Raw genomic sequence first — 50,146 nt, 5'->3', positions numbered from 1 at the left:
GCTTAAACCCTTGCGTAGCAAGGGTTTTTTACTTTGCTTATTTATTGATTTTGTCATCATTAATCGAGTTGGGGACGAATTGGGGACGAAATTATTTTTTTGAGTTGATTTTGAAGGGGAATTCAAAATCAACTCTGTCTTTGTGCTAGGTTTCTAGGATCGAACTGGTTAAAGTGTTTTACTGTGCTATTTTCGAGTTTCTCGGTAACATGACCATAAATATCACTAGTTGTTCGAGCACTGGCATGTCCAGCTCTTCTTTGAATAGCACTGAGACTTTCGCCAGCTTCCATAAGGAGAGCCACCATAGTATGCCGCAAGTCATGAAGACGAACATCTTTTAGGCCGTACTTCTTTTTTATTTTAGTCCATTTTGCGGTAGGGGTTGTATAGTAGTAAGGTTTTCCTTTCCCACTGTGAAATACATATTGATGTTCTCCGCCTTCCCAGGCATCGCCAAGTAACAATTTTTCCTTTTTCCATATGCGATAATATTTTGCCAACTCTTCCATATAAAAATCAGGCATTTTAACGAATCGTTGAGAACTTTTTGACTTTGGGCTTTTGACGTGAGGCTCTCCGTTAATTGTTTTAGAAATTGATCTATTTACGTATATTCCACCTTTGTCCCAATCTACATCCAAGTGCCACTCACAAGCAAGAGCTTCTCCTCTACGAAGCCCCCCGATCAAGGCTGCAAGATAATATAAGCGCCATTTAATATCTATTTCATACAACACTTTAATACATTCAGCTGCTTCTTCCGATTCAAGAAAGTTCATTTCCTTATTCTCAGCTTCAGGTGAACTCAATCCTTCCATAGGATCATCTTTTATCAATTTCCATTCCTCTGTTGCGGTTTTAAACAATGCTTGCAGAATTTTAAATATATCTTTGATTGTTTGATCTCCTAATCCGCCAGGCTTCCCATCTTTTCTAGCTCCATCTTTAGATAAATCATCAATAAAATCAACAATATGAAGACTTTTTATTTTGTCTATTTTTTTATGACCTAATGCTGGGAGGATGTGATTGTTTAAGTGATTTGAATACTTAACAGATGTTGTATAAGAGTAAGGTTTTCCATTTTTATTAAAGAGTTTCTTTTCAACCCATTTCTCCGCAAATGATTCAAAGGTAGCTTTTTCAGGAGCAATATACTCGCCGGCCTCTACTTCAATTCTGAAACGGTGCAGCTGATCTTCGAGATAATCCTGTAATTTCCGTTTAGACTTTAATATTTTTGGATCTTCGATACGGATCGATTTCTTTTTTCTATCTCTTTTACCGTTTGCGTCATAACCATTTTCGACTATTAATCTAAAAGATTTTTCACTGCGTCTTTCAATACTAGCCATGTGGCTACCTCCTTGTCTAAATTAATTTGCTTGATAGAGCTTTTGATGCCAGAGAATAGAAAACTGTTTTCTTTTGTACATTTCAAGCCGTTTAGCTGCGAAAGGGTATGTGACGTTAAAGGTATCCCCAATTAACTTTATAGCCTCCGATTGCATGCACGGCAACGAAATCTTTTCGAGCATGAATGTCGGTACACAAAAGTGATACATGAAACTATTGGCTTGATATTCTTGAAGCTCTCTAAACATTCTGTTCATATTAAATTGGTTTCCGGCATGCTTCAGCACGTGGGCGAGTTCGTGAACGAAGTCTTGCCATTGCTCTTGTGGTGAAGCACTAATATCCAAAACCATGCTATAAAGCCCATTGATACAAAACATGCTGCTATTAGCTTTCTCATAATGAATCCATATCTTAAAAGCAGCGGCAATGCGTTCAAGATCTATATCCTCGGGAGTAAGCATATTTAATTTTGTATAAATCTTTTTTACTTCTTCTTCTAGATGTGATAACTGGATTGCCATAATAAACACCGCCATATGGGAATATATGTTCTGTTTTTGGTGTGAAAGAAAAGCCCAAACCGGGCTTATTTTATTTGGTCTCTTAGAATAGATACTATTCTATCAAGAGAATGTTCATCAATATTTCTAATGGTGCGCTTGCTACTCATTCCAAGCTTACCTTTGATTTTCAAATGGAGAATTCCCAATTGCATTGTAGCCATTCCCAATGGATTTGGGGCAATGTCAAAGTCAACTTCTTTGATACTTTTAAATTCAACAACTTCAGTATCGGCACCACCGAAAATACCGCCTTTCATAATGACAAATAAAAGTTTCTTTTCAGTGATAACCATAAAACCAAATTTAGTCAACTTCGGATCGGCAGAAGTTATATGTAGAATCTTTTCCTTTTTACCAACTTCTTTTTTTAAAGCTTTAATTGCATATTCGTAAAACTTTCTTTCTGATTTAGGGAATTCTTGAATGATAGATTCAAGCTCTTTAAGAAATATTGGATAGTCTATGATTCCATACTTATAGTTTAGTTTTTGAAATTTTTGTGCCATCACTAATCTCCTCTATTCATCGCTCACAAGCATAGTTATCATGATCACGATCCATTTTCGATTGGTATGCTGGATGTGAACTCGGAACACCATTAGGATATTTTTTTCTTAGTTCAGTGCAGTTCGCAAAGCTCTCTGATCCACCTGACGAAGTAGCAGAAGAAGCTGGAACATCAGCTGTATCGTTAACAGTTTCTGCCGAACTAGCAGTTGAATCTTTTGAAGTTGATGGCTGTGATGTAGATTGTTTAGAAGTAGTATCTTTTTTTACAGCGGTTGTTTTTTGTTTAACACATCCATTAAATCCTTTATCAGTCACGTATCCATTTTTACTCCAAATGGATAATTTCTCTGTTTTTGCTTGCTGTTCGTCTTTTTCAAATTGATCTATGTATTTTGTGTTTGGTTCGTACACATAGGCTACTCTTGCTAGACCTTCTTTTAATAATGTTTCTTGTACTGATTTACCGTCTACATAAACGTAAGCAAGCATTCTTCCATATTTGTCTCTTTGGTCACCTTTATCAAACTCTAATTGTAGTTTGCCATTGCTAACTAACTCTTTGTTCCTCTTAGAGGCATCCTCTCCATAAGGCTGAACACATGAATTAGGTTTTTTTGTTTCTGGCGTATCAACCAACAGGTAACGAACTGTTTCAGATTTCCCTTTAAATTTAACCTTAATTGTGTCTCCATCGATTGACTTTTCTAGAGTAGCGTCAACTAAATTCTTTTTATTTTCTGTGCTTTTGGCTGAATTCGAATTAGATTTGCTCGTCTCATTTGATTGTTTTTCAACTGTCTGTTGTGATGACTCTGTGTTTTTTTCAGAAGTTGTTGTGGAGCCGCAAGCAGTCAGTGAAAGGCTTAATGTTAAAACTCCTACACCTAGCAACCATTTTTTCAATTGTAATTTCCCCTTTTATAATGAAGTGCATTCTCTTTCTCTGTATCGACCAAATTAAGGGTCATTTTACTTTTTTTATCTGTTTTTTGGATATCAAACCCTTAATAGTTAACCTCAAAAATTGCGGTTGAAAGTAAAAATAACCTCAAAGAATACCTCAAAATTTGAGGTTGAAATGGTTTCAACTGAATAGTTCACCTCAAATTTTGAGGCGAAATGTTCAGCATTAATTAAACTAAACAAAACAATAATAATAAATAAAGATAAAGCATTTGTTATGTAATTACTTTTTGCTTCTGTTTACTCATCAGACGAATTTTGAGTTTTACGTCCTTTTGCTTTTTCCTTCTCTTTTAGGTACTTGATAAAATCAATAGCTTGTCTACGTGCTTCTTCTGAAAAGTCAGATGCATCTTTAAAGGCTATTTGTAAGTCTGGATCGCTGATATTGTAAGGGGCTCCTGTTTCTTTGACGATTGATTCACCTGTAGGGTTGCCCAAAAGGAAATCCACAGTTACCTCAAAAAAATTAGCAATTTTTAGAAGGGTTTCGTAGTCAGGTTGTCTTTTTCCTTGTTCATACATCCCGATAGTACTCTCGGCTAAACCTAATTTATTACCTAATTCTTTTTGAGAGAGGTTTTTTTCTCGCCTCAATTTTTTAAGAGTCTCATTAAATTTCACAGTCATCACCTGGTTTGATAATACCACACGAAACGTGTTTTTTAAAAAAACACCACGAAAAGTGTTGACGCCACGAAACGCGTGGTTTAATATAATAACCAATAACACCACGTATTGTGTAGGAGGTGACTTGATTGGACAAAAAGCTTATCGGCAAAAGGCTTCTTAGTTTAAGAGCAGAAAAGTCCCGTAGTGAGGTAGCTAAAGCAGTTGAAATAAGTGTAAGTGCTTTACAAATGTATGAAACTGGGCAGCGTATTCCGCGGGATGAAATAAAAATAAAATTGGCTGATTATTATCAAAAAACTGTTCAGCAAATTTTTTTTGAAAATCAACACCACGAATTGCAGGGTAAAAAGATTACAGCATAGGAGGTTCCGAAATGACTCGCAACACAATGACAGTCCAAGAAGCAGCTGAATACCTTGGTGTTCACCACGACACGGTTTACGCAATGGTTCGCGAAAAGCAAATTCCTCACTTTAGAGTGCGCACACGTATTTTCTTCACCAAACACAATATAGATGCGTGGATTGAAGCTCAGGAACAAGCAAATATGAAGGAGGCACTATAGAGTGAATCAACTCGTTTTTATTGAAGGCAACCAAGCCGTAACAGACAGCCTGACAGTGGCTAAGGTATTCGGAAAACGACACGCCGATGTAATAAAAAGTATTGAAATACTCAATTGCTCCAAGGAATTTACTGAACGAAATTTTTCGTTGAGTGATTATCAAGATGCAACTGGTCGAACGTTAAAAAAATATCTAATCAAACGTGATGGACTCACATTTTTAGTTTTCGGTTACTCGGGCGCAAAAGCAGCGCTATTCAAAGAAAAATACATTGCGGAGTTTAACCGCATGGAAGCCGAGTTGCAAAAAATGACTCAGCCGTCCTACATGATCGAAGATCCAGTCAGCCGGGCAAAGCGATGGATCAGCGAACAGGAAGAACGGCAGCAGCTTGAACAAACAGTGAAGATTCAGGAACCACTTGTCAACTTTGCACAGAGTTGGATGGCGGCTGAAAAATCATTGCTTGTGAGAGAACTGGCGAAGCTTGCTTCGAAAAACGGCATCATGATTGGTGAAAAGCGTTTGTTCCAGAAGCTGCGCGAATGGAAGATGATCATGGCCAACAAGAATGAGCCATACCAGGAATACATCGAGCGAGGTTTCTTTGAGATCGCACAGGGGGTGCGCCAAGTAAACGGGACGCCGAAGTCCTGGCTGACAATGCGCATCACTCCGAAGGGACAAGCCTTCATCATCAATAAGCTGAAAAAACAGCAAGCCAGTTAGTTCCTTCATTACTTAAATTTTACCAATTAAAACTAAATATATCAGGGGGCGAACATATGTCGAACAATCCATACAATATGGACAATTTACCAAGTATTCTCAGACGGGAACGCAAAAGGGCAGGATTGTCGCAGTATCAAATTGGCAAGGTGATTGGGAATAGAGATCAATCATATGTCTCCAATGTCGAAAACGGTATTTTTCCTCTTACGCCTGATCTGTGTATCAAGTGGTTTGAAGCTTGCGAAGCCTATGAACATATTGATCTCGTACATTTCTTGTTTAAGCTTCATCCAACAGCAGCGGCGCCTATTGACCCAGCGTTAAATGAGAGCGCAAGTAGCGCAGTTATCAATATGATTCATCAGCTCGAAGAGGCATTACAAGCTACAAAGCATTTGGCGCGCTGGCTGGCAAATGATCGGCCCGGAAGGTCAGATGATTTACCGATGGGAGATATTAAACAGATATTCGATCTGATCCCAGCAAATAAAACACTGATTTATTCGTTAGTGCGGAGTCATGGACTGAATATGCAAGAACTGGCTGACAGGTGGACACGTAAGGCATTAATGGATCGAGTTGCAATGGCAAAACAAGAAGAAAGAAAGGCGGTATTAGTATGAAAACCAATCAATTTTTAAAGGCAGATGTAGAGTCAGCTGCAAGAAAAATCGAATCAGCCGAAGAGCTTTCAATCATGTTGTTAGAGGCTTTACGTGATGGTGATTATGAAGAGGCAATCAGTCTCGCCGGGAGTATCAAAGTTCTTACTGAGGATATCAGCCGACTGGCTAATAAAGGTCGATTGTATGAAACAGCTATGAAAATGCAACAGCGGGGCATCAATTTGGCAGTGATAAGTAGGTGTTTTGGATGAATCTCAGAAAATTTGAGCTCGCGGCAAGCTTCTTGCGACATGCCCAAAACGCGAAATATTCAGAGGAAGAGATCAAAGGTGCCGTGAGTATTCTTCATAAGGAATTTTACTCTTTAGAGAATGCAATCGACAGTCTTGCAAAACTTGCTAAAGCAAACGAAGGAGCTGAGGAAAATGGAAGTCGAGAACCCAATGATCCTAAACAATTGGCACGACAGACTGACTGAGCCAGAAACACAAAAGGATTTTTTCGGGGATGAAGTAACACCAGTTGATGATTATGTAATCGATTGCGGCGCGGTGATCTTGAGAGAGAACCTCGATCGTTATCTGAGGGAACAGCTTGGTTTCAAATTTAAAAATGAGCAATAAAAAAGCCCACTCTGGCAAGTGGACTCGGTAAGGCGTTTTGAAATTGATTGATTACTTAATTATACCAAAACGCCTCATAAAAATCAATGGAGGTTTTATACATGGCTAAAGCAGTTAAAGTGGCATTCAGCGAGCGTGCAGAGGATCAGCAACGTTTAAGACAGGTCGGTGGTTCGATTGTGTTCAGTAAGGGCAAACCACAATTCCAATTCCCTTCAATGGACCATTACCGGGAATGGCAGCGGCTTGACGCGGAAGAGTACAAGAGAAAGGTGGGGCTGGTCTGATGCAAGCAGAGGTTTTCGCTTCGACAGCGGACATGAGTCGGGACGAATGGCTTCTTGAGCGACGGAAGGGCATAGGCGGTTCTGATGCTTCCGTTATTTTAGGCATAAACAAATGGCAAACACCGTTTGAATTGTGGCTAGACAAAACAGGTCAGGTACCTGTAAGCGAATCAGGCAGTGAAGCAGCATACTTTGGCTCGCTTCTTGAAGACGTTGTTGCAAAAGAGTTTGAGATTCGTAGCGGCAAAAAAGTTAGACGGAGAAAAGCGATGCTCAGGCATCCCAAGCACGATTTTATACTGGCGAATGTTGACCGAATGATTGTTGGTGAAAAAGCCATTTTGGAGTGCAAAACCACGTCGGCATACAACTTGAAAGAGTGGGAAGATGACGAGATTCCCGACAGCTATATTGTTCAGGTCCAGCATTATCTAGGAGTGCTGGGGCCTGAATATAAAAAAGCGTACTTCGCCGTCCTAATCGGCGGCAACAAATTCATTTGGAAAGAGATTGAGCGTGATGACGAGCTCATTGCGATGATCTTTCAAGCTGAGATTGAATTTTGGAATGAAAATGTATTGAGCGGACAGGCCCCTGTGCTTGATGGTTCGAGTGCAGCAGAAGAATATCTCAAGCAACGTTATGCCGAGGCAGAGGGCGGTAAAGTCGTTGATCTCACTTCAGCTAATAAAACACGCATTCAGCAATATTTGCAGCTCAAAGATCAGATCAATGAACTTCAATTGCAGGCTAAGGAATTAGAAAACCAGATCAAACACGAAATGAAGGAAGCAGAATACGGCTTCATCGGAAACTATCAAACTAGCTGGAAGTCAGTTTCAACTAATCGGATTGACTCAAAGAAACTCAAAGAGCAGTTTCCTGATGTATACGAGAAAGTCACTAAAGAAGTTCAATTTAGACGCTTTGGAATCAAGGAGGTTAGCTAAATATGGCTACAAATCAATCGCTGAAAAGCAATATCCAGAAGAAACAAAACAGTGCTCCAGCACAACAGCAAGGAACAACGATGAAAGGTCTGCTTTCTTCTCCGGCAGTCATGAATCGTTTCGAAGAAGTTCTAGGGAAAAGGGCTTCCCAATTCACAGCGTCAATTCTGAGCCTTTACAACGGTGAAAAGATGCTCCAGAAGGCAGAGCCTATGAGCGTGATTTCATCGGCTATGGTAGCTGCTACGCTTGATCTGCCAGTTGATAAGAACTTAGGATATGCCTGGATTGTTCCGTATGGCGGCCGTGCCCAATTCCAGCTTGGATACAAGGGGTACATTCAGCTGGCTTTGCGTACAGGCCAGTATAAATTCATCAATTGCATACCGGTCCATGAAGGAGAATTGCAAAAGTGGAACCCATTAACCGAGGAAATAGAAATTGATTTTGAAAAACGGGAATCAGATGCGGTTATTGGTTACGCTGCTTACTTCGAACTTTTAAACGGTTTCCGGAAAACAGTGTATTGGACAAAGGCGCAAGTTGAAAAGCATAAAAAGAAATTTAGTAAGTCGGACTTCGGCTGGAAAAACGATTGGGATGCAATGGCATTAAAAACTGTTTTGAAAGCGATTCTGAGTAAATGGGGCATCTTGTCAGTGGAAATGCAGAAGGCTGTCATTGAGGACGATGAGGCACGAGAGCGCATTGACATCACTGACGAAATGTCTGAGCCAGAAATCATTGACGCAGAAGTATCAGAGGAAAAACCAAGCGCGCAGGATGCCGATCCTTTTGATGGCAAGCCTGTAGACATCAGTGACGATGACCTCCCATTTGATTAAGGTTAGCATCCCCTTCTGTTACAAGTGGCTAGCGGAAGGGGCGCCGAATCGTGCGCAGCTGTTTCGTGCTTACGTCGAAGGCTATCTCAGAACAAATGAACCTGGCTTACGTTTAGTCCGCATCAGCGGAATGACAGCATTGTGTGAAAGGAAGTAGGTGAGCCATGAACTACCTGAAAGAAATGAACGGCTTCATGAATTGGCTAGAAACGAATCCGTTGTCTGCTACAACTCAAGCATTATGGTTTCATCTTTTGCACATCAACAACAAGGCAGGGTGGCGGGAGTGGTTCACCACTTCAAATACCACTTTGCAAGCAAAGATCGAGATTTCCGAAAATACGTTGATCAAACACAGAAAGATGCTGATTGATCTAAAAAGAATTGAATATAAGCCGCAGGGGAGAAAGGCAGGGCAATACAGGCTAATTTCATTTGAAACGCCTGTAACGGAGCAGGAACCATCTGAAAAGTCTGTTCCTGAACCGGCACAAGCACCAAAAGAAACGCAGGGAGTTGATCCAAAAATGAAAAACGCTTTTGAGCTATTTGAAAATAAGGTTGCTCGTTCAATCGGTACCATCGAAGCGCAAAGAATCGGCTACATGGTGGATGATTACGGCGAAGAAAAGGTCATGGAAGCAATGAAACTGGCTTTCAGAAGTAAAGGCAGCAACGTTGGTCTGAATTACATTGAGGCGATCCTGTCCAACCCGTTCAGCCAAAAGAGAAAGGAGAAACAACAGAATGGCTATAAACAAAGCAGTCAGCATAGACACAGCGTTCCAAGCAATGATGAAGGGTCTTCAAGCAAAATCGCGTTCCTGGGAAACAGAACAGGCCGAATCAGAAGAAAAGGTTGAATATGAATGCTCCGAGTGTAAGGATCGCGGCGTTGTGATTTACCGGGTTCACAAGGATACAAAATGGAATTTAGACAAACAGCTTGATCTATTAGTGCCTGAGAGCATGGTACCGGAAGATGACTTTCTTTCTGGCAAAGTTTGCACGCCGGATAAGGCCAGGGAATGGAAAACAACGTATTCCAAGCAATGTGAGTGTGTGAAACGAAAGAAAATAGCGCGGCTCATGGCAGCCAGCGGCATTACTGAGGAATTTGAAAAGCTGCTATTCGGCAACTTCAAATTAGACGGCAAGCCTCAAATGATCAAAGATGCCTATGAATGCGCGATCGAATACTTCAAAGACTTTGAAAAGATCAAGGGAGAGCGTGCCAACAGCATTGCTCTGCTGGGACAACCGGGCAGCGGCAAAACGCATCTGTTAACGGCCATCATGAACAACCTCATTAACAAGAGATCCACTCACTGCCTGTACTTCCCTTACGTTGAGGGCATGAGTGATCTGAAAAATGACTTTGACCAGCTGGAAACAAAGCTGAACGCCATGAGAAAAGCAGATGTGCTGTTCATTGATGACTTATTCAAGCCAGTTGACGGAAAGCCAAGGGCAACCGAATGGCAAGTCGAACAGATCCAGTCAGTTGTGAATTATCGCTACCTGAACCATAAGCCTCTGCTGATCTCTTCTGAGCTCACAACGGACGATCTGCTGGACGTTGACGAGGCACTGGGGTCACGGATTTACCAGATGTGTAAGTATTACACAGTGATTATTCAGGGAAACCGGATGGAATTAAACCATAGATTGGGTGATTGGGATTGAGTGAGAAAACGAATGTTATAGGATCCAAAGGAATGTATTTGTTCGGGCCTGCTGAACAAAAGGGCGGCAAGGACCTCACACCGGCTATCAGGGTGCTTGAGGACAAAATCAGACAAATGGAGCTGATGCGCAGTGCTTAAAGCGGTGATCCTGCTGCCGGCCATTATACTTACGGCGCCGTACAAGGAAAGGCAGATCCAGCAATGGGAACAGATTGACGGGAGGTAAGGAGAATGAGGGAAATTAAGTTCAGAGGAATGGGTATTAACGGTGAATGGTATTACGGCAATTTATCAATCATCAAACAAAGAATCAAGAGCATGGGCATTGATCCTGGTTTTTATATCTCTAATAAAGCTGGTATTCCATTTGCTTACAGAGTGAGACCGGAAACAGTTGGGCAATACACGGGAGCAAAGAAATTCTTTGAGGGCGATGTAATAGATTGTAATGGATTAGCTGGATTGATTGTTTGGAATAAAAAAACACATACATGGGGAGTTCGTTTGAAAATTGGTGATCATATTCGAACTGATCGGTTATGCGACTGGGACGAAGAAGCAACCGTAATTGGAACAAAATATGAAAATCCTAAGCTTTTGGAGGCTTCACATGCAATCGAATAAGTACGGCGCAAGAAAAACACAGGTGGACGGCATCACTTTCGACAGCCGGGCCGAAGCCAAATACTATGAGCAACTGAAATGGCTCAAGGTGAGCAAGCAGATCAAAGATTTTAAGCTGCAACCACGGTTCCTGCTGCAAGAGGCATTCAAAAAGAACGGCAAAACATTTCGGAAGATTGAATATATTGCAGATTTTGAGGTTCATAACTTGGACGGCAGCATCGAGATCATTGACATCAAGGGCGTGGAAACAAAGGAATTTGCCATCAAACGTAAGTTGTATGAGCGGCTTTACGATACGCCACTCAAGGTGCTGGCTCTGGATAAGTCACTCGGCTTCATCGAGCTGGACGAGTTGAAAAAACTCGAAAGAAAGGCGGGAAAGTCCACTGTTAAACGTGGTAATCGCAGACGATCGGCCGTTGTGGGTGCAGGAAGAAGATAGGCTCATGGCCTGTATGACACGTTGCTCTCAGTTTAAGGCATGCGCCAGCCGAATGGGTTCTGATTGCAAGAAGCTCGGCGGCACGGAAATACCCAAAATCAATGGAGGAGGCAGATACCATGGAACAGCAAAATATCAATCCTTACAAGCCAGGACCGGTTGAAGAATGGAAGATGACACCGGAACAGCTTGCCGAATACGTGAAAAAGCATCCGATCGTTTACCGGGAGGAATTGAAACCATCGCCAGCATTCACGATGGCCGGATGGAAACCGGATCACTATTAAACACAAAAAAAGCACCGAAGCGTATGCCCCGGAGCTTTGATATGAACTGGTACTTCTATCATAGCACAGGGGGCGCTAAGAATGTACAACCCAAGAGAAATTAATTTAAGCAAAGATACAACAATCGAACAGGCAATGGAGCCAGACAAAATACAGATTATCGTTTTAGACGGGAGCCAGGGCACCGCACATGTCTTGGAAGCCCCGGAGCATGGCAAAACAATTATTCAAACGGCAAAGGGAAGCTTTGCTCGAGTTGATCATGAAATAGGTTTCAAAATCAAATAGCAGGGGCTTTCCCCTGCGGGGGAGGAACGGCATGGATAAATTACAGGAGATTAAAGCGCGTATTTCAAAACTGAAAGGCTATGAAAATGCTAAGCCAACTGATCAATACTGGATGGCTAAAGAGCATATTGATTTTCTGATTGATCGGACTGAACTGGCTGTTAAGCAGCGGGAAATCATCGAGGAAAACAAACGCCAGCAGGAAGTAACGGTTCATCAGTTCCGGCAGGCTCAGGAAGAGCTTCAGCGGCTTAATAAAGAGAACGACAGGTTTAGAAAAGCCTTGCATCAATTCGCAGATATGAAAAATATAGCGTTATCTGCTGAGTATGTGATCCAGCGATATTCGGAATATGCATTGCAGTTGTTAAACGGTGGCGAATTGGAAGGTGATGCGAAATGATCCCTTTACAAGTGGAGCTTCAGCGGGCAGTCAAAGCCACGAAAGACGAAGCGATGACAGTTGAGCAGGCGGCTGAACACTTAAAGGTTAATGTCGAGGAAGTGCCTATGATCGTTGCTCAGGCAGATGATCTGAAAATGATAGGCAATGACGCAATTATTGCAAAAAGAGACAAGACAAACGGTTGGCTCATTGGGGCAATGGTTTTGGTTTTATTCTTTGCAATTGCAGTCGGTTGGGAATAGGGGGATGGCAGCGTGATTAAGCAGCATTATGACGATGGCAAAAAGCATATACACGTTCTTTCATACGGAGGGGGGACACAATCAACAGCCCTTCTCCTCATGGCTTTGAAAGGCGAAATAAATGGTGTTATTCCTGACTATATCATCTTCTCTGATACTGGCTGGGAGCCTCAACACGTTTATAACTGGGTCAATAAAGTAAACAAGCACATCAAAGCAACATACGGACGAGAAATCATCTTCACAGATAACGGCAGTATTAGAGATGACATTGTGAAAGGCGCTAAGACAGGAGAACGATTCGCGAGCATGCCCTTATACACGCGGGGTTCAAAGGGTGAAATTGGCATGGTAATGCGCCAGTGTACAAACGAATACAAAATATTGCCGGTTAACCGGAAAATCCGTTCATTGCTCGGGTACAAGCCGAGGCAGCGCATTAAAGAAGTTGTTCACCTATGGAAAGGCATCAGTACCGATGAAATACAAAGGGTTAAGCCAAGCCGGGAAAGTTGGCAAGTAGCCGAACATCCTTTGGTTGATGTGGCTTTCATAGATCGGTCACGCTGCATTACTTATGTTGAACGTGAAGGGCTTGGGACCCCGGCAAAATCCAGCTGTATTGGCTGCCCCTTTCATGATTTTAATGCTTGGCGTGATATGAAAATGAAGGACCCGGAGTCATGGAAAGACGCGGTGGAAATAGATCGGCTTATCCGGAAGCTGCCACGATTCAAAAATAACGCCTTCCTGCATAAGTCTGGAAAGCCTTTGGAGGAAGTTAATTTCAATGAGGATCAGCTCGACATTGATCACTTTTTGAATGAGTGTGAAGGGATGTGTGGTGTGTGATCGAATACAGCTGCCCTGAATGCGGTCACAACGAATTAGATATAAAAATCCGCCCAGATGCACGCTGCCCGAAATGCGGCTGCAGTATGGGCGTTGAGGAGGAAATCTGTGAAGTGTAAGGCATTCCGAATAGGGCTAGTAGGCTGTGGCTCCAAAGGAAGGGATAAAAGGGAATTCATGTATAATTAAATTATAAGAGTAGAAAGGAGGTGTCAGAATTGAGAAAACTCAAATTTAGAGTATGGGATTATGAAAATAACCGGATGCTCGATTGGGAAAGTATAAAACATCAATTCAATGAGTACTTAGAAAATGATTTATTTGCTGTCTGTCAATACATAGAATTGAAGGATAAAAACGGTAATGATATTTATGAAGGTGACATTTTGATATTTGATGGGAATCGAACAGAATATGCATTGGTTGATTATCTGGAAGGTCGACCTGTCCTTTATTATTACTGTTCCGGTTACTGTTCCAGTAAAGGCTATATAGACATAACACCAAAAACCCTGTACAAAAGTGAAATTGTGGGGAATTGGAGAGAGGACCGTAACCTTTTGGTTAAAGAAGAGAACGATCATCCAACTTATTTAAGAACATGAATAAAATATCTGTCCAAGATGGAAAGCCTGCGGACACTGAACTTACAGCATTAGCGCTGTTTGTTTGGTGTCCGTTTTTTATTTCGCAACTATCTGGATGTCTATCGCGATTACTAACGGTGAAAGGAGTGATGAGACATGAAACAGTCCAAAAAGAAGCCATCACAGAAGCAACAGGATCGCTCAGATCGTTTCTGGCAATCAATGATGAACACAAACATGCAAACACTCAGACGCGGCAAAGGCGGCGCTTATAAGCGTAAATAAGAGGAGGATAAACATGCAGGATTTAATCATTGAATACAAAAGAGCGTTAAAAGAAGCGAGAAAGATGTATCGGGCATTCTCGGAAACACCGGAAGTTGAAATGACAGCAGAACAAAAGAATGATAAGAAAATCATTAGCGGTATGATCAGCGATATTGAATTCACTCTCGAATGGCTGCAGAACGGGAGACAACCAGGAGCACGCCGGGGAGCTGACAGAAGGGACGTTTATCAAAGAACGATTCTTGCTGATCCTCGTATCATTGATGCGATGCCAGAAGAATATGCGATCAATCAGGAGCCAGAAGGTGAGGTAAGCGATTGGGACAAAGAAAGAATTGCTGATGCCCTTTCTGTCCTCACTGAAAGAGAGAAGGACATTTTCATCATGCATACTGTACAAAACATGTCTTTCGAAGAGATCGCCCAGCTGCTGAACATTAAAAAAGGAACAGTGCAGAAAAACATTGAGCGTTCCCGTTTGAAAATGAAAAATAGAGCAGAACACAGCCTATTCTGTTTAGCATGAATAGGTTGTTTTTTTGTGAGAATAAAGGGAAAAAATTCTCCAATTGACTTGACGTGAGTAAAGCAATCGTATATAATTAAAGTATAGAAAGGGGGAACGAAAGTGGCTAAAATTGCAGTGATACTGGGCATCATACTTACAGCACTCACAATCTTTGAAAAAATTCTCATCATCAGAGAAAAGCTTAAAACAAAAAAGCCCAAAATCAAAAGACGCAGACCTCGCAGAAAGCGTACATGATTTTGAGCCGAGGGAGAAGCTCCACCTTCTCCCTTGCTCCAAGTATAACATAAGTAAAAAATTATTATATAACGATGAAAGCAGCCACTTTCAAACAATGGAAAAACTCAGAATGTCCACTGATATTTTTGTCCTTCTTGCTTTGGGATACATGTTATTTGTTCGGCAGCATGTCGCAGCCAGTCCGTTAAAGACGACTTTGGATATATGCATAATTGTTTTGTTTGCTGTTTCAATTGTGGAAAAGTCGATTTCCCTTTATCAAAAATATCGAGAAAAAAGAGGGTGATGCTTGGTGTACAGCCTTAAAGAGCGTGATGCAATTAAAAAGTTTCTGAATGAGGAGATCGTTAACACAAGTGAAGCGATTGAAATATTGGGATTTACTCGTCAATATCTCAATCAGCTAATTAAAACCGGTCAACTTGAACCGGTCAAAGAAATGCCAAGGGACAGGTTATTTATAAAAGAGGATATATTGGAATTCCAAAAGCATAGGAAGAAATGAGCACCCGCAGATAAAGGGGTGCTTTTTTGTCTTACGATTGCCACCTATTTATGAATAGTGCTTTCGTTCGACAAATTTTGCAAAGTATTTTTTTCTCCCATTAATTGACCGATAATGATCTTGGGGGGGAATTATATGAATTTGAATGATAATGACAATATTATTAATATTCTTTCGGGGCTGGATGAAACTGAAGAATCAGATTTAGTGAAGTTTGATTATTCTTTGTATATGTTGAAAAAACAAAAGAAAGCTGATGTTTATTACCAAGCTTCACAGGTTTCTTTAGCTCCAGAAGTTCTTGTTTGGGCAAAAAAACAATTGGTAAACCAGTTAAGAGTTTTGAAAAAAAATGATGAAGATGATACTAACCAATTTTATGTTGGGGATTACAATGATGAGATACAAAGAAAAGAACAACTTGCAAAGTTAGATATGAGTAATTCTCAAACTTTAAAAAAAAGGAAAGATGATTTAATTTCAGCTTTAAGAACTAATAGTGATATGTACGATGAGAAAACAACAAATTTCATAGTGGCTCGTGTAATGTTGGATGGGCAAGAAGCTTTATTTAGTTACTATAGGGGGGATAAAGGAGCTAAAAAAAATGCAGGAAGAAAGAAGACGAAAAGGATTATATATAAAAATACAAACCAATTTGAATTTGTTGAACACACTGTAATCGATTTAGGTGGGAATTTTGATTTTGTATTAATTGATAACTTCATTTTCATTAATCACGATACTAACTTTCAATACACATTTGATTATAGGGATGAGATTAATGAAAAAACAGAAGCTAATCTGGCATTGATTACATCCATGCCATTTTTTGAAGGAGAGGAAGCTGATAAAGAAGAATTTCAAGTGATATGCAAAAGATTTGTATATTCTAGAAGTTTAGCTCAAATTAAACCAGACACTCTGGGAGCTTTACAAGAAAAATTTGAAGAAAGATGTAATGAATTATCTCTACTTAGACAGAATATCCCGCAAAGTCCTGAAGAACAAGAGAAGTATAAAAATGAGTTAGGGACTATATGGGATCTATTTGAATTTATTGATTTTGATAATAAGAAAATAAAGTTTAAAAAAGGTGAAAGTCCAAAACCACTAATTCATTTCTTTGCTGATAAGATCGCTCGTTCGTTTCTAACCGAGGAATATAAAGTGGTAGCAGCTTATGAATGATCGTTAGTTTGAATTCCCTTTTTTAGAGAGGAGAATTTAATGCTCTGGGGGAAAAAAGAACAATATTATCTCTGGTATACTGCATATCTCCCACTTTTTTTAATTATGGCTTACCGATTTATTGATAGCCTTAATTTATTTGGAGGAATAAAACTAGTAAGGAACATAGTTACTATTTTAAATAAAGTTGGGCTTGAATTTATAGTTGTTGTTTGTATAATTATTTTCTCATATGTCATGTATAAGGTTGTAATTAGATGGTTGATTAATGAAGAGGTTAGCAATTTAAACAGTGGTGCTTCGGGATCTGTTTTTGCAATTAGAAGTATAAAGAAATTAAATGTTAACGATTATACTTTTTTTCTTATGTCATTGCTTTTACCTCTGTTTTCATTAGACTATGAATCATTTATAAATTTAGCAGTTTCATTTTTAATTATTGTAGTAATTATAATGATATACGTGAAAACTGACTTTATAAGTGTATGTCCTCTCTTTTTTACAACAGGTTATCAGGTGTATGAAGCCATACTTTCAGAGTTCTCTAAAGAAGTAGAGAAAGAAAATCCTTCGGTGAGAGTAAATGCAATTATAATCATTAAAAATAAAAACCCAGACTTGAACGACAGTTATAGGGCAATAAGATTAATAAGCAATATATATCTTGTGGTAAAAGTATGAAAGCATCCTTCGGGGTGCTTTTTTATATTCTCTGTAAACTGCTTCCGGTAAGTCTCAGGATAGATAATTGGTGGTTAACGGCTTGAGCGCGGTGGTGGTTTAGAGGGAATATGAAGGAGGAACAGCATGGAGACAATTTATGCACACCCGTTTATGACGATGGGATTTATTTTTTGGATTGCAGTCTGTATTCACGGGATAACCTTCAATATCAAAAAGGATTGATGAAGGCGGGAGCTATATGAGTAATGTGAAGAGAGTCTTTCCTGGTCCTACTAACGGACTGATTAATTGGATGGAGCAGAACTTTCATGAGATAGATGGCTATGTCGCTACCTTCAACATGAAGGATGGCACTACAATGACAATACATGACACGGAAACGTATGTGCAGGCTGTTGGTCTTGCGGAAATAGGGAAAGACACTATACATCAGCTTGCACACGATGACGAGTTCATCCCGAGAAAATAATCTCCAAAACAACTCAATTAAAAAGGGGGCGGCGGTGAATGTAGATGGCTGAGAAGCACATTCAGGCGCAGAAAGATTACGTCAAAGGTATGAAATACAAGGACCTTGCCGAGAAATACGGGGTGTCAGTGAACACCATAAAATCGTGGAAACAGCGGCATGGTTGGGAAAGAAAAAAGGGTGCACCCACTGAAAAAAGTGTGCACACAAAAAAGGCAGGCGCACCACCCGGCAACAAAAATGCAGTCGGGAACAACGGCGGCGCCCCACAGAGGAATCAAAATGCTGTGACTCACGGCTTTTTCTCTAAATTCCTGCCAGAAGAAACTCTTGAAATCATGGAAGAGATTCAGGAGCGGTCGCCTGCTGATATGATATGGGATCAGATACAGATTCAATATGCAGCTATTATCCGGGCGCAGCGCATTATGTTTGTACAGAATAAAGACGACCTTGCAAAAGAGCTGAAAAAAGCGAAATACGTTTATCAACCTCAAGAGGACGAAGATGGCAACGAGTATTTTGAAAAGTCCATTGCTGAAGAAGAACTTGAAATACAATTTGCTTGGGATCGTCATGCTACATTCTTGAATGCCCAATCTCGGGCAATGGGAGAGCTAAGGGGTTTGATCAAACAGTTTGACCAGCTGGCTCACGAAGCAGACGAGCGGCGCCTTAAATTGGAGCAAATGCGCTTGAATATCGAGAAAACAAGAGCAGTTGTTAAAAATGGTGGCGCTGATATAAAAGTTGAGATAGTGAATGATTTAGATGATTAATACTGTACGCGTCAGTTTAAAAGAGATTGTTGGCGGCGGTTATAAAACCTTCTGGAATTATGAAGGTCGTTATCGTGTGGTAAAGGGCGGCCGTGGTTCTAAAAAATCCACCACAACTGCACTGAACATTATTTACCGCATGATGCAATTCCCTCAAGCAAATACGCTTGTTGTGAGGAAGGTTTTCAAAGATCATAAAGATTCAACATATGCTCAGCTTAAATGGGCTATTAGACGCCTTAAAGTTGAACACCTATGGGAATGGACTAAAAGCCCATTGGAGATCAGATACAAGCCGACAGGACAGAAGATTTTGTTTCGTGGTTTAGACGATCCAATGAGTGTAACTTCAATCACAGTTGATGTAGGGTACCTCTGCTGGGCTTGGTTTGAGGAAGCATATCAGATATTAAACGAAGACGATTTTAACAAAGTTGATATGAGTATTCGGGGTGAATTGCCACCCGGATATTTTAAGCAAATAACGCTGTCATTTAACCCGTGGAATGAAAAACACTGGTTGAAGCGGCGTTTTTTTGATGTTCAAGACAACAATATTTTGGCTCTCACTACGAATTACAAATGCAATGAATTTCTAGGTGATGATGACAGGCAGCTATTTGACTGGATGAAAAAGAACAATCTCCGGCGTTACAAAATTGAAGGTTTGGGCGAATGGGGGATTGCAGAAGGTGCAATCTTTACGAACTGGCGTGAATTTGCCTTTGATCGTTTTGAGATAGCGAAGCGTGAAGGTATCAAATCGGCTTTCGGTTTGGACTTTGGGTTTACAACTGATCCATCTGCTCTGGCGTGTTCATTAGTGGATATTAAAAACCGAGAGCTTTATATATTTGATGAAATGTATAAGCCGGGGCTCTTAAATAACGAGATAGCAGAAACTATCACTGATATGGGTTACAGAAAAGAACTGATTATCGCTGATTCAGCTGAGCAAAAAAGTATTGCAGAGCTCCGTAAATACGGCTTAAAGAAGATCAAGCCGGCTGAGAAGGGGCCTGACAGCATTAAAGCAGGCATCCAGTTCCTGCAGCAGTTCACCATCTTTATTCATCCGAAATGTTCGAATGCTGCAATGGAATTTAGTAACTATGTGTGGGACAAAAACAAAGACGGCAAGCTTATCAATAAGCCTATAGATGAGTATAACCATTTCATTGATGCGCTTCGGTATAGCATGGAGCCAATCAAAAAGCGCGTGCGATTGTAGGAGATGAAACCATGAAAGAATTCATAAATCTTATTCAGCAGAATGGTATCAATGGAAATATCATTAAGCTGATGATTGAGGAGCATCGACCCATTAGGGACAAAATGATCAAGCTATATGCACGATACAAGGCTGATCCCTCTGGTGTTCCTATTCTTACAAGAAAATTAATTGACTATGATGGTATTGGTAATGAAGCAGTAAAGCGGATCGATGACAAGGTCAATAATAAATTGAACAACTCTTTTGATTCCGAAATCATAGATACAAAAACAGGGTATATGTTTGGTCACCCAATCACCTATGAAACCGAAGATGTAGCTCTCAAGGAATTGGTCAGTACATTCAATACTAGAAATAACATTGAGGACTCTGATTCTGAACTAGGGAAAACAGCTTCTATATGTGGATACGGTGCCCGGTTACTTTATGTTGATGAGGAAGGTAATGAGCGGCTACGCAATGTTGATCCTTGGGAAGCTATTATTCTTGCTTCTGACGACATTACAGAGCCGACATTTGGGTTGCGTTATTATCAAGTGTTTGAGTGGTCCGGTGAAACGAAAGTAACATCATATCGGGCCGATTTCTATGATGCTACGTACATTTATTCTTTCAAGTCGTCAGATAAAGAGCTTTATCAATTGATCGAACGAAAACCGCACATGTTTGACGGCTGCCCTTTGTTTGGTGTGCCTAATAACAAAGAACTGAAAGGCGACACAGAAAAGGTTATTTCTCTAATTGATGCATATGATCGAACTCTTTCTGATGCTTCTAATGAGATTGAGCAGTTTCGTCTTGCTTATCTGATTGTAAAAGGGGCTTCACTGGATGAGGAAGATATGGAGAATCTGAAAAAAAGCGGTGTTTTTGAAGTATTTGACGAAAATGGCGATGTGAAATTTCTAACCAAGGAAATCAACGATACTATGATTGAAAATCATTTGAACCGGTTGGAAGAAAACATTCTTCGTTTCGCAAAGACGGTCAATTTCTCAGATGGCTCATTTGGTGGAACTATAACGGGTGTTGCTATGCGTTACAAACTTATGGCCTTAGAGCATAAAGCAATTACAATGGAACGCAAAATGACAGCAGCATTCCGGTATCAGTATAAAATTCTTTGCTCAGCATGGGACAAGAAGATCCTTGCAGACAAAAATGGGTATTTGAAACTTTGGTTTCAATTCAAAAGGAATTTACCTGTAAATATTCTTGAAGAGGCTCAAGCGTCTGCGCAACTCAAAGGGCAAGTTAGTGAAGAAACACGACTGGCTCTATTATCCTTCGTTGATGATGTGCGTTTTGAGCTTGAAAGAATGGCAGCGGAACGAGATGCCTATGATCTTGAGGGAAACTACATTGAAGAACAGGAACAACACGAAGATTACGGATTACAAAAATAAAATATATAAAGTACAGCAACTCACTTCTTGAGGGGCTTTTTTCATGCCTTTTTTTCGCGTTGTAGGCGTTAAAGAGCAACCGAAATACTTTTGTACTTATTAGGGGCTAGGGCAACTGATAAGGGCAAGGAGGCTATACAGAATGAAACAATTAAATGCACAGTCATTGAAGTTTTTTAGTAATGAAAGATTACCACTTCACTTAAAAAATATGCAGTTTTTCGCTGAAGGCGAAGAAGGTGGTTCTACTGCTGATCCAGCAGGTAATCAGGATTCCGGTAATGCAGGAAACAATCCGTCACCGACACCTCAGCTGGGCGGCAGTGAAATAACATTAGATGCTGTACGTAATTTTGTTGAGAACAACGAACAGGGGAAAAAATGGCTGCAATCATTTTCAGACAGCAGGGTTACAGATGCTATTAAGACTTATGAATCAAAAACCTTGCCGAAGAAACTTGAAGAAGAGATCTCAAAAAGGTTTCCGCCTGAAACGGAAGAACAAAAACAATTACGTGAGCTGCAAGATAAATTTCAAAGCTTAGAGCAGGAGAAAGTGCGCGAAACTTTGAGGAATAAAGCTTTGTCAATTGCTACTGAAAAAGGATTGCCAACCAACTTGGTGGACTTTTTTATCGGACAAGATGAAGCGGCAACTGAACAAAATCTTGGCGTGCTTTCAGAAGCATTCAAAACATTTCAGCAAAACATTGTAAATGAACAGTTCAAGCAAGGTGGTTCAACACCACCACCATCAGGTGGCTCCCCAACACCATTAACGCATGAGGCAATTGAAAAGATGACACCTGATGAAATCAATAAAAACTGGGATCGAATTCAAGAGTTTTACAAAGGAAAATAGGAGGATGAAAAAACATGGCATTAAACAATTTTATTCCTACACTCTGGAGCGCAAGGCTACTTTATAACCTACAAAAGAACCTTGTTTATGGACAACCGGGCGTAATCAATAGAGATTATGAAGGTGAAATCAAGAACCTTGGTGATTCAGTAACAATTAACAACATCGGTCGAGTAAGTGTAGGAGATTACACAAAAAATGCTGATATGGATAGTCCACAAACACTGGATGATCAATCACGCAAACTTGTCATTACCGAAATGAAATATTTCAACTTCCAGATTGATGATGTGGACAAGATCCAGCAAAACCCTAAATTAATGGATGAAGCTATGAAAGAGGCGGCATACGCGCTTAAAAATAAAGCAGATTCGTTTATTGCTTCTCAATACGTAAACGCAGCTCATATGATCGGTAGTGATACAAATGTTGTTACACCAACAAAGAATGATGCTTATGAGTATCTTGTTGATTTGTCAGTAAAACTGGATGAAGCGGATGTCCCGGAACAAGGGCGATGGGCGGTTGTTCCACCATGGTATGAAGGTTTAATGCTGAAAGATGATCGTTTTGTTAAAGCTGGCAACATGTCTTCCGAAGATCGTTTGATGAACGGCGTAGTAGGACAAGCTGCAGGATTCTTGATTCTAAAGTCAAATAACGCGCCAGTATCCACTCCGGAAGGTGGAACAGAAAATCATAAGATTATCGCCGGTCATAATATTGCATGGTCATATGCGGATCAAGCGGCTCAAGTTGAGGCTTACCGTCCTGAAAAACGTTTTGCTGATGCAGTTAAAGGACTTCATCTGTATGGTGCAAAGGTAACTAGACCGGAAGCGCTGGCCGTTCTGAGTGCAGCCCGTCCGAAATAAGGAGGGATTTTTTTATGTGGATTCAAAATACTGAAACTGATTCTACTTGGTTTGTGGGTGAAGAGCATGGCAATAAGCTTTTGAAGGAAGATAAATTTAAAAAAGTGCAGTCTCCCATTAAAAAAGCCGAAAAGAACAGTAAAAAAACTGTAGGTAAAGAAGCAGAAGCTGACGAGTAGGAGGGTAAGCGGTGGATAAAGAAAAAACTGAAAAAGAGCTTTTGAAGCCGTTGAACCGTAAAACCAAGGAATTCTTACGGAAACTCAAACGGCTTTTTCAGCGTGCTTCAAAAGATGTGCTGTCAAAGCTGACTGCGTTATTCGTCAAGCTTGATCAAATCGAAGAACCGACACTTGCTGACGCTAATCGGCACGGTGATCTAAACCGTATAAAGCGGGAACTCACCTCGTTAATTAGTGATCTTTCAGCAAAGGTCAAGGCTATGATTATAGAATTTCTCGAAGAAACCTACGAATCATCTTACAGCTGGCTGATCCTTGGCGTTCTGGCTACGTTAGGGATCAAACTTGCGCGGCCAAAGGCAACACTGAAACAGCTGAATTTGCCTGCTGAATGGGCTCCCGGAGACGTTCAGCGGGCTATTAAAAGTAAACAAATGGACAAAGCCATTGAAACTGATCGCAAAAAGACAATACAGCAGATTAACAAGACAATCGAACGCGGTTTTATTGAGCGGAAACGCTTTGCTCAGATAGCGAAGGAGCTGCAGACTGATGTCGGCCTGAGTTACAACCGATCAAAGCGCATTGCAAATACTGAAATGCATCGCACAAGGGAAAAGGCAATGCTCGACGCTGCTAAAAAAGCTCAGTCGCGGGGCATCAACATGAAAAAAATCTGGCACAACGTTGGTGATGAAAGAGTTCGTGAGACAAAACATGCGGATCATGTCCATTTAGAAGGGCAGGAACGCATGGTCAATCAGTTGTTTGATCTTGGCATCAATAAAAATGGTGTACATGTAACAGCAGAAGCGCCGGGGCAAAGCGGTGATCCACCAAATGATATTAATTGCCGATGCTTTGCGACATATGAACCGGTTCTTTGAAAGGAATGAGAGAAATGGACTTGGCAGAATTAAAAGTCAGGTTAGGGATTCCAGCTGATGACACATCCCAGGATGCAAAGCTACAAATAGACCTTGCAGACGCGATTTCTTTCGTTAAGGAGGAGTGCAATAACTCTTTTATCGGGCCAGATGGGGTTGAATCACTACCAGGCCCAGTGAAGAAAGGAATTGCTCTCATGATTGAAATTGATCGGGACAGCCCGAAAGGTGTTCAGTCTGAATCAATTGGCGGAATGAGCAAGACATACACGGCGGATGACGTAAGGTATAAACCAGCGCTTGATTTTTTTCGGCCATACAAAAAAATTCGTTTTAAACCACTGAGGTGATCAAATGGCACATAGAAACATTCGGGTACGAGATAGAAACCGTATTCCAGAAGTCATAAGAAACCTCGGTTCTGTCGGTAAGGTGAAAGTTGGAATCCTGGACAGTGAGCGGCAAATGATCGCGGCTGTTCATGAATTCGGCTGCCGTATTGCTGTAACTGATCGCATGCGGAACTATCTTGCTACAAAAGGGCTGTACCTCAAGAAAGAAACTCAATATATCAACATTCCAGAGCGTTCATTTATCCGTGCTGGATGGGACGAGAACGAGGAAGAGATCGTTCAAAAGGTAGAAGATCTGGTCAATAGAGCGTTAGAGAATGGCGATTCGATGAATGACATCATGGAAACAGTCGGCCTGCTTGCGAAAGGGCGGCTTCAAGTGTATGCCCGAGACTTGCGGGACCCGGCAAACCATCCATTTACAACCGAAGAGAAAGGCTCTTCAAATCCATTGGTCGATACCGGGGAAATGATTGGCTCTATGGATTATGAGGTTGAAAGCTGATGGATAATCATTTCATTTTTTCTGATCTGATTAAGCGGTACAGCGTTGATTTTACATTGCTTATTCCATCTGAAGAGGGTTCATACGATGATCTTGGCGAATGGGTGCCACCGAAGCCGACAAAATCAGACGAAAGAGGGGCAATAGTTCCTTTACAGTCTCAATTGATCTATCAATCTGGCGGCCGGCTTACATCTATGGACAGGCAGCTATTTATCAAGAAGGAGATTCCCCTGAAAGCTCAGGTGCTTTTTGATGGTGCCACCTTTGATATTGAAGCAATGACGCCTTATGGGACGTATGCCGATTTCAACAGCTATATCTTAAAGGCGGTGATCAATTCAGATGGACTACAACAGCATAATACAAACAGTCTTGGGACTGATTAGAGAGAAAACAGGCCATGTCGTTATCGTTGCAAATGGTACAGGGAAACAACCTGTCTATCCTTTTTGTACGTATACCGTGACATCCCCGTATTTGCCCCAACATAGAGGCATTGAAGAACAGGGAGTGTTAACGGAAGACATCGAGCTTGTTTTCTCTTTTACATGGGTTTCAAACAGCCATATTGAGGCCATTTCTCTTGCTCAACAAACAGCGGCGTACTTCAAAACAGCTGAAGCACGTCAAAAGCTTCATGATAATGGGCTGGCGTGGGTCAGGAACGACGGTTTCGGTAATCGAGATACATTTATCACGATTGACACAGAACGCCGTCACGGCTTCGATACGCGCTTTAGAACGCGTGTGTCTCATGGTGAAGCGAATGCAGAGGTTTTCGACTCTGTGCGAATTGAAAATACAGGAGGGTAAATCATATGCCACTTAGTGACGTTACAGTCAAAATTGACTTAGTGAAACCGTCCAGCCTTAAAGGATTGGGAACACCTCTGATTCTTGCGAAGGTAGACGGACACAACACATATAAAGAATATGGCTCATTAGAAGCCATTAAGGCAGACTATGCGGAAACCACAGCAGCATATAAAAAGGCTGCGGCTATTTTTGCGCAGGGTGACAATGCACCTTCAAAGGTTGCCATCGGTACTTATGGAGGCAGCACAGAAACACCAGAAGAAGGAGCTACTACACAAGCAACATTCTCCATTCGGAATGCGTTTGACGAGTATTTCGATAATGACTGGCACTTCCTGATCCTTGCTGATGCTACAGCGGATGAAAGACTGGAGGCTGCAAAAGCCATGGAAGAGAAGTCATATAAATTTGTAGTCTTACAGGTAACTGACCGTGAAGAAGTTGCTTCTTACAAAGGTAAGGACCGCACAATCGTTTTCTATCACCCGTTAAATGACGAGCATCCAGACGCTGGCCTTGTTGGTTCGGTTGCTTCTCATACAGTGGGTTCAGTAACTTGGAAGTTTAAAAATATCGTAGGTATCACGCCTCAAGATATTAAGGCAGACGAGTTGAAAAAGCTGCATACAGAAGGGGCTATTGCTTATGTAACCAAAGCGGGCCACAACGAGACATCCGAGGGCATTACTGCATCTGGGGAATATATCGACGTGCTGCACGGCAAAGACTGGGTGAAATTGAATATTGAAACCTCTATTCAATCAGCATTCTCAAACAACGGCAAAATCCCGTTCTCGAATGCTGGTTTTTCATTGCTGAGTGTACAGGTCACAAACGTTCTGCAAACAGCCTTTGCAAATGGCATCGTTGCTGAAGATGCAGACGGGCAGCCAGTGTATTCAATCAGCACTAAAACCCGTGATCAAATCACAGATGAAAACAGAAAAAATCGTGTATACGACGGCCTGTCATTTACTTTTGAGCTGGCTGGCGCAGTTCATTCTGCTGAAATCACTGGTGAAATCTCAATTTAAGGAGGATCTAAATAATGGCAGCATATGTTTATGATGCAAATGAAGTCAACACGAACATTGACGGGAAGGTCGTAACTGGTTATTCCGAGGGCACAATGGTTTCGTGTTCCAAAGACGAAGAAAAATTCTCAACGAAAGTCAGCGCCAAGGGTGATGTCAGCGTCGCGACGAAAAACAACCCCCTCGGAACCATCACACTGACTCTTTCCATGGGATCGCCATTTGTGCCATACCTGAACAAACTGGCTAATACAGCCCAAACATTCCCTATCTGGGTTACGGGCGGACAGGAAAAAATCGGCGGCACAGAAGCGATGGTCAAAAAACCTGCTGACGCTGAATTCAGTGACGAGATTGGAGATCGTGAGTTCGAGATTCAAGTCTTTGACTATACAGTATTGGAACAGTAATTAAGCTATGGCAAAAAAGAAGAAATCAAACGCAAAGAAGCAGAAATCAAACGCAAAGAAGCAGTCCAATAGGGCTGCTTTTCAATATATGCAAACTAAACAAGCGGAGGGAAAACCTATGTCAAAATTCGGTAAACAAAAGAAAGTAACTATCCACGAAACTGAGTACACTCTTCAACACCCGGGAACACGTCGTTCAATTGAATTTAACGATGAGGCTATCAATATCAATACAGGGATGTTTTCGTCTGCGAAACTGTATGAACTGTACATGAAAGAAGTAGTTGTTGAACCGAAAGTAAGCTATGACTATTTTGATAAGAAACCTGGTTTCCTTGAGCTGATGAAAGAGGTTCAAACCTTTCTTAGCGCCGAAACCGAAGCCGAAACAGTTCTACAAAAAGAAGGCGCGTGATAACTGGCCTATGTATCGGCTCGTGATGTCTGAGAAGTTTTCCTTCTCGGAGGTCGCGGCGATGGATCTCGACACGCTGCTGGAAGCAAACGCAGCCCTCGACATCCATATTGAGCAAGAAAACAAGAGGAACAAGAAGAAATGAGGGGGTATGAACGTTGTCAGACGCATTGAGAAGTACGCATATTGACGTTGAATTGAACGTTGATACCTCCCCTCTAGAAAGAGCAAATCAGCAAATAGATAGACTCGTTGATCATGTCGGCGATGCTGGCGGCAGTTTTTCACAGATGCGTACACGGATGGCTCAGGTTCAAAGGCAACAGCGGAATTTTAGAGACATCCATATGAGTATGATTTTGGACAACTCATCGTTGCAAACTGCCAGCCAAACAATTGAACGGCTAGGGCCTCAAATCGACTTAGTTACATCCCGTTTGAGCCAGCTGAATACTCAGGTACAAGAGACAAGCCGACTTATTCAAAGCCTTCCGTCTGAGGTCAATATCAATGTTGATCAGACGTCGATAACAAACGCCAATGAATCAATTGATCAACTCAGGCAGAATTTGAATAACGTCGATATGAGCCGTATCGGTACGCCCGCAGCAAACCTTACGCAGCAGAACACGCAAAGTGTTCAGAATAACGTGGCGGCGGTAGCTGTCCCTGCCCCGGACTACCGGGGAATCCGGCAGTATAGTCGGGAAATGGACTTTTTGCGCGGCTCCACCCGTGGACTAGAAGCCGATACAATACAAATGCTCAATGAAATGCGTCGAGCTTGGTATGAAGAACGATACGGCATGAACGGTTTCCGGAATGAATTGATCCGAGCCCAGTATGGTTTCTTTCAGCTAGGGAACCAGATGGACAGCTGGTCCGGTACCAATCAGCAGTTTATGGATGAAGTATACAGGCTAGGACGTGCTCACAAGCAAGTAACAGACAACATGATGAAAAACAACAAAATGATGCGCATGAGCATGCTGCAGACTGTAGGGACATTGATGGCCCGGTCCACTCAATCCGAGAAGATCGCGGCGAACTATGACCGAATGGGAAACCCGTTATATCAAGTCAATAAAGCGGGGCTTGCCGTATCGAATACGCTTGAGAACATGGCAAAGCAGGGTACTGCTGCGCATTTGGCTCTGAAAAGGCTCGGACCTACTGCCAACATGAAAGAGCTTAACGATATGACAATGATGATTACTCAGGGTTATATGCGTTTTCAAATGGTGGCACTGGGCGCGGCTTTTACAAACTTTTTCATGTTCCAAGGGCTTCATAAAGCGGCAACACAAACAGTTCCCGGCTATTCAAAAGCATGGGAAGAGATGTGCAGTACACTACTGAAAGCCATTCAGCCAGCAATCGAAGTGTTTGCGGCGTTTGCGATGGCGATATACAAGGGCATTACGGCCGTTGCGAAGCTGATCATTCAGTTTAATGAGGCGCACCCTGTACTCTCGAAAATGATCCAAGGGTTTATGCTTCTCATCCCTGTTTTAACCCTACTTTTATCGCCACTAGCGATAGGGGTAGGGTTAGTTAATGGGTTCCTTGGAGCTCTCAGCAGTTTGTGGATGTTCATTGGTCCAGTTGTAACCGGTTTGGCAGCAATGTCGGGCACGGTGTATGTCGTAGCTGGGGCAATCGTTCTCCTTGTAACCGGCATTTATTTGCTGTACAAGAATTTCGATAAGCTGCAGGAGAGGTTCAAGCCAGCAACAGACGCGATGAAACGCTTTGCTGACATGGGGAAATCGGCGGTTGTCGGTGCATTCCATACCATGATCAAAGAAGCTGAGGGTCTGAAGCCTGCATTCATGAAAGGATTCAAGGATGCTCAAAGCGTGGCCGTGGCAGCCATTCATAAAATGCAGTCTGAATCCTTGAAATTATGGGATCGTCTCGGTGAATCGCATCCACAGTTGGTGGCTGGAATTGAGTCGGCCTATAAAACGGCTGTGAAAACCGTGTCAGGCTTCATTCATAATGCCGGAAAGACAGTCTCGGACTTCTTCGGTAAAGGACTCTCAGACGGTCTAAACGGCATCGTAAAAGGATTCATGGAGCAGTTGAAAGTCGGTCTATCCAGCTTTAAAGGAATGGTTTCTCTTGTTGCTCCGTTTGTCGCGGCGATCGGACTTGCATTCCTCGGAGTGTCAGGGCCAATCGGTGTGGCTGTCGGTGCTATTTTGAGTGTTGCCGGCGCCTTGTATCGCATGCAACAAACAAACCAAAATGTAAGCCAGGCCTTAAAGACGGCATGGACATCGGTACAATCTGTTCTAACGACTGTTTTTCAGGCATTGCAGCCAATCATCAACACGCTTCAACAGTCTTTCGGGCAATTGGTTACGCAATTGACGCCACAGTTTCAGCAGCTGGCCGGACAACTTCAGCAGGCTTTCGTTCAAATAGGCGGCACGCTTGTTTTGTTTGCTGCAGCTATCTCGCAAACGTTCCAGACAATCGGTCCGCAAATCATGCCACTGATTCAGCAATTGCTTTCAGCTTGGATGCAGTTGTCGGGTACTTTATGGACAAGTGTCTTGCAAATAGCAAGCAGCATCCTACCGTTACTTGTTCAAGGCTTCCAGACGATTTTTCCAGTCATTCTGAGCGTAATTAATGCAGTGCTGCCAATCATTATTCAATTGATAGGCAGTTTCTCAGGAATCCTTGTTTCAATTGTGCAAAATGCCTTACCGATTTTGGTTCAAATGATTCAGCTTGCGTTCCCGTTGATCCTGAGCATTGTACAACAAGCTCTTCCGATTGTTTTGCAATTGATTCAGCTTTTAGGTTCATCCATCGGACAAATAGCGGTTCAAGTGCTGCCGTTAATTTTATCAGCGGTGCAGCAAGTGTTCCCGATTATTAAACAAGTCATCATGGCTGTTCTTCCAATCGTGGCTCAATTGCTTACTGTAGCGGCAACAATCATTTTACAGTTGGCGCAAGCAGCACTTCCTATTTTGATTCAAGTTGTGCAGCAGGTATTCCCGCAGATCATGCAAATCATACAAGCGGTACTTCCGATTGTTGTTTCTCTTTTGCAATTTCTGGCGAATATCATCACAACTGTGGTCATTCCAGCGATCCGTTTCATCCTAAATATCGTGACTGCTGTGTTTCCAGTTGTGCTCTCAATAATTCAAGTTGCACTTAAAAATATCATTGCGATAATACAGGGTGCAATCGGCATTATTATGGGAATAGTGAAGGTTTTCAAAGGCTTATTCACTGGGAATTTCCGCATGATGTGGGACGGAGTGAAGCAAATATTCTCAAGTGCAGTCGGAATGGTGAAAAAGCTTGTAAGCAATATGGGTTCAGCAATCACTGATAGATGGCTTTATATAAAAAATAAAGTCGCGTTATTGGCGCTTGATTTACGTCAAAAAGTTATGGACCGTTTCAATGATTTAGTCGAAGGGGCCAAGAAACTTCCGGGTAAAATCGGTGATGGAATTAAGAACATGGCTCATAAGGCTGTGTCTGGTGTGACTAGCTTAGCGAACAAACTTGCCGGAGCACTCGGAAAAGGCGTAAATGGTGTAATCGGCGGAGTGAACTGGGTCCTTGATAAGATCGGTTTGAAAGATAAGCATATCCCTAAATGGGAAGTACCTAAATATGCGCACGGAACCGGCGGACATCCGGGAGGCCCGGCGATACTGGGAGACGGTAAAGGGGCAAACGCTGGACCTGAAATGTATCGGACACCTTCAGGACACGTAGGGCTTAGCCCTGCAACAGATACACTGATGAACCTTCCGAAAGGCACTGAGGTGTTATCCGCAAAACAGACAAGGGCTGCTTTATCGGCTCTCCCTGCATATGGTAGTGGCAATGTTGGTGGAGGTATCTCAGGTGCTTTGGGTTGGGTCAAAGACAAGGCTACATCAGCAATAGATGGAGCAAAACATGTGGTGAAAAAAGCCAAAGACATAGCCCTTGATGTATTTGATTATGTCGGCCATCCATCCAAACTGTTAACGAAGGTCTTGGAAAATATGGGTGTTAAAGCTCCTTCTATGTCCGGATCGTTCGGCGATCTTGCAAAAGGAGCTTTTAATTTTGTTAAAGATAAAGCCATTGGTTTTGTTAAAGGCAAAATGTCCAGTTACGCTGAAAGCTTTTCAGGTGGCGGCTCAAAAGCCGTCAAAAAGTGGGTAGCTCAAGCGCTATCAATCAAGGGCCTTGGCTCTGAATATGCTGGCGCACTTGAAACCATTGCCATGAAAGAATCAGGCGGAAATCCTAATGTTGTGAACAGATGGGATTCAAACTGGAAAGCCGGGCACCCGTCTCAAGGGCTTATGCAGTTCATTCCAAGCACATTCAACGCTCACAAGGAACCGGGGCACGGAAATATTAAAAATCCAGTTGACCAGATCCTTGCTGCTATCAACTATTTGAACAGCAGATACGGCGGTATTTTAAAACACCCTGGGCTCGTTTCTATGGCTCATGGTGGGCCGTATAGAGGTTATGCGACAGGTGGAGTCATTAACAGCCCACAAGTCGCTGCGCTTGGTGAAAACGGCTTTAGGGAGTATGTCATCACAACTGAGCCACGATACAGAAACCAATCACTCGGAATGTATGCTGCACTCGGTCGGGAGCTTGGCGCCGATACTGGTTACACACCAGAAAAGGCTGCTACAAGCTCAAACAGTTCATCTGTCAATATCACGTTTAACCCGTCGATCAACGTAAAAGTTGAGGGCGGCAGTGAAGGGGCAGAAACAAAGGTGAAAAAGGCTGTAACTGAAACATTTGACGAAGTTTTCGACATGCTGAAGTCGCTTTATCCACCAGAGGGGGCTTATTAATTGGCGAAGCTCGGAAAGATTAATCTTGTAAACGAAAAGGAATCTGACGGTGCGGATGTGGAGGTTACTTCATATCCCGTTGAAAAAGGGGTCCCGATCACGGACCATGTACAAAGAAAGCCAGAGACGACAACAGTCTCTGGCTATTTATTAGGCAAAACAGCAAATAGTGATTATGAATATCTGAAAAAGCAGGCTTATGCTGGAACTCTTTTGACTTATACCGGGCGTAAGGTTGCTAAAAATGTGATCATCACAAAGATAGATCGCGACACAGGCGATTACACAAACGGTTTTGCTATTTCAATTGAGTTGCAAGAAATCCGTATTGCAAAAAGCCCGTGGGTCAAAAAGAAAGTGAAAACAGCCGGGAAAAAGAAGAAAGCCAGCAAGAAGAAAACAAAAAAATCTAACAAGCTATACCACAAGGTCAAGAAGGGTGACACTTATTGGGGCTGCGCTCGTAAATACGGCAGCACAGTAAATGCTTTGCGTCGGCTGAATCCGTGGCCGGACCGAAGAATTCCGATAGGGGTCAAAATGAGGATCAGATGAAGGAGGGAAAGGCATGGCATCAAGAGATTACATTCCTTTTGACAAAGAGGACATACCTCAGCAGTTTGAATTTGATTTAGCAGATGACACGTTCATTTTGCGTATCAATTACAACCAGACAGACGATAGTTTCTCGCTTGATTTATACGATCAGGACATGGAACCAATCGTGCTGGGTGAAAAATTGATTTTGAACGTCCCTTTGTGGGAAGACATTGTAAACGAGAAGCTTCCGGCACCCTCCTTAATCCCTATGGATGAATCGAATACAGAAACACGGGTTACATACGAGAATTTTATGCAAACCGTGTTTCTTTATATTGATGATGTCTCGGACGATGCGGAGGAGGAAGACGATGGCGACGAATAAAATGCTGTTTGGGCGCGTCGTTAAGGTCACGATAGATAACGGCAGTTCACAAACCACTTTCGATTATAAGGACTTAGAGATTCATTTTGAGGTCCCGTTTGATGATGACTTCAAACCGAATGAAACAAAGGTTGAAATATACAACCTAAGCAAAGATTCAATCAGCAAAATTAAAAAAGGCAGCACTATCACTGTTCAAGCTGGTTATAAAGACGATTACGGTGTTTTAACTATCGGTAAAGTTACCAAGGTGCTGAATAATTGGGACGGTTTGAATAAGGTAACGGCCATCTATTCAAAAGATGGCGATGATTACACCCATATGAAAGTGACCACTGAAAACGCTGATCCTGCTGAAAAATATTACGTGAAAAAGCGGTACAAGCTCGCAAAGCCTGTGGTGACTTATAAAAAAGACAAGAACGGCCGGACATATAAAACGGTCCGAAATTATGGCACTCGAACAGAGGTCAGATACCGTAAGAGATACATGAAAATCACGTTCAAGGCTGGCACAACCTCAAGGCAAATTGTCGATAAGCTTCTGCGTGTGCTCGGTATTAAAGTGAAAAATATCATTCTGCCAAAAAATAAAGTTTATAAAAAAGGCTATCGTGTCACCGGATTGATTGAAAACAATCTTGAAGAGGTCATTCATGATGCTGGGGCAGTCATGTATTATCGGCGCGGCCGTCCTGTTATTCGGCCACTCAGTCAAGGGGATGACGAACGTTTCAAGCTCGAAGAAGCAACAGGACTGGTGGAAACGCCAGAACAATTTGAGGAAGATGATCTCAAAGGGTACAAGGTGAAGTGCCTTTTGCAGCATCGTATCGCAGTTGCTTCAATCATAGAAATAAACAGCAAGACAGCGAAAGGAAAATATCGTGTGAAAGATGGCTCTCATTCCTTTGACGGTAAAGACTTTTTCACAGAATGTAGGGTGATTTAATGAGTAAAGCGACAAAGTTCTTTGACGGATTCGAACAGCGGATAAAACAATCAATCCATACAACGGCTCCAGCACGGGTTGTAAATTACAATGCTGATAAACACACTGCCGATCTGAAATTGCTGTTTCAAACCAATGATGGTGAGTATCTACATGAATACCCTTTAATCGAGCATGCGCCTGTTTTGAAACACGTTGAAGCTGATATTAAAGTTGGGTCCTGCGTGTTTGTTTCATTTGCTGAACGTTCACTGGATAACCTGGACGGCAATAAAACCTTTGATCCTGATTCGAGGCGCACACACAGTATAAACGATCCAGTTGTCATAGGAGTGTGGGAAGGATGAAAACTCTCAAGCTTAAAGACGGGGATCTTTGTTTTGAAAATGGTGAGTTACAAATGGTTGAGGGTGATGCTGAGCTGGCTCAATCAGTAGAAATGATCCTTAGAACAAGTTTAGGAGAGTTTGAGCTTGATGAACATGTCGGCCTTGATCGCAGCAACATTTTAAAAAAGCAGTTTGATCAAGAAGAGGCGCAATATGACATTATAAATGCCATTTCTCAAGAAGAGCGTATTGCCAGTGTGGAATCGGTGAACTTTTTAATGGATAAAGAGTCTCGCAGTCTTGCAGTGCATGTGAAAATGACAAAAGAGGATGAAGAAACAATTGAGATAGGGGGTGTTGATCTTGCTTGATGAAACGGGCTTTCAACGGCAAACCTATTCCGAGCTTGTTGATAGTATGGAGGACCGGGCTCGGGAACAATTCGGGGAGGATGTAAACACATCCAGTAAAACGCCATTAGGAATTATTATTCGTATCTTTGCTTGGTTTCTGGCCGGCTTGTGGGACATTGCAGAAAGGGTTTATAACAGCGGCTTTGTCAGTAAGTCTGAGGGCGTGCAGCTCGATCGTCTTGGCAGCAACTCGGGAATCACCCGGGAGCCAGCCGCGGAGTCAGTTGTGACACTGTCATTTACCGGAGAACCCGGCATCGTAATTGAAGAACAAACACAGTTTACAACGGAATCAGGCATTTATTTTGAATTGATTGAAGACGTTGTAATTGAGGAGAATGGAACAGGCTCAGGGACGGCTGTCTCGCTTTCTAAGGGCGTTATAAACAATGTTGCGGCAAATACCATTACCGTTCAGGCAGAGCCCTCAGAGGGCGTGTATTCAGTTACAAATCCGGAACCATCGGCAGGCGGTGCCGACGAGGAAACAGATTCGGAATTCCGGGCACGAATAAAGAAATCAGTTGAGGGCAGTTCAGCATCTACAAATGGCGGTATTATTTCAGCCCTGCTAAACGTGTCGGGCGTCCGTTCAGCGAATATTGTTGCCAACAATACCATGCAGACAGATGCGGACGGCAACCCACCAAAAAGTATTCATGCTTATGTTCTGGGCGGTACAAAAGATGATGTTGCGCAAGCACTGTTTGACAGTGTTGCTGCAGGAATTGAAACGGTCGGGGAGCAAGTTGTCACCATAACTGACGCCAGCGGACTTGACCATGCCGTCAAATTTGATTTTGCAAGGGAAGTCAAAATATATCTGCAGCTGGATTTAAAAACAAATGCTTCTTTCCCTATTGATGGAGTAAGTCAGATCAAAAACAACCTCGTTTATAAAATCGGGGGAGTTGATGCAAACGGCTCTTACTATACTGGCTCACAAATGGGCGATGATGTTATATTGTCGCAGTTGTTCAACGCGGTATATCAAGTAGATGGTGTCTCTGATGTAACAATCAGGATGGGGAAAGATGCGACAAACCTTTCACAGTCAAACATTGAAATTGAACCTAAAGAGGTTGCCCAGGTACATTTTGATGAAATCGTGGTGAATCTCATATGATTAAAGACTTAATAGGGAAGCTGACCGATGCCTTTTTGAAAGATGAAAAGAGCAATATCGGTAAGCTTTTTTTAATTGTCGATGAACAGCTGACAGCACTTAAAAGCGCGCTGACCACAGCTGAGAACTGGCGGGATATTGATGCGGCAAAAGGAAAGGCTCTGGATCTACTTGGTGACAACGTGTCGCAGGATAGAGGCCGTGCCACTGATGAAATTTATCGTGTGCTTATTCGAGGCAAGGTTGCCAGAAATGTTTCAGATGGCACCACAAACCGGATCATTGAAGCTTTAGCCAAAACACTGAACTGCAAGCCAAGTGAAATACACATTGTCAGCAGCAAGGAAAACAATGAAGATGAACCGGCTGCCATTATTGTAAAAAAGGCACCCATTGAGGCTTTGAGCAAAGTTGGAATGAGTGCAACACAGTTTTCGAATATCGTTCAAAAAACAGTAGCTGCAGGCGTACGGGTGGCTTATGTAGATTTAAACGGCACCTTTCGTTTTTCGTCCTCTGCTAACTCTATAGAAACAAGTCAATATGGATTTTCAACAGACGGGACAGATGGGGGAACACTCGGCGGAATCTTTCAGCCTGAAGATGATTACCCTTTACCGATTTAAGGAGTGATGTTTATGCCTTTTACAAAAGAATTGCCTGAATGGGGGAACGCCGGGCAGAGGCCCCCGCAGTCCTCCATTGATGAAGGATACAAACCAATGGATCATCCCCCTGCGGATTGGTTCAACTGGTATCAGTATACGGCCTATCATGCACTAAAGGAATTGCAAGAGATCGGAGCAACGCAGGATGACGTTTCTACTGCTTTAAAAACAGCAAAAGCTTATACAGATGAATTTGCTGCACGTAGGGATAACCCCAACCAAGTCACAAAGGCCCAAGTAGGTTTAGGAAACGTAGACAACGTGCAGCAAGCAACAAAAACAGAATTCAACGCACACAATACAGATTCCACACGCCATATCACGGCCACAGAGCGTTCAAATTGGAATGCGAAGGAAACGACTACAGGGGCGCAAAACAAAGCTGATACAGCCGAAAAAAATGCAAAAACGTATACTGATCAACACATTAATGATAAAAGCAACCCTCATGGGGTGACAAAAGATCAAGTCGGGCTCGGTAATGTTACAAATGACAAACAGGCAACCAAAACGGAGTTTGATGCACATAACTATAACCAGATTCGACATATTTCTGATGCAGAGCGGACCAAGTGGAATGCGGCTCAGTTATCAAAATTAACACAAGACAATGGTTTGATGAAATACTTGTCAGGCGTAGATTTCAATACTGTTATTGAAACAGGGTTTTATTATATGACTTCAGTTTCAACTGCACTGAATGCCCCTGTGAATAGCAATGGTTATTTATTGGTTTACAACTACGGCACATATCCATATCAGGAGTTCACAGCATATACCAGTGCAACAACCTCTATACCTGATAATCGGCGGAAATTCATAAGAAATAAGGTGAGTGGATCAGAAAACTGGACACCTTGGATGGAGATTGAATATTCCGCAGGAGCCCAAGCAAAGGTCAATACTCATGAAAATAAAACAGACATTCATGTAACGAAAGAAGATAAGAACAAGTGGAATAATGGACAACTCTATCCACTGACAACCCAAACCGGTCAGCGAATAAAAATAACTAAAGGACAAAACCTTTTTGATTATCCGACTGGCTTTTATTTTGGGGCAGGTGTTGTGAATCATCCAGGGGATGATGATGCTGCCTGGTACTATTATGATATTACAGATGTTCCGGCTGACCTTGCCCCACCTCAAGGGTTAAAGAAAATTGTAGCAACAAGATCCTATGATAACCGTACATGGATTGGAACAAAGCATAAAGAAGGAGAATTCACGGGGTGGAGAGAGGTTGTTACAGATTTAGATTTTATAGAGACGCCGTGGGTAAATGTTCCATACAAAAACGGGGCAACTTCAGGTGATAGACCTTTACAATACCGTAAAGTTGGAAACACGTTGCATCTTAATGGTCACGTTCTTACTGATAGAGAGGTAGTTTTTGCGAGTATCCCGTCTTCAAGCGCCCCGAAAAAAGGGATTGTCAAAATGGTTGCAACCAGCGGCACGACCGGTTATAGCAAGATTATTATATATGCATCTGGTGATATGAAACTAACAGGTATAATGGCAACTACTGAGTCAAAGGTAAATGGATATTATATAGATTTAGTTGTACCTCTAACCTAAAGAAAGGAGGGAGAGGCATGAAATTAATATACCCATATGATGAGGATAAAATCTATTTAGGAAGGCCGGTTGAGTTACACCTTGATAGGGAGACAGGAAGGTATATTATCCCTGCGAATGCTACTGATATTCCTCCAGAAATAAACGGGGAGGGTATGTGGAGACCTTTATTTGATGAAAAAAAACAAGCATGGGTTGAAACTGCTGATGAAGAGTATAAAGAGGAACTAAAACAAGGTAGTATTCCTGAATCCAATCCTATTACTGATCAGCTTGCAACCCTCGGGCAGCAGCTGGCGGACGAAAAGCTCGCAAGAAAACAAGCTGAGCAGGCTCAGAATGCTTTAGGTGTACAGTTGACAGCGGAAGTGCTGGCAAGGAAAGAAGCAGAGGCCTTGAATCAATCTCTTGGTGAACAAATGGCAGTTTTAAAATTAGACGTACTGAGTTTAAAGGGAGGAATGACAAGTGAATCTTAATTTCTGGGTATTTGCGTTGTTCTACAAATGGGCTACAACATCTATGGTAAAGCAGGCTATGGCATTTAACGATTGTTCCGTTGAGGACATGAAAGAAGGTGTTCAAGCAAAATACATTACACATGACCAATACCACGAGGTAACAGGTCAGACATATGAGGAAACGACAGAAGCCAGTCAATAAGGGCTTTTTTATTTTGCCTCTAAGGAGGTGATCAAAGAAATGGAGGAAACGACTGTGTTTATTAATTTTGAAACATTAGATTTAGCGAGGGTTTACCTGTTTGGAGGTGTGAAATACCTAGATTTACTACTAGTTCTCAGCATTATCGACGTTATAACAGGTGTAATCAAGGCATGGAAATTCAAAAAGCTACGAAGCCGGAGCGCTTGGTTCGGGTATGTCCGGAAAATGCTCAGTTTTCTAGTGGTCATTGTGGCAAATATAGTAGATACAATTCTTAACCTGAACGGTGTTCTCACATTTGGAACCGTTCTTTTTTATATCGCAAATGAAGGACTGTCGATTACAGAGAACCTAGCACAGATCGGCGTTAAGATTCCGGCTACCATTACGGAGCGGCTGCATGTAATCGAAAACGACAACGAACAAACAAAAGAAAAAGACGAACAGGCTGCTGGATAATCCAGTAGCTCTTTTTATTTGAAAAATAGAATAGGAGAGATCATTTATGACAATCGCAGTGAAAAAGAACCTTGTTTCAACATCAAAATACGGCTTGAAATGCCCTAATTATATGGACGCTGAATATATCACCATCCACAACACTTACAATGATGCATCAGCTGCGAACGAAGTCAGCTACATGATTGGAAACACCAGTTCAACGAGCTTTCACTTTGCCGTTGATGACAAAGAGGTAAGGCAGGGCATTCCAACAGATCGCAATGCATGGCATACAGGAGACGGCACAAACGGTACCGGGAACCGTAAGTCTATCGGTGTTGAAATCTGCTACAGCAAGTCAGGAGGGCCTAGATACAGAGCTGCTGAAAAGTTGGCTATCAAGTTTGTGGCGCAGATTCTTAAAGAACGCGGATGGGGTATTGATCGTGTGCGGAAGCACCAAGATTGGAGCGGCAAGTATTGCCCGCACCGTATTTTAGACGAGGGACGTTGGAATGAAGTTAAAGCGGCGATTGATGCTGAATTAAAAGCACTTGGCGGCAAATCATCCAGCAAGAAAACAACTTCATCCAAAACGGTGAAAAAATCAAGCTCATGCAAAAAGAAAACATCTTTTAATCTGCCTTCTGGCATCTTTAAAGTAAGAAGCCCATTGACGCATAGTGATGCTGTTAAGCAGATTCAAACAGCACTGGCGGCACTGCATTTTTATCCGGATAAAAAAGCTAAAAACTTCGGGATTGATAGCTATTATGGGCCGAAAACAGCTGATGCCGTCAGACGATTCCAGTCAATGTATGGTCTTACTCAAGACGGGATTTATGGACCTGATACGAAAACGAAACTTGAAGTATTACTAAAGTAAGAAAAAACCCTTCTCTTTTAGAGAAGGGTTTTTATTTTATTCAAAGTTGAAAAAGAGCCGATCCTAAGAGCAAACTAAAGATTAATTTCCTCATCTATTTCCAAATATCTCTTCTACCCATTCTGGGTGATCAATAAATGGGTTTCGATTATGTTGGAATTCTCTATAAATAATGTTGTTTCTTCTTCTTTCAAAAGAGTCAACAGGATCTTCGTTGTGCCATTTAATTAACGTACTTAGTTTACCTTGGTGAGGTGATTGGGTTTTAATAGCATCCACTAATTTTAAATCAAGTGATTTATCGTAGCGTACGTCCATATAGAATAACATACGTGCTACATCCCCTTTAATTTCATCTCGTGGTTCCCACCAGCCTGAAGTTTTATAACAAGTATCTGGTGCTTCATTATGTTTGATTCCGTTACAAGTACCATCACCTTGACTCCCTGTATCAAAGTCGAGAGCACTTCTATCTCTATTGATTGAAACATCTTCAGGTTTTAGGTTGTGTAAATCTGTTCTAATTTGTTTATCATGATTAAAATGGGACTGTGCCCAAACATGTTCACGATTCCAACAGTCATTACAAGTGCCATTTGAATTTTTAGATTGAGAGCGTCCAGCATAAAAAAGTATAACATTATTTTTGTTTTTGGGATCTTCATCAGTTTTTTTTAGAGCATCCCATACTTCATTATAAGTAATCGTTTTTTGATTACTTATGATTCGATTTAATATAATTTTTAAATCTTCACCAGTTTTCCCCTGAACATCCTTATAGTAGTTCTCCTGAATGCTACTGTCTTCATCTTTATTTTCATTTCTGTACGCAATATTTTTAGTATTATGAAGAGCTTGGCTATTTAGGTTTTCTTGAGATTGATTTCCTTCAGTATTTCTGTCCATATTACAAGCAGATAGAAAGGTGATTATTGTAAATAGTATTAGAGTGTTTTTTATTTTAAAGTTCATGTCCTTCCTCCTTTTTTCAAAGCTTTTGTATTTTAATTCTTAGTTATTCATTCCATATAAAAAACAAAATAATAAGAAATCAATTAATAAGTATCAGGTTAAATCGAAAAGGGCATACATATCTTGAAAACAATTTAAGGAGTGATTTTTTGGCGGATTTTCGTCTTATTCCATATACTGTTGAATCAATTGTTGAAGATGTGAAAGAAATTCCAGCAGGAGTTAAAATGATTAAAGCTCCAGAGATCTGGGATGTGAGTGATAAGGGAGCAGGAGTAGTTGTAGCAATTTTAGATACTGGTTGTGACTCCAACCATACTGATTTAAAGGATAGGATTATAGCAGGTAAGAACTTTACTGATCAAGGTGATCCAGATGATTTTTCTGATATTGACCTGCACGGTACACACGTTGCGGGCACGGTAGGAGCCACAATTAATAATAAGGACGTAGTTGGGGTAGCTCCAGAGGTAAGTCTTTTTATTGGAAGAGTTTTTAAAAAAAATAGCAAGGGGATGGTTGTAGCTTTTAATGAAGATTTAATAAAAGCTATTAAACACTGTATTAAATGGAGAGGACCAAATCAAGAGAGAATTCGAATTATTAACATGTCATTAGGAGGTCCTCAAGATGATCCGCAATTGCATGATATTATTAAAGAGGCAGTAAAGGAAGATATTCTTATTGTATGTGCTGCTGGAAACGAAGGAGATATCAGTGATGAGGGAGATTGTTCTCCAATTAAAAATGAATTTTCCTACCCAGGTGCTTATCCAGAGGTTGTTGAAGTAGGTGCTGTGGATTTGGAAGGTAAGTGGCCTTGTTTTACAAACACTAATTTAGAGATTGATTTAGTTGCACCAGGTGTTAACATTATGTCTACAATTCCTGGTGGAAGTCTTGCAGAGATTTCAGGGACTTCAATGGCTTCTCCTCATGTTGCAGGGGGTGCTGCACTTATAATCAATAAATGTGAAAAAGAATTCGAACGGACCCTTACAGAACCAGAAATTTATGCACAACTTATAAAGCGAACGAAATCTCTTGGACATGATAAAAGGATCGAGGGAAATGGTCTGCTTGATTTGAATAAAGACTAATTCTTAACCAAACAAGATATCCCCTCTCATTTTGAGAGCGGATATCTTGTTTATTAAGTTAATTTGGATTGACATGATTTACTTTTGCCGATGGCATCTATGGTCCGAAAGCTAAAGTGAAACTTGAAGCGGTATTGTATTGAAGTAAGAAAAAACCTTCTCTTTTTTAATAAGCAAACTCATTTTTAGTAATAGGGAACCCTCTTTTATCTGTACAACATAATTCTGTATTTAATCAAAGGAATGATAGCAACCCAGCATTCATCGAATTGAGTCATCTTCTACAACATATCTTTAGCTTATTAATGAATATAATAGTATAGTTTGGGAAATTATAACCCTTGATAGTCCTTAATTATATAAGAAAGGGTATTTGTCATGACAGATTTTTTCGGTAGCAATGTAGATAAAGATAAATTGTTAGAAATTTTACAAAAGGGTGGGCATGTGCTTTATTTTCGTCATGCTGAGCCCGCTGAAAAATCGGGTGATCCTGGGCTTAGTAATGAAGGAAAGAAAAAAGCTGAGTCACTCAAGCTATTGTTTCAAGAAAAAAAGATTATTCTTAATTCACCAATTTGGACAAGTCCAGCTAGACGGACTCAAGAAACTGCAGAAATTGCATTTGAAGGTATAGAAAGAAAAGTTAACGATGCATTGTATTGGATGGATGCTCTTTTTGTAGATCAACCAGTTGGAGATAATCAAAAGAATCTAAAGAAGGCTTTGGCAAACATCTTTGAATCAATCCCTGAAGATGATACAAATAGTGTTGTTGTCGGTCATCATTTTACGTTTGGCAATGTCATTTCTAGCCTTCCTTATCTAGGAATGGTTGTTTTAAAACCAGAAGGAGAAGGAAAAGGGTTTAAAGTTGTGACAAATTTCGAGTTTTAAAAATTGAATTACAAAGCCTGTCTCAAAATGAGACAGGCTTTGTTTAATCACGATAATTAACTGAACCTCCAATAGAAGAAGGTAGAAAAGAACCTGGGTTATCTTTGCTGTGTTCTAATAATATTTCAATGGTTTCTTTTGGTAAGGTACCGGATTTGTTCTTTATTACAGGCTTTACACCATTACTATTTTTCTCATATGAAATTATCACAATATTTCGATCTTCGTTTTCTGAATAATTTAATGCAAGAGGAAGTCTTGCTACTTTTGCATATAAATTTTCCAGAAATTTTGTTGGATTTTTATTTACCACAATTTCATAAAACTCATTGTTGTGAATAAATCCTAAGTATTCTTCACTCATTATAATCACCTTTTTATTATTTTTAATGATAGTCTCTACTTAATTTGACTTTTTATTTCGTTTAAATTTAACTTTTATTTACAGTTGTATTTCTTATTCATTATTACAAACTAAGCACGAATAAATTTTAAATGAGGTAAAAAAATGACTGTAAATAAAATTCCGGAAAATCTTGATCCGCGCCTTCAAAAAGCCATTGCGAACAATTTAAGCCAAGAAAGAAGAGTATCATCAGAGGAGGCAGCCAATGAAGAAGTAGATGAATTAGTTCCCGTTATTGCAAAAGTGGCTGATATTGAAAAATTCAGTGAAATGTCTGGCGTTCATAATGTAAACAATATCACAATGGCACCTGATAAATCAGGGCGAATTGTAACAGCAGATATTGCTATATCAAAATTGCCGAAAGTTTATGAATCATCAGTTGTATTGAGTTTAGAGGGAGCGCAGCGTTTAAGGCCATTACTAAAGGATACAACGAGAGAAATTAAAATCCCAGACCTTCTTGGAACAGATACAAATGGGGGAGAAGGAGTAATCGTAGGAATAATTGATCATGGATGTGACTTTGTTCATGAAAATTTTCGGCACGAAGATGGCACTTCTAGGTTGATTACTTTAAGGGATCAAAGTCGTAATAAAAGTTACGATAAAGAGGATATCAATAAAGCACTTTTGACTAACGATCCATATAAAACTTTAGGATATAAAGTTGGTTTAGAAGAACATGGTACCCATGTTATGGATATAGCTGCGGGTAACGGTCTGGGTACCAATGTAAAAGGAGTGGCCCCAAATGCAGACTTAATTTTTGTTGATCCCGCATACTGGGATGTCGATGAATTACATGATTTTGGTGATTCTAGAAATTTAATGGATGCGATTAGCTTTGTATTCGAACAAGCAAAAGATCATCCTTGTGTAATTAACATTAGTCTGGGTACAAATGGTGGACCTCACGATGGAACAAAGCTTGTAGAAGTAGGAATTGATGGTTTAGTAACAGAGAAACCGAATCGTGCAGTAGTAATAGCTGCAAGTAATTCTTATGATGATAATATCCATGCTTCAGGTTCTGTAGCAGGAGGAAGTCACTATGATCTCCATTGGGAAATACATGAAACTGATACAACTACTAACGAACTTGAAATATGGTACGATGAAAAAGATGAATTTCGTATCGAGATTATTAATCCAGATGGTCAAAGCGTTGGCAAAGTAGGATTAGAAGATGATCCAGTTAATACACATCAAATATATGCTGTTCAAGTTAAAAATCAAAATAACGGTGATAATCATGCAATGATTTTTTGCTCAAACTTAAGTATTGGAATATGGACTATCCGCATTCATGGTGTTAGAGTCATAAATGGGAAATTTCATGCGTGGATTGAGAGAGATGATAATATACGCGATCCTCGAGATCCAAGAATAATAATTCATCGAAAACAATCGACATTTTCACCACCTAATGACAATTCTTATACGATAGGATCTATTTGTACCGGTCATAAAAGTATTGTTGTTGGATCATACGACGCAAAAACTTCCGGAACCCCTATCTCCTTTTTCTCAAGCGCTGGACCGACAAGGGATGGGCGGCAGAAGCCAGAGATATCTGCACCAGGTCATGGTGTTTTAGCAGCAGGCTCAAGAAATTGTGCAACTGATTGTACTGAAACAGTTGAAAAGTCAGGTACAAGTATGGCAGCACCCGCAGTAACAGGGGTAATTGCACTTATGTTGGCTGAAGCTAAAGCCAATAATCTAAAACTTAAAATAGATCAAATAAGGGAAATTTTGAAACAAACCGCAAGAAAGAACGCTTCAATTGGAGCGTGGGATAGTAGATATGGGTACGGTAGGGTTGATGCACAAGCAGCAGTAAATGCAGTTAATAAAATGGCAGAATCAATATCTGAAGAAAGTGCAGTCAAGTCGTTTGTATAAAATATCAAGCATTAAGCACAAAATTAACAATAGAAGGCCTCTTCCTTAAAAGGGGCCTTTTTATATTGGTTATTTGTTGGTTTTAATTGTTGCCATTTTTAATAAAAAGAGCCATTCTCCTCAAAAAGAAGGAGAATGGCTCTTTTTATTTATTCTTAGTTTACATTTTCCGTTCATTACTCCTCGTAGAGCTTATCTACTAACTCGGTAAACGAATCACATATATGACTCAAAGCTTTATCAGGATCTTCATGTGCAATTTCATGATCCCAGAAAACCACGGACGGATTCTCTTTATTCTGACGATAATCGAAGCAGATTTCGTTACCGAAAGGATCACAAGCAAAAGGAACTATCCCTAGAAGCATTCTTCCATCTTGGTAATCTTCTAAGACCTCTAAAATAAAACTTGAACTATCCTCAGTTAAACCATGTAATCTATTAAATACAGCACCTTTTGTATATTCAAAGTCAAATATCTTTTTACTTGGACGTGCCCCATTGTTGTTTAATATAGTTGAAATGTAGTCGTTTGGAAACTTAATATCTAATGCCTTTTCGATTTTTTTAACTGTTGTTTCCCCAATGGGCTCTTCGGCAAATCTCCACTCTGTCATATTGACCAACTCCTATCTGTTCTTACTTCCTCCACCCCAAAGGTGTCGGCCTCCTGTATGGCCTGTTTTCCGATGCACCTTTTGGTCAACTAATTGCATCCTCCCTGGTTCTTGGTGATGATGCCAAGTATAACCATCCGGTGTTTCGCCTGCTTTTATCATCTCGATTTGAAGGTCATTGAATTGATTTCTAAGTAAAGGATTCGTTTCAATTTCTTCTTTTAATTTTAATGTTGCATCTTTAAATTGTAAATAATCGCTTTCCTTATAAAGATTAGAGTCAATCTTCGTATCAAATTTTGCTTTGAAAATTGGGAAACCGTCTTTATCATATGGAACTCCAGTTTTAGGATGTTTTTCGTTTTTAAGATGACCCATTTTCAAGTTAACTGTTTTGAGGTTTCCGTATTCATCTCTGTAAGTATATGGTGCGGCTTTAGTAAACAAATCATCCTTTGATTGAACTAATCTTTTTAAAAGCGGTGTATTTTTAACGTTAATAGTATTCCCGACGTCTTGTAGAATCCCTTCTAATGCAGGAGTATATCGATTAACATAAGGTTTGACAGATGGATTGCCATTCTTAATCTTTTCACTAGCTGCTTTTCCAACTTTAGCAAGATCCTTCGAGCCTGAAGAGACAGAGGACTTTCCACCTTTCAATAACAGAAGACTTCCGCCCAAATAAGTAACATAATGCATCCGTGTATATGCATCCCCGTGAATCATTTTTTTGTCCCAATCATCCTTCAATGTGTCAACCATACTTTGAAAGGCAGCTTGATAGTCGTATTCCAGAACTGTATCCAACACTTTTTGAGGATCCTTGTTTAAGTTGTCAATTGTCCAACCGATATTCCATCCAAATTGAATGGCTCCTTCACCGGTATCCTTGGCAAGATCGTATACAGCAACAATTGCACCTTTGGCGCCATCGCCTATGACTTGCAACACTTCTTTTCCGTTATCCATGAAAGCTTTACGCTGTTCAAGAAATGAAACAAATTCAAGCTGTTCAGGGGTAAGATTTTTATAGCCGACCTTCTTGGCAATTTCTAAGTATTCATCCGGATCCGTGACTCCGTCAGCTAGCTTCTTCTTTAAATCTTTGATTTCTCGTTCTTTCGCTTCATCTTTCTTGATCTTCAAATAAGCTTCAGTACGTTTTTCAATATCGGCCTTTTTCTTATGTATGTCACTTTCTCTATACGCTTTGGCATTGTAGTGAAGAGGCGTGGCATTTTTGCCCTTGCCTGTGGATTCCTCAAGCTTTTGAAAGTCTTTCTTGATGAATTGCTCGTTTGGCTCTGACTGAGCATATTCAGAAACAAGTGCTTCGTCAACGCTGCCTACTTTATTGACTGTTTTTTTGCGTTGGTTCTCCGCATTGGCGAGTTCGTCTTTAAAGGTTTCTGTCGAGAACAAATCAAGCGGAAGAATATCGTCGATATCATGTAAGATATCTTTCATCGCTTTCTTTTGTTCAGACATAATGGCTTTTGATTTTGTGTAAGCATTAGCCAGCTCATGTTCTAAGAAGGATTCTTCTATATATGCATCAGATAAGCTGGCGTCCTCTATAGCGCCTGAAATGCTTGTCAAAAAAGCAATTTTCATATCAATTAGATCAATCCAATTGTCAGCCACACCTGCATGATCTAGATAAAATGCTTTAATGTTATCGGCACCTTTGCCTGAAAACTCACTGTCATCTAAATCAGCTACGGATTTGAAGGCATTTTTTAGATTGACCATCTGACTTCTTAATTCCTTGTATTCTTTTGCACGTTTATCTGCTTCAGAAAGCAATGATTTGGCTTCAAATACTTTCATGTTCATATCCTTTCGAATTTAAATTGTACAACCAAATATTAACACTGGGAACGGTGTTTTTTTCACTTTTTTTTCCTAATATCGAAAATGATCCTTTAGACCTTAGATATTTCAGCCTAAAAAACTCATTGATTCACCTGTGAATTGCAAAAAAACTACGATTTTAGTCAAAAATAACTAATCATCTTTATTGAAAATAATAAAAAATAGTCTTAAAGTAATGGGTAATTAGATTTAGGTTCTTTATAAGCTATTGACATGTGTTTATAGCTTAGCGATAATCATATTAGATACCATTCTCTAATAGAGAATGAATATGGTTTTAAATGAGTTGCTTCTTGGAAAAATAAAAGTATTGTTTTTTGAAGAAGGAGTTCATATGAAAGTATCTGAACGGCAGAAAGGGGAGTCATAAAAATGTTAAATGCACTCCAGGTCGCGAAATATTTTTTAAATAAAAGTGTTCCTAACACAGATTATTCAATCACCCACTTAAAATTACAGAAACTTGTATATTATGCCCAGGCATGGTATTACACACTTACAGGTGAAAGACTATTTAAAGAGCAAATAGAAGCTTGGGTTCATGGTCCTGTGTGTAGAGAACTTTATACTGAATTTAGAGAATGGGGATATAAACAAATAATTCTAGATGGAATCGAGCCTCCAACTCTTAATGCAGATCAGGAAGAAATACTAGAATTGGTATGGGATAATTATGGAGCATATGATGGTAAGTATTTAGAGGCGTTAACACATTCAGAGGCGCCATGGATAGATGCAAGAGAAGAAGTTGGAGACTTTGATCTATCTAACAATATAATAACACCAGAGAAGATGAGGGCCTATTATGCAAAAAGGCTGGATGGGTAAAGGGAGAAATTTTTTCTCTCTTTTATTTTGCATTTTTAAATTTATTGTTAAGGAGAAGCTTCAGTGGTTGGTTTAATCATTTTTCTAGTGGCATTCATTTATTATATTGTTGTGCATTTAATTGTTAATACTTCAGTCTTTAATTTTTCTAATAAATATAATCGTTTGAAATATCAATATTTAGATATTAAGAAATCCAAAGGAGTCTTTGAAACGCATGAAACACAAGAAGAAAAGGATTATCGTCTAAAACTGATTCAGAAATTAAAGTGGTCATCTGATACAAGCCAAGACATAATTAACGGATTACAGAATAAATTAACCATTACATTTTTTAGCATTTTCATTTTCAGCTTACTTTATTTTGTAACTCCTGAATCATTTATTGTAAAACATTTTTTTATAAATAACCTCTTTCCGTCTTTTATCGATAGCTTAAACAAGATATATTCTTTACACATTGGACCTTTTTCTAACTCTTTTACTATAGCTTTTCTTAAATTAATAAATAGCTTTATTACCTTTCTGCTGTCACTTTGTCTCACTGTTTTCTTTTTCTCTTATCGAATGAGAAACTCTTTCGCTGTAAGTAGTAACAGTATATCTAATAGTAACCCTCTTTTTCTTTTGATAATTATTCTGCTATGCGATTCAATGTATGGATGGGCATTGTTGCTTTCTGAATCAAATACTATAAGTTTCTTTGTGAGGTTGTCCATATATATAAGCACAACTGCACTGTGCCTTTTTATATCATTTTTCACTTTTAAGAATATTTTAGATAATTTAGTGTTAAAAAAATTTACTCATAATTTATTAGAAGATATAAGAGGATTGTTTTTACTATTATCCTTTAAGTCTAGAGATGAAGCGCATATTATTTTAGAAAACAGCCTAGAGACCTTTTATCAAACATTAAAGTTATTACTTGAGAAAAATATGAGTAAGTTGTATAAA

The 50,146-nt window shown here is 40.6% G+C and carries 67 protein-coding genes; 58 read left to right on the top strand and 9 right to left on the bottom strand.

Annotated features, from left to right (window positions below):
• Window positions 1-128 precede the first annotated feature (128 nt).
• From CJU60_RS09075 to CJU60_RS09055, 5 genes are all read right to left on the bottom strand, one after another.
• Window positions 129-1,358, bottom strand: coding sequence for a tyrosine-type recombinase/integrase (locus CJU60_RS09075; protein ID WP_095713599.1), 1,230 nt, complete (start codon window positions 1,356-1,358; stop codon window positions 129-131).
• 21 nt (window positions 1,359-1,379) lie between these two features.
• A complete protein-coding gene (locus tag CJU60_RS09070) occupies window positions 1,380-1,883 on the bottom strand; it encodes an ImmA/IrrE family metallo-endopeptidase (protein WP_095713598.1) in 504 nt (167 codons plus the stop codon).
• Window positions 1,884-1,948: 65 nt separating this feature from the next.
• Entirely contained in the window at window positions 1,949-2,431 is a 483-nt protein-coding gene (locus tag CJU60_RS09065) for a PH domain-containing protein (protein ID WP_095713597.1), read from the bottom strand.
• A 16-nt stretch (window positions 2,432-2,447) separates the two neighbouring features.
• On the bottom strand, window positions 2,448-3,338 hold the full coding sequence (locus CJU60_RS09060; protein WP_095713596.1) for a thermonuclease family protein: 891 nt from the start codon (window positions 3,336-3,338) through the stop codon (window positions 2,448-2,450).
• Between the two features lie 300 nt (window positions 3,339-3,638).
• Window positions 3,639-4,028, bottom strand: a complete 390-nt coding sequence (locus tag CJU60_RS09055) for a helix-turn-helix domain-containing protein (RefSeq protein WP_369679548.1) — start codon at window positions 4,026-4,028, stop codon at window positions 3,639-3,641.
• A 128-nt stretch (window positions 4,029-4,156) separates the two neighbouring features.
• Between CJU60_RS09055 and CJU60_RS09050 the strand changes: the two genes are divergently transcribed.
• From CJU60_RS09050 to CJU60_RS08785, 53 genes are all read left to right on the top strand, one after another.
• Window positions 4,157-4,393 carry a helix-turn-helix transcriptional regulator gene (locus CJU60_RS09050; protein WP_095713594.1) on the top strand — a complete coding sequence of 79 codons (237 nt, stop codon included), beginning with the start codon at window positions 4,157-4,159 and terminating at the stop codon, window positions 4,391-4,393.
• Window positions 4,394-4,404: 11 nt separating this feature from the next.
• Window positions 4,405-4,596, top strand: a complete 192-nt coding sequence (locus CJU60_RS09045; RefSeq protein WP_095713593.1) for a helix-turn-helix domain-containing protein — start codon at window positions 4,405-4,407, stop codon at window positions 4,594-4,596.
• A 1-nt stretch (window position 4,597) separates the two neighbouring features.
• A complete protein-coding gene (locus tag CJU60_RS09040) occupies window positions 4,598-5,326 on the top strand; it encodes a Rha family transcriptional regulator (protein WP_095713592.1) in 729 nt (242 codons plus the stop codon).
• Window positions 5,327-5,382: 56 nt separating this feature from the next.
• Window positions 5,383-5,952 carry a helix-turn-helix domain-containing protein gene (locus CJU60_RS09035; RefSeq protein WP_095713591.1) on the top strand — a complete coding sequence of 190 codons (570 nt, stop codon included), beginning with the start codon at window positions 5,383-5,385 and terminating at the stop codon, window positions 5,950-5,952.
• On the top strand, window positions 5,949-6,206 hold the full coding sequence (locus tag CJU60_RS09030; protein WP_095713590.1) for a YqaH family protein: 258 nt from the start codon (window positions 5,949-5,951) through the stop codon (window positions 6,204-6,206). The genes CJU60_RS09035 and CJU60_RS09030 overlap by 4 nt, the downstream gene beginning before the upstream one ends.
• Before the next feature lie 174 nt (window positions 6,207-6,380).
• Entirely contained in the window at window positions 6,381-6,578 is a 198-nt protein-coding gene (locus tag CJU60_RS09020) for a YqaI family protein (protein WP_095713588.1), read from the top strand.
• Window positions 6,579-6,679: 101 nt separating this feature from the next.
• The gene (locus CJU60_RS09015) at window positions 6,680-6,865 is read left to right on the top strand and encodes a hypothetical protein (RefSeq protein ID WP_095713587.1); all 186 of its coding nucleotides are present in this window, start codon (window positions 6,680-6,682) and stop codon (window positions 6,863-6,865) included.
• A complete protein-coding gene (locus tag CJU60_RS09010) occupies window positions 6,865-7,815 on the top strand; it encodes a YqaJ viral recombinase family nuclease (protein WP_095713586.1) in 951 nt (316 codons plus the stop codon). The genes CJU60_RS09015 and CJU60_RS09010 overlap by 1 nt, the downstream gene beginning before the upstream one ends.
• Before the next feature lie 2 nt (window positions 7,816-7,817).
• A complete protein-coding gene (locus CJU60_RS09005) occupies window positions 7,818-8,660 on the top strand; it encodes a recombinase RecT (protein WP_033884309.1) in 843 nt (280 codons plus the stop codon).
• 164 nt (window positions 8,661-8,824) lie between these two features.
• Window positions 8,825-9,523 (top strand): DnaD domain protein, encoded by a 699-nt coding sequence (locus CJU60_RS09000; RefSeq protein WP_095713585.1) that lies wholly within the window; start codon window positions 8,825-8,827, stop codon window positions 9,521-9,523.
• Window positions 9,408-10,346, top strand: a complete 939-nt coding sequence (locus tag CJU60_RS08995; RefSeq protein ID WP_095713584.1) for an ATP-binding protein — start codon at window positions 9,408-9,410, stop codon at window positions 10,344-10,346. Before CJU60_RS09000 ends, CJU60_RS08995 begins: the two co-directional genes overlap by 116 nt.
• Window positions 10,343-10,486, top strand: a complete 144-nt coding sequence (locus tag CJU60_RS21570; protein WP_095713583.1) for a hypothetical protein — start codon at window positions 10,343-10,345, stop codon at window positions 10,484-10,486. The genes CJU60_RS08995 and CJU60_RS21570 overlap by 4 nt, the downstream gene beginning before the upstream one ends.
• Before the next feature lie 93 nt (window positions 10,487-10,579).
• Complete coding sequence (locus tag CJU60_RS08985; protein WP_095713582.1) at window positions 10,580-10,972, top strand: YopX family protein; 393 nt, start codon at window positions 10,580-10,582, stop codon at window positions 10,970-10,972.
• Window positions 10,959-11,417 carry a DUF1064 domain-containing protein gene (locus tag CJU60_RS08980; RefSeq protein ID WP_095713581.1) on the top strand — a complete coding sequence of 153 codons (459 nt, stop codon included), beginning with the start codon at window positions 10,959-10,961 and terminating at the stop codon, window positions 11,415-11,417. Before CJU60_RS08985 ends, CJU60_RS08980 begins: the two co-directional genes overlap by 14 nt.
• 119 nt (window positions 11,418-11,536) lie before the next feature.
• Window positions 11,537-11,704 (top strand): hypothetical protein, encoded by a 168-nt coding sequence (locus tag CJU60_RS21565; protein WP_176471076.1) that lies wholly within the window; start codon window positions 11,537-11,539, stop codon window positions 11,702-11,704.
• A gap of 81 nt (window positions 11,705-11,785) precedes the next feature.
• Window positions 11,786-11,992, top strand: coding sequence for an XtrA/YqaO family protein (locus CJU60_RS08970; RefSeq protein WP_041345368.1), 207 nt, complete (start codon window positions 11,786-11,788; stop codon window positions 11,990-11,992).
• A 31-nt stretch (window positions 11,993-12,023) separates the two neighbouring features.
• A complete protein-coding gene (locus CJU60_RS08965) occupies window positions 12,024-12,395 on the top strand; it encodes a VWA domain-containing protein (RefSeq protein ID WP_255238334.1) in 372 nt (123 codons plus the stop codon).
• Complete coding sequence (locus CJU60_RS08960) at window positions 12,392-12,640, top strand: hypothetical protein (protein ID WP_095713579.1); 249 nt, start codon at window positions 12,392-12,394, stop codon at window positions 12,638-12,640. Before CJU60_RS08965 ends, CJU60_RS08960 begins: the two co-directional genes overlap by 4 nt.
• Window positions 12,641-12,652: 12 nt before the next feature.
• Complete coding sequence (locus CJU60_RS08955; protein WP_095713578.1) at window positions 12,653-13,492, top strand: phosphoadenosine phosphosulfate reductase domain-containing protein; 840 nt, start codon at window positions 12,653-12,655, stop codon at window positions 13,490-13,492.
• A 218-nt stretch (window positions 13,493-13,710) separates the two neighbouring features.
• On the top strand, window positions 13,711-14,097 hold the full coding sequence (locus tag CJU60_RS08950; protein WP_095713577.1) for a YopX family protein: 387 nt from the start codon (window positions 13,711-13,713) through the stop codon (window positions 14,095-14,097).
• A 138-nt stretch (window positions 14,098-14,235) separates the two neighbouring features.
• The gene (locus tag CJU60_RS08945; RefSeq protein WP_095713576.1) at window positions 14,236-14,364 is read left to right on the top strand and encodes a hypothetical protein; all 129 of its coding nucleotides are present in this window, start codon (window positions 14,236-14,238) and stop codon (window positions 14,362-14,364) included.
• Between the two features lie 13 nt (window positions 14,365-14,377).
• A complete protein-coding gene (locus CJU60_RS08940; protein WP_095713575.1) occupies window positions 14,378-14,893 on the top strand; it encodes a sigma-70 family RNA polymerase sigma factor in 516 nt (171 codons plus the stop codon).
• 535 nt (window positions 14,894-15,428) lie between these two features.
• Window positions 15,429-15,641 carry a helix-turn-helix domain-containing protein gene (locus CJU60_RS08930; protein ID WP_024713902.1) on the top strand — a complete coding sequence of 71 codons (213 nt, stop codon included), beginning with the start codon at window positions 15,429-15,431 and terminating at the stop codon, window positions 15,639-15,641.
• A gap of 135 nt (window positions 15,642-15,776) precedes the next feature.
• Window positions 15,777-16,832, top strand: a complete 1,056-nt coding sequence (locus CJU60_RS08925) for a Kiwa anti-phage protein KwaB-like domain-containing protein (protein WP_176471075.1) — start codon at window positions 15,777-15,779, stop codon at window positions 16,830-16,832.
• A 39-nt stretch (window positions 16,833-16,871) separates the two neighbouring features.
• Window positions 16,872-17,513: a hypothetical protein gene (locus tag CJU60_RS08920; protein WP_095713573.1), complete on the top strand. Its 642-nt coding sequence runs from the start codon at window positions 16,872-16,874 to the stop codon at window positions 17,511-17,513.
• A 241-nt stretch (window positions 17,514-17,754) separates the two neighbouring features.
• Complete coding sequence (locus CJU60_RS08915; RefSeq protein WP_032722294.1) at window positions 17,755-17,985, top strand: hypothetical protein; 231 nt, start codon at window positions 17,755-17,757, stop codon at window positions 17,983-17,985.
• A gap of 44 nt (window positions 17,986-18,029) precedes the next feature.
• A complete protein-coding gene (gene terS, locus CJU60_RS08910; protein WP_095713572.1) occupies window positions 18,030-18,764 on the top strand; it encodes a phage terminase small subunit in 735 nt (244 codons plus the stop codon).
• Window positions 18,757-19,995 carry a PBSX family phage terminase large subunit gene (locus CJU60_RS08905; RefSeq protein ID WP_095713571.1) on the top strand — a complete coding sequence of 413 codons (1,239 nt, stop codon included), beginning with the start codon at window positions 18,757-18,759 and terminating at the stop codon, window positions 19,993-19,995. The genes terS and CJU60_RS08905 overlap by 8 nt, the downstream gene beginning before the upstream one ends.
• Before the next feature lie 11 nt (window positions 19,996-20,006).
• The gene (locus tag CJU60_RS08900; RefSeq protein ID WP_095713570.1) at window positions 20,007-21,404 is read left to right on the top strand and encodes a phage portal protein; all 1,398 of its coding nucleotides are present in this window, start codon (window positions 20,007-20,009) and stop codon (window positions 21,402-21,404) included.
• Window positions 21,405-21,546: 142 nt separating this feature from the next.
• On the top strand, window positions 21,547-22,266 hold the full coding sequence (locus CJU60_RS08895; protein ID WP_095713569.1) for a DUF4355 domain-containing protein: 720 nt from the start codon (window positions 21,547-21,549) through the stop codon (window positions 22,264-22,266).
• A gap of 14 nt (window positions 22,267-22,280) precedes the next feature.
• Window positions 22,281-23,141, top strand: a complete 861-nt coding sequence (locus CJU60_RS08890) for a phage major capsid protein (protein ID WP_095713568.1) — start codon at window positions 22,281-22,283, stop codon at window positions 23,139-23,141.
• A gap of 14 nt (window positions 23,142-23,155) precedes the next feature.
• Window positions 23,156-23,320, top strand: a complete 165-nt coding sequence (locus CJU60_RS21560) for a hypothetical protein (protein ID WP_176471074.1) — start codon at window positions 23,156-23,158, stop codon at window positions 23,318-23,320.
• Between the two features lie 11 nt (window positions 23,321-23,331).
• Window positions 23,332-24,210 carry a phage minor head protein gene (locus CJU60_RS08885; RefSeq protein WP_095713567.1) on the top strand — a complete coding sequence of 293 codons (879 nt, stop codon included), beginning with the start codon at window positions 23,332-23,334 and terminating at the stop codon, window positions 24,208-24,210.
• Window positions 24,211-24,224: 14 nt separating this feature from the next.
• Window positions 24,225-24,560 carry a phage head-tail connector protein gene (locus tag CJU60_RS08880; protein WP_095713566.1) on the top strand — a complete coding sequence of 112 codons (336 nt, stop codon included), beginning with the start codon at window positions 24,225-24,227 and terminating at the stop codon, window positions 24,558-24,560.
• A 4-nt stretch (window positions 24,561-24,564) separates the two neighbouring features.
• Window positions 24,565-25,068, top strand: coding sequence for a hypothetical protein (locus CJU60_RS08875; protein WP_095713565.1), 504 nt, complete (start codon window positions 24,565-24,567; stop codon window positions 25,066-25,068).
• Window positions 25,068-25,457: a hypothetical protein gene (locus CJU60_RS08870; RefSeq protein WP_095713564.1), complete on the top strand. Its 390-nt coding sequence runs from the start codon at window positions 25,068-25,070 to the stop codon at window positions 25,455-25,457. The genes CJU60_RS08875 and CJU60_RS08870 overlap by 1 nt, the downstream gene beginning before the upstream one ends.
• Window positions 25,414-25,884, top strand: a complete 471-nt coding sequence (locus tag CJU60_RS08865) for a phage neck terminator protein (RefSeq protein WP_026113688.1) — start codon at window positions 25,414-25,416, stop codon at window positions 25,882-25,884. Before CJU60_RS08870 ends, CJU60_RS08865 begins: the two co-directional genes overlap by 44 nt.
• 5 nt (window positions 25,885-25,889) lie before the next feature.
• Window positions 25,890-26,921, top strand: a complete 1,032-nt coding sequence (locus CJU60_RS08860) for a DUF3383 family protein (RefSeq protein WP_095713563.1) — start codon at window positions 25,890-25,892, stop codon at window positions 26,919-26,921.
• Between the two features lie 14 nt (window positions 26,922-26,935).
• Window positions 26,936-27,331, top strand: coding sequence for a phage structural protein (locus CJU60_RS08855; RefSeq protein WP_095713562.1), 396 nt, complete (start codon window positions 26,936-26,938; stop codon window positions 27,329-27,331).
• 118 nt (window positions 27,332-27,449) lie between these two features.
• The gene (locus CJU60_RS08850; RefSeq protein ID WP_085186916.1) at window positions 27,450-27,746 is read left to right on the top strand and encodes a hypothetical protein; all 297 of its coding nucleotides are present in this window, start codon (window positions 27,450-27,452) and stop codon (window positions 27,744-27,746) included.
• Between the two features lie 158 nt (window positions 27,747-27,904).
• A complete protein-coding gene (locus tag CJU60_RS08845) occupies window positions 27,905-32,596 on the top strand; it encodes a transglycosylase SLT domain-containing protein (protein WP_095713561.1) in 4,692 nt (1,563 codons plus the stop codon).
• Complete coding sequence (locus tag CJU60_RS08840; protein ID WP_095713560.1) at window positions 32,597-33,151, top strand: LysM peptidoglycan-binding domain-containing protein; 555 nt, start codon at window positions 32,597-32,599, stop codon at window positions 33,149-33,151.
• Window positions 33,152-33,164: 13 nt separating this feature from the next.
• A complete protein-coding gene (locus tag CJU60_RS08835; RefSeq protein ID WP_095713559.1) occupies window positions 33,165-33,521 on the top strand; it encodes a phage baseplate plug family protein in 357 nt (118 codons plus the stop codon).
• A complete protein-coding gene (locus tag CJU60_RS08830) occupies window positions 33,508-34,473 on the top strand; it encodes a phage protein (protein ID WP_015715401.1) in 966 nt (321 codons plus the stop codon). Before CJU60_RS08835 ends, CJU60_RS08830 begins: the two co-directional genes overlap by 14 nt.
• Window positions 34,473-34,820, top strand: coding sequence for a Gp138 family membrane-puncturing spike protein (locus CJU60_RS08825; protein ID WP_015715402.1), 348 nt, complete (start codon window positions 34,473-34,475; stop codon window positions 34,818-34,820). Before CJU60_RS08830 ends, CJU60_RS08825 begins: the two co-directional genes overlap by 1 nt.
• The gene (locus CJU60_RS08820; RefSeq protein ID WP_095713558.1) at window positions 34,817-35,173 is read left to right on the top strand and encodes a contractile injection system sheath initiator; all 357 of its coding nucleotides are present in this window, start codon (window positions 34,817-34,819) and stop codon (window positions 35,171-35,173) included. The genes CJU60_RS08825 and CJU60_RS08820 overlap by 4 nt, the downstream gene beginning before the upstream one ends.
• Window positions 35,157-36,341, top strand: a complete 1,185-nt coding sequence (locus CJU60_RS08815) for a baseplate J/gp47 family protein (protein ID WP_240316956.1) — start codon at window positions 35,157-35,159, stop codon at window positions 36,339-36,341. Before CJU60_RS08820 ends, CJU60_RS08815 begins: the two co-directional genes overlap by 17 nt.
• Complete coding sequence (locus tag CJU60_RS08810; RefSeq protein WP_015715405.1) at window positions 36,338-36,967, top strand: hypothetical protein; 630 nt, start codon at window positions 36,338-36,340, stop codon at window positions 36,965-36,967. The genes CJU60_RS08815 and CJU60_RS08810 overlap by 4 nt, the downstream gene beginning before the upstream one ends.
• A gap of 12 nt (window positions 36,968-36,979) precedes the next feature.
• Window positions 36,980-38,590, top strand: a complete 1,611-nt coding sequence (locus CJU60_RS21815) for a pyocin knob domain-containing protein (RefSeq protein ID WP_255238333.1) — start codon at window positions 36,980-36,982, stop codon at window positions 38,588-38,590.
• A 17-nt stretch (window positions 38,591-38,607) separates the two neighbouring features.
• Window positions 38,608-39,069, top strand: coding sequence for an XkdW family protein (locus CJU60_RS08800; protein WP_095713556.1), 462 nt, complete (start codon window positions 38,608-38,610; stop codon window positions 39,067-39,069).
• Window positions 39,059-39,253, top strand: coding sequence for an XkdX family protein (locus CJU60_RS08795; RefSeq protein ID WP_041052497.1), 195 nt, complete (start codon window positions 39,059-39,061; stop codon window positions 39,251-39,253). The genes CJU60_RS08800 and CJU60_RS08795 overlap by 11 nt, the downstream gene beginning before the upstream one ends.
• A gap of 39 nt (window positions 39,254-39,292) precedes the next feature.
• Window positions 39,293-39,715, top strand: a complete 423-nt coding sequence (locus CJU60_RS08790) for a phage holin family protein (RefSeq protein WP_041052495.1) — start codon at window positions 39,293-39,295, stop codon at window positions 39,713-39,715.
• A 46-nt stretch (window positions 39,716-39,761) separates the two neighbouring features.
• A complete protein-coding gene (locus tag CJU60_RS08785; protein ID WP_095713555.1) occupies window positions 39,762-40,583 on the top strand; it encodes a peptidoglycan recognition protein family protein in 822 nt (273 codons plus the stop codon).
• A gap of 90 nt (window positions 40,584-40,673) precedes the next feature.
• On the opposite strand, the gene CJU60_RS08780 is transcribed toward CJU60_RS08785, so the two are convergent.
• A complete protein-coding gene (locus tag CJU60_RS08780; protein WP_095713554.1) occupies window positions 40,674-41,555 on the bottom strand; it encodes an endonuclease I family protein in 882 nt (293 codons plus the stop codon).
• A 149-nt stretch (window positions 41,556-41,704) separates the two neighbouring features.
• On the opposite strand from CJU60_RS08780, the gene CJU60_RS08775 reads away from it, so the two are divergent.
• Both CJU60_RS08775 and CJU60_RS08770 read left to right on the top strand, forming a co-directional pair.
• Window positions 41,705-42,655 (top strand): S8 family peptidase, encoded by a 951-nt coding sequence (locus CJU60_RS08775; protein WP_255238332.1) that lies wholly within the window; start codon window positions 41,705-41,707, stop codon window positions 42,653-42,655.
• A gap of 378 nt (window positions 42,656-43,033) precedes the next feature.
• The gene (locus CJU60_RS08770) at window positions 43,034-43,552 is read left to right on the top strand and encodes a histidine phosphatase family protein (RefSeq protein WP_095713553.1); all 519 of its coding nucleotides are present in this window, start codon (window positions 43,034-43,036) and stop codon (window positions 43,550-43,552) included.
• Between the two features lie 43 nt (window positions 43,553-43,595).
• Here the strand turns inward: CJU60_RS08770 and CJU60_RS08765 are convergent, their stop codons facing one another.
• Window positions 43,596-43,916 carry a hypothetical protein gene (locus CJU60_RS08765; RefSeq protein WP_095713552.1) on the bottom strand — a complete coding sequence of 107 codons (321 nt, stop codon included), beginning with the start codon at window positions 43,914-43,916 and terminating at the stop codon, window positions 43,596-43,598.
• 144 nt (window positions 43,917-44,060) lie between these two features.
• On the opposite strand from CJU60_RS08765, the gene CJU60_RS08760 reads away from it, so the two are divergent.
• Window positions 44,061-45,866 carry a S8 family peptidase gene (locus CJU60_RS08760; RefSeq protein WP_095713551.1) on the top strand — a complete coding sequence of 602 codons (1,806 nt, stop codon included), beginning with the start codon at window positions 44,061-44,063 and terminating at the stop codon, window positions 45,864-45,866.
• A gap of 176 nt (window positions 45,867-46,042) precedes the next feature.
• On the opposite strand, the gene CJU60_RS08755 is transcribed toward CJU60_RS08760, so the two are convergent.
• Both CJU60_RS08755 and CJU60_RS08750 read right to left on the bottom strand, forming a co-directional pair.
• Window positions 46,043-46,483, bottom strand: coding sequence for an SMI1/KNR4 family protein (locus tag CJU60_RS08755; RefSeq protein WP_095713550.1), 441 nt, complete (start codon window positions 46,481-46,483; stop codon window positions 46,043-46,045).
• A gap of 12 nt (window positions 46,484-46,495) precedes the next feature.
• Complete coding sequence (locus tag CJU60_RS08750) at window positions 46,496-48,316, bottom strand: T7SS effector LXG polymorphic toxin (RefSeq protein WP_095713549.1); 1,821 nt, start codon at window positions 48,314-48,316, stop codon at window positions 46,496-46,498.
• Window positions 48,317-48,733: 417 nt separating this feature from the next.
• On the opposite strand from CJU60_RS08750, the gene CJU60_RS08745 reads away from it, so the two are divergent.
• Window positions 48,734-49,189, top strand: coding sequence for a Panacea domain-containing protein (locus CJU60_RS08745; RefSeq protein WP_095713548.1), 456 nt, complete (start codon window positions 48,734-48,736; stop codon window positions 49,187-49,189).
• A gap of 63 nt (window positions 49,190-49,252) precedes the next feature.
• A partial coding sequence (locus CJU60_RS08740; RefSeq protein ID WP_141243773.1) for a hypothetical protein occupies window positions 49,253-50,146 on the top strand: 894 nt, incomplete at its 3' end.

The sequence above is a fragment of the Bacillus sp. 7705b genome (genome assembly GCF_002289525.1).
GTDB classification, from domain to species: domain Bacteria; phylum Bacillota; class Bacilli; order Bacillales; family Bacillaceae; genus Bacillus; species Bacillus halotolerans.
This window is presented reverse-complemented; position numbering and strand designations above follow the sequence as displayed.

Bases quoted from the DNA above. Each gene is read 5' to 3' on its own strand.
- CJU60_RS09065 (WP_095713597.1), bottom strand. From the start codon at position 2,431: ATGGCACAAAAATTTCAAAAACTAAACTATAAGTATGGAATCATAGAC.
- CJU60_RS08945 (WP_095713576.1), top strand. From the start codon at position 14,236: ATGAAACAGTCCAAAAAGAAGCCATCACAGAAGCAACAGGATCGCTCA.
- CJU60_RS21815 (WP_255238333.1), top strand. From the start codon at position 36,980: ATGCCTTTTACAAAAGAATTGCCTGAATGGGGGAACGCCGGGCAGAGG.
- CJU60_RS09015 (WP_095713587.1), top strand. From the start codon at position 6,680: ATGGCTAAAGCAGTTAAAGTGGCATTCAGCGAGCGTGCAGAGGATCAG.
- CJU60_RS09000 (WP_095713585.1), top strand. From the start codon at position 8,825: ATGAACTACCTGAAAGAAATGAACGGCTTCATGAATTGGCTAGAAACG.
- CJU60_RS08770 (WP_095713553.1), top strand. From the start codon at position 43,034: ATGACAGATTTTTTCGGTAGCAATGTAGATAAAGATAAATTGTTAGAA.
- CJU60_RS08925 (WP_176471075.1), top strand. From the start codon at position 15,777: ATGAATTTGAATGATAATGACAATATTATTAATATTCTTTCGGGGCTG.
- CJU60_RS08750 (WP_095713549.1), bottom strand. From the start codon at position 48,316: ATGAAAGTATTTGAAGCCAAATCATTGCTTTCTGAAGCAGATAAACGT.
- CJU60_RS08760 (WP_095713551.1), top strand. From the start codon at position 44,061: ATGACTGTAAATAAAATTCCGGAAAATCTTGATCCGCGCCTTCAAAAA.
- CJU60_RS21565 (WP_176471076.1), top strand. From the start codon at position 11,537: ATGGAACAGCAAAATATCAATCCTTACAAGCCAGGACCGGTTGAAGAA.
- CJU60_RS08800 (WP_095713556.1), top strand. From the start codon at position 38,608: ATGAAATTAATATACCCATATGATGAGGATAAAATCTATTTAGGAAGG.
- CJU60_RS09005 (WP_033884309.1), top strand. From the start codon at position 7,818: ATGGCTACAAATCAATCGCTGAAAAGCAATATCCAGAAGAAACAAAAC.
- CJU60_RS21560 (WP_176471074.1), top strand. From the start codon at position 23,156: ATGTGGATTCAAAATACTGAAACTGATTCTACTTGGTTTGTGGGTGAA.
- CJU60_RS08745 (WP_095713548.1), top strand. From the start codon at position 48,734: ATGTTAAATGCACTCCAGGTCGCGAAATATTTTTTAAATAAAAGTGTT.
- CJU60_RS09020 (WP_095713588.1), top strand. From the start codon at position 6,381: ATGGAAGTCGAGAACCCAATGATCCTAAACAATTGGCACGACAGACTG.
- CJU60_RS08790 (WP_041052495.1), top strand. From the start codon at position 39,293: ATGGAGGAAACGACTGTGTTTATTAATTTTGAAACATTAGATTTAGCG.
- CJU60_RS09030 (WP_095713590.1), top strand. From the start codon at position 5,949: ATGAAAACCAATCAATTTTTAAAGGCAGATGTAGAGTCAGCTGCAAGA.
- CJU60_RS08825 (WP_015715402.1), top strand. From the start codon at position 34,473: ATGAGTAAAGCGACAAAGTTCTTTGACGGATTCGAACAGCGGATAAAA.
- CJU60_RS08965 (WP_255238334.1), top strand. From the start codon at position 12,024: ATGGATAAATTACAGGAGATTAAAGCGCGTATTTCAAAACTGAAAGGC.
- CJU60_RS08865 (WP_026113688.1), top strand. From the start codon at position 25,414: ATGGACTACAACAGCATAATACAAACAGTCTTGGGACTGATTAGAGAG.
- CJU60_RS08830 (WP_015715401.1), top strand. From the start codon at position 33,508: ATGGCGACGAATAAAATGCTGTTTGGGCGCGTCGTTAAGGTCACGATA.
- CJU60_RS08870 (WP_095713564.1), top strand. From the start codon at position 25,068: ATGGATAATCATTTCATTTTTTCTGATCTGATTAAGCGGTACAGCGTT.
- CJU60_RS08960 (WP_095713579.1), top strand. From the start codon at position 12,392: ATGATCCCTTTACAAGTGGAGCTTCAGCGGGCAGTCAAAGCCACGAAA.
- CJU60_RS08880 (WP_095713566.1), top strand. From the start codon at position 24,225: ATGGACTTGGCAGAATTAAAAGTCAGGTTAGGGATTCCAGCTGATGAC.
- CJU60_RS08860 (WP_095713563.1), top strand. From the start codon at position 25,890: ATGCCACTTAGTGACGTTACAGTCAAAATTGACTTAGTGAAACCGTCC.
- CJU60_RS08970 (WP_041345368.1), top strand. From the start codon at position 11,786: ATGTACAACCCAAGAGAAATTAATTTAAGCAAAGATACAACAATCGAA.
- CJU60_RS08820 (WP_095713558.1), top strand. From the start codon at position 34,817: ATGAAAACTCTCAAGCTTAAAGACGGGGATCTTTGTTTTGAAAATGGT.
- CJU60_RS08905 (WP_095713571.1), top strand. From the start codon at position 18,757: ATGATTAATACTGTACGCGTCAGTTTAAAAGAGATTGTTGGCGGCGGT.
- CJU60_RS08785 (WP_095713555.1), top strand. From the start codon at position 39,762: ATGACAATCGCAGTGAAAAAGAACCTTGTTTCAACATCAAAATACGGC.
- CJU60_RS09035 (WP_095713591.1), top strand. From the start codon at position 5,383: ATGTCGAACAATCCATACAATATGGACAATTTACCAAGTATTCTCAGA.
- CJU60_RS08755 (WP_095713550.1), bottom strand. From the start codon at position 46,483: ATGACAGAGTGGAGATTTGCCGAAGAGCCCATTGGGGAAACAACAGTT.
- CJU60_RS08985 (WP_095713582.1), top strand. From the start codon at position 10,580: ATGAGGGAAATTAAGTTCAGAGGAATGGGTATTAACGGTGAATGGTAT.
- CJU60_RS08940 (WP_095713575.1), top strand. From the start codon at position 14,378: ATGCAGGATTTAATCATTGAATACAAAAGAGCGTTAAAAGAAGCGAGA.
- CJU60_RS08780 (WP_095713554.1), bottom strand. From the start codon at position 41,555: ATGAACTTTAAAATAAAAAACACTCTAATACTATTTACAATAATCACC.
- CJU60_RS09075 (WP_095713599.1), bottom strand. From the start codon at position 1,358: ATGGCTAGTATTGAAAGACGCAGTGAAAAATCTTTTAGATTAATAGTC.
- CJU60_RS08980 (WP_095713581.1), top strand. From the start codon at position 10,959: ATGCAATCGAATAAGTACGGCGCAAGAAAAACACAGGTGGACGGCATC.
- CJU60_RS08810 (WP_015715405.1), top strand. From the start codon at position 36,338: ATGATTAAAGACTTAATAGGGAAGCTGACCGATGCCTTTTTGAAAGAT.
- CJU60_RS08995 (WP_095713584.1), top strand. From the start codon at position 9,408: ATGGCTATAAACAAAGCAGTCAGCATAGACACAGCGTTCCAAGCAATG.
- CJU60_RS08765 (WP_095713552.1), bottom strand. From the start codon at position 43,916: ATGAGTGAAGAATACTTAGGATTTATTCACAACAATGAGTTTTATGAA.
- CJU60_RS09070 (WP_095713598.1), bottom strand. From the start codon at position 1,883: ATGGCAATCCAGTTATCACATCTAGAAGAAGAAGTAAAAAAGATTTAT.
- CJU60_RS08900 (WP_095713570.1), top strand. From the start codon at position 20,007: ATGAAAGAATTCATAAATCTTATTCAGCAGAATGGTATCAATGGAAAT.
- CJU60_RS08920 (WP_095713573.1), top strand. From the start codon at position 16,872: ATGCTCTGGGGGAAAAAAGAACAATATTATCTCTGGTATACTGCATAT.
- CJU60_RS09055 (WP_369679548.1), bottom strand. From the start codon at position 4,028: ATGACTGTGAAATTTAATGAGACTCTTAAAAAATTGAGGCGAGAAAAA.
- CJU60_RS09045 (WP_095713593.1), top strand. From the start codon at position 4,405: ATGACTCGCAACACAATGACAGTCCAAGAAGCAGCTGAATACCTTGGT.
- terS (WP_095713572.1), top strand. From the start codon at position 18,030: ATGGCTGAGAAGCACATTCAGGCGCAGAAAGATTACGTCAAAGGTATG.
- CJU60_RS09010 (WP_095713586.1), top strand. From the start codon at position 6,865: ATGCAAGCAGAGGTTTTCGCTTCGACAGCGGACATGAGTCGGGACGAA.
- CJU60_RS08890 (WP_095713568.1), top strand. From the start codon at position 22,281: ATGGCATTAAACAATTTTATTCCTACACTCTGGAGCGCAAGGCTACTT.
- CJU60_RS08895 (WP_095713569.1), top strand. From the start codon at position 21,547: ATGAAACAATTAAATGCACAGTCATTGAAGTTTTTTAGTAATGAAAGA.
- CJU60_RS08875 (WP_095713565.1), top strand. From the start codon at position 24,565: ATGGCACATAGAAACATTCGGGTACGAGATAGAAACCGTATTCCAGAA.
- CJU60_RS08915 (WP_032722294.1), top strand. From the start codon at position 17,755: ATGAGTAATGTGAAGAGAGTCTTTCCTGGTCCTACTAACGGACTGATT.
- CJU60_RS08835 (WP_095713559.1), top strand. From the start codon at position 33,165: ATGGCATCAAGAGATTACATTCCTTTTGACAAAGAGGACATACCTCAG.
- CJU60_RS08855 (WP_095713562.1), top strand. From the start codon at position 26,936: ATGGCAGCATATGTTTATGATGCAAATGAAGTCAACACGAACATTGAC.
- CJU60_RS08850 (WP_085186916.1), top strand. From the start codon at position 27,450: ATGTCAAAATTCGGTAAACAAAAGAAAGTAACTATCCACGAAACTGAG.